Origin of the sequence: Pseudomonas putida (assembly GCF_025905425.1) — a bacterium.
Taxonomy (GTDB): domain Bacteria; phylum Pseudomonadota; class Gammaproteobacteria; order Pseudomonadales; family Pseudomonadaceae; genus Aquipseudomonas; species Aquipseudomonas putida_AF.
Genome location: NZ_CP109603.1, coordinates 4,895,132 through 4,951,045, shown reverse-complemented (window position 1 = coordinate 4,951,045; position 55,914 = coordinate 4,895,132). Strand labels below are relative to the sequence as shown.

Genomic DNA, 55,914 nt, shown 5'->3' with positions numbered 1-55,914 from the left:
TGATGAAAAAAGGCGCGATGGTGCCAGTTTTGGCCCGCGCTTGGAAGCGCCAATCCTTAACTCGTTCAATGAGCGGGCCCTGAGAGGATCGCTTGTAACGGTGGGAGCAACTGTCTTCTTGTGGAAGCTGGCCTTGCCGGCGATGGGGCGCGTAGCGCCCCAGGCCCGGCTGTGCCGGGCATCGCCAGCAAGGCTTGCTCCTACGAATGAGCTATTTGCTCCTTCCAGGGCGTTCCGGTCTTGAGCATCGCATTTAGCCTCACTATCAATACTCGCATACACGCCACCACCGATACTTTCGCGCACTTCCCCTGGGCTCGCAGTGCTTTGTAGCGCTCGCAGAAGTCCTTGTTGTGCCGTATCACCACCCAGCAGGCCATATAGAGCGCCCGCCTGACTTGTGAGCGTCCCCCCCAGATTGAACGCTTGCCCGACTGCTTGCCGCTGTCCTGATTGAACGGCGCAACACCGACCAAGGCGGCAATTTCCTTCTTATCCACCTGGCCCAGCTCTGGCAGCAAGGCCATCAGCTTTCCGGCAGTAATCAGACCAATTCCTTTGACTTGAGTGAGCTGTTTAACCCGATCATCAGGCAAAGCTGCTGCCTGCTGTGCGATCTCTTGTTCCAGCGCTCGAATTTCACCCTTCAGATAGGCGATGTGTTGTTCCAACCGCAAACAAACACTGGGAGCCCGCGCCTGCTTCAGGCGCCGCTTGTCATCGTCGCGCTGTTGGACGAAGCGATCCCGCTGCATAAGCAGTTCGCGCAGCAAGGCCCGCTCGGGTGTCATCACCTGGCAAGGCCGTGGGGGCATAACTTCAGCCAGGTGAGCCAAAACAGCTGCGTCAATGGGATCGGTCTTGGCGCGTTTACCCATCGACTTGGCAAAGTCCCGGGCACGACTGGGATTGATCCGGCAAACCGGAAAATCGGCATCCTGCAGCGCTTTGAGGACATTGCACTCGTAGCCACCGGTAGCTTCGAGCAAGACCATTGAAACTGCATACCCGCCAAGCTTTTCGACGAGCAGTTGGAATCCCTTCAAGTCATTGGAAACACTGAAGTTCACCCCCTCAGGGCGGATGTGAACAGCAAGTGTGGCACTGGAAACATCGATGCCGACAGAGGAAGACATGGCCAAACCCTCTTAAACTCAAGGAGTGAGAGCGCTTTGGCTTGGCCCACGCTTGTGATTCGAGATTACGCCCCTCATCCAACTGTTCGGGCTCTCGCCAAAGTGGAACGGTGAATGGCAGCTTTTGCTCCCACACGTGCTCTGGGCACCTCGGGCTATCAGCTTGCCATTCACCGCTCTCACTTCAGATTCTATTCCCTCTCCAAGACACAAGCGGGCTAGACACCTCAACCAATCCGCTCCAATGGTTGTACCTATCGGTTGTACTTTTTTTGCATGGCAATGGTGCGCAGGTGTTACCTAGGGGCACCTTTGGTGCGTTTGTAAGTGGGTATTTCCGTAATCCGGACTTGGCACGGGGATTTGGCGACCTTTCGGTCAAAGCATGGCCGAAAGCCCTGCAAGCCGCGCCCTTTACGGCTGCCAGATTTTTCTGACGAATGCATTCAGCAAATGGCGCGCTTATTGCCAGTAGGAAACCGCCGATTGCAGCGACGCCTAATTAACCCCAGGCGCGCTTCGTTCCCGTAGTCGGAGTGGTCCACTCCTTACAAAGGTAGTTTTATGAGCGGTAACAATTCCAATGACCTCGCTCAGGGGCTCAAATCGCGGCATGTCACCATGCTGTCCATCGCTGGCGTAATTGGCGCCGGTCTGTTCGTGGGTTCCGGTCACGCCATCGCTGCTGCGGGCCCTGCCGTACTGCTGGCCTATGCTGCTGCCGGTACGTTGGTCGTGCTGGTCATGCGCATGCTTGGCGAGATGGCCATTGCTTCACCTGACACGGGTTCTTTTTCGACTTATGCCGACCGCGCCATTGGGCGTTGGGCCGGCTTCACCATCGGCTGGCTGTACTGGTGGTTCTGGGTGCTGGTGATCCCGCTGGAGGCCAACGCGGCCGCAGCCATTCTGCACGCCTGGTTCCCTGCCGTTGACCTGTGGGCCTTCTCCCTGGTCATCACCCTGCTGCTGACCCTGACCAACCTGTGCAGCGTGAAGAACTACGGTGAGTTCGAGTTCTGGTTCGCCTTGCTCAAGGTACTGGCGATCATCGGCTTCATCGTCGTGGGCTGCGTGGCCATGTTCGGCCTGGTGCCGGGCAGCCAGGTGAGCGGTGTCAGCCACCTGTTCGATACCCAAGGCTTCATGCCCAACGGCCTGGGCGCTGTGCTGGCCGCCATGCTGACCACCATGTTCTCGTTCATGGGTACCGAAATCGTCACCATCGCCGCTGCCGAGTCCAAAGACCCAGGCAAGCAGATCAGCCGCGCCACCAATTCGGTGATCTGGCGTATTTGCCTGTTCTACCTGGTGTCGATCTTCCTGGTCGTGGCGTTGGTGCCTTGGAACGATCCGGCCCTGGCTGAGCTGGGCTCCTACCAGACCGTGCTGAGCCGCATCGGTGTGCCGAATGCCAAGCTGATCGTCGACATCGTCGTGCTGATTGCCGTCACCAGCTGCCTGAACTCGGCGCTGTATACCTCGTCGCGCATGCTGTTCTCCCTGGGCAAGCGTGGCGATGCCCCAGCCATGTCGCAACGCACCACCAAGGCGGGTACTCCGCATGTGGCGGTACTGATGTCCACGGCGGCGGCGTTCCTGTGTGTGTTCGCCAACTATGTGGCGCCGGCCCAGGTGTTCGAGTTCCTGCTGGCAAGCTCTGGCGCCATTGCGCTGCTGGTGTACCTGGTGATCGCGGTCTCGCAACTGCGCATGCGCAGCCAGCGTGAAGCGCGTGGCGAGAAAATTGCCTTCAAGATGTGGCTGTTCCCGGGCCTGACCTGGGCGACCATCGCTTTCATCATTGCTGTGCTGGTGGTGATGGGGGTGGGTGAGGATCACCGTGCCGAGATCATCGCCACTGCTTTGCTGAGCATTGGTGTGGTGGCGGCCGGGCTGCTGGTGCATCGCAAGCGCGAAGCGGCTGGGCGGGTGGCGCTGGATAACTGATCTGCGCTGCTTTGAATGAAAAGGCCGCGCCCTGTGTAGGGCGCGGCCTTTTTTATTACATCTGTCGGGCCTCTTCGCGGGGCAAGCCCGCTCCCACTGGTATGGCGCTGCATGTGAGGCCTGCACAGTATCTGTGGGAGCGGGCTTGCCCCGCGAAGAGGTCGGTGATGGCTCAGCCGAACTGCTTCTGCTGCTGTTGCTGCTTGGCCACGACTTCTGAAGCGGCGATATAGGCCTCTTGGAACTCGTCGCTTTCCAGCCAGGCCATGGTGGTGTCTTCGTCGGCGCCATCAAGCCAGGTGCGGTAGGCGTTGAACACCAGCACGATGTAGTCGGTGGCGTGTTCTTCCTTGTGCCCCTTGAGCACCAGTGCCAGCAGCGGGTCGACCAGGAACACCGAGATCATCGCGACCAGGCTGGTTTCCTGTGCCGCCTTCATCTTGTCGAACAGCTCCTTGTAGCTGTCCGACTCCATGGCCTTGTTGAACACCTGCTCGATGCTGGCGCTGTCACCGGCGCTGGCCTTGACCGCCTGGCCGCTGCGCACCATGCGGTTTTGCTTGGCCTTGCTGGCGGCGCGCTTGGCGCGTTTCTGTTGTTTGGTCGTGGTGGCCATGGGTGAATCCTTGGGGGTGCCTGAAAAAGTGCGCGTATTGAATCGCACTTGCCTGCGAAACCCAAGCGACAAGCGATGGTCTCAGGCAGGCGGCCGGATGTCCGGTAACCACTCATGAGGAATTCAGGGATGAAAACAGCAATCTCGCTATGCCTGCTGGCTGTAGCGCTGTCTGGCTGCGGCAACATTGCGGCGGTCAAATCGTTCAACACCCCTTATGGTTCACCGACGTCAGGCGATACCGCTCGCCTGCGGGTGATTGCCGACGGCATGGTGCGCGCGGTGCCGGGCAAGGATTGTGTCGATTGGTACAGCCCAGGCGCAGGGGTGATTGCAGTGCCCAAGGAGGGCTTCGCCGACCGCAATGGTGAAACCCTGGGCATGCCTGCCAGCGCCCCGGTGATGCAGGGGGATGCGGTCAGCGAAGTGCTTGTGCCGGCCGGCAAGCCGTTCACCCTGCACTTTCTCGATGGCGGCCGCGGTAGCTACAACAGCGTCACCAACTGCCTGGGCATGTTCTACTTCGTGCCGCAAAAGGGCGCCGATTACGAAGTGGTGGTGCGCGGCTACAGCGCCTGTGGCGTCAAGCTGCGGCAGTTGGGCGTGGAGCAACCCGTACAGACCACCAAGGCCGAATACTGCAGCGCCATGGCCAACTTCTGATTGCCCTTGTCAGTGGACGGCTGGCGCTTCATCTTCTTCGAAGTCACGAGACGCACGCCCCACCAGTGACGGGTCGGGGGCATACGCCACGGCCGGGTCCTTGCCTGGGTAGTCCAGTGAATGCAGGAAGTGCCGTATGCAGTTGATGCGCGCACGCTTCTTGTCATCGGACTTGATCACCGTCCACGGTGCATCGGCGGTATCGGTATGGAAGAACATCGCCTCTTTGGCTGCGGTGTAGTCGTCCCATTTGTCCAGCGACTTGATGTCGATGGGCGACAGCTTCCAGTGTTTGAGCGGGTCGTCGCGGCGTGAGATGAAGCGCCGTAGCTGCTCCTCGCGGTTCACCGAGAACCAGTACTTGAACAACAGGATGCCGCTGTTGCATAGCATGCGCTCAAGGTCCGGCGCCTGGCGCATGAATTCGAGGTACTGCAGCGGCGTGCAGAACTCCATCACCTTCTCGACCCCGGCGCGGTTGTACCAGGAGCGGTCGAAGAAGACCATTTCACCTGCAGTCGGCAGGTGCTGGACGTAGCGCTGGAAGTACCACTGGCCCTTTTCCTGCTCGGAGGGCTTCTCCAGTGCCACGATCCGTGCACCACGCGGGTTCAGGTGCTCCATGAAGCGCTTGATGGTGCCCCCTTTGCCCGCAGCGTCCCGCCCTTCGAACAAGATCACCACGCGCTGGCCAGTGTCCTTCACCCAGCTCTGCACTTTAAGCAGCTCGATCTGCAACGCGTGCTTGGCCTTTTCGTATTCCTGGCGTTGCAGGCGGGTGCGGTATGGGTAGCTGGCTGGCAGGCGTGCGCGGGTGCTGTCTTCGTTGCTGCCTTTGGGGGCGGTGGCCACTTCCAGTGCAGCGGGCTGCTGGCTGATCTGGGTAATGGTCGGTTCGGGCTTGCGCTGACGTGGGCGACGCGTGCGAGGGGGGATTGGGGCGGGGAGCAGGAGGGTGGATTCTTCGCTCATGGAGGTCCTTGCGGGTAGTCGAATGGCCACCTGGTATTTTAAGGACGAGCGGGTAATGGCTTTTTGATGTTGGTCAATGTCGGTTGCTGATTTGTGACCTTGTCGCTGGGGGCGGCTCAATAGTTTGAAACACGTGAAGATTGGATGTAGTGTGAACTGTGGTTTACATTTTTCCCATGCATATACTCATTCAAACCGAGACGTACAAAGGGTGGTTCGCTGCGTTGCGGGATGCTCGTGCGCAGGCGCGTATCAACGTGAGGCTGCGCCGAATCGAGCTTGGGATGCTGGGTGACTGTAAGCCAGTTGGTGAGGGAGTGTCCGAAGCGCGGATCAACTATGGCCCGGGCCATCGAGTCTACTTCGTTCAACGGGGCTACGAAGTGATCATCCTTTTGGCAGGTGGCGATAAAGCCAGCCAGGCGAGGGATATCAAAGCTGCACTCAAGCTTGCGCGCGATCTTTAGGAGGCCGTCATGACAGATATCAAACTGACCAAATGGGATGCTGTGGACCATTTGAAGACCGAGCAAGACATAGCCTTGTACCTTGAGGCCTGTCTTGAAGAAAACGATCCAGCCTTGCTTGCCGCTGCGTTGGGTGATGTTGCCCGGGCGCGCGGGATGGCTCAGTTGGCCCGGGACACGGGGCTGACTCGCGAAGGCTTGTACAAGGCGCTCTCTGCAGAGGGTAACCCCAGCTTGGCGACCATCATGAAGGTCATGGCGGCGCTTGGAGTAAGGCTGCATGCTGAGGTGGTGCAGCCTCAGGTAGCGGGCTAGAGATTTGGGATATCGACAACGTAATGCAGGCCGAAAAATCGCAGACAACAAAAAACCCGCACTGGGCGGGTTTCTTGTTGTCGCTTCGGGTAACTTTGCAACCACCAGAAGCTGAAGGTGGTGCCCAGAGACGGAGTCGAACCGCCGACACGAGGATTTTCAATCCTCTGCTCTACCGACTGAGCTATCTGGGCGACGAGGTGAATTAAATAGATTTCCAGACCGTCCGTCAACGACTTTTTGAAAAAATTTTAAATTAATTCCGTCGCTTACGTTTTCTGGGGTCATTCGGCCGGTGGAACGTAGCCTTCCGCCTGGGCGTACTCTTCGCCGGCGAAAAACTTGTCCATCTCGCCCTGGAGGAATTTGCGGTCCTCGCCATTCATCATGTTCAGGCGCTTTTCGTTGATCAGCATGGTCTGGTGTTTCTGCCAGTCGGCCCAGGCCTTCTGCGAGATGTGATCGAAGATGTCCTGGCCCTTGGCGCCTGGGTAGGGCGGGCGCTCCAGGCCTGGGAGTTCTTCTTTGTACTTGCGGCACATCACGGTGCGGGTCATCGGGCATCTCCTGCAATCAGTTCGTCGGCCGCGCGTTTGAGCAACTTCTTGACCGGGGCGGCGAGGCCCAGGCGCGGCGGGGTGGCGAGGTTATACCAGAGCCAGTCGGGGTCGGCCACGTGCTGGCCGACCGGGTCGACCCTCACCAGCCAAGGCTCGATCGCCAGCTGGAAGTGGCTAAAGGTGTGGGTCAGGCCGTCTAGTGCGCGGCTATCTGCCAGGCGCAGGCCGTGCTGGTAGACGAGGTCGTCGAGTTGTTCGAGGTTCTCCAGCTCCGGCAAGCTCCACAAACCGCCCCACAAGCCGCTGGAAGGGCGGCGGTAAAGCAGGATCGCGCCTTCGTGGTTGGCCAACAGTGGCATCAGCGTCCGCCGTTGCGGCAGCGCTTTGCGTGGCTTGGGCTCGGGGTAGCGGGTCTCTTCGCCGTGCAGGTGCGCTTCGCAGCCACGTTGCAGCGGGCAGATCAGGCAGCTGGGCTTGCTGCGGGTACACAGCGTGGCGCCCATGTCCATCATCGCCTGGGTGTAATGGTTGGCGCGGGTCAGCGGGGTGAAGCGCTCGGCGCTGGCCCACAGCTGGTTGGCCACCTTGGGCTCGCCGGGGTAGCCCGCCTGGGCGGTATAGCGGGCCAGCACGCGCTTGACGTTGCCGTCCAGGATCGGCGCACGGATGCCCATGCTGATGCTGGCGATGGCACCGGCAGTGGAGCGGCCGATGCCAGGCAGTTCGGTGAGTTGCTCGACGCTACGTGGAAACTCGCCGCCATGCTGCTCGACGACGATCTTCGCCGCCTTTTGCAGGTTGCGGGCGCGGGTGTAGTAGCCCAGGCCCGTCCACAGGTGCAGCACTTCGTCCTCCGGCGCTTCGGCCAGGGCCTGCACGGTGGGCAGGGCCTGCATGAAGCGGTCGAAGTAGTTGAGCACGGTGCTGACCTGGGTCTGCTGCAACATGATTTCCGACACCCACACCCGGTACGGGGTGATGCCCTGTTGCCAGGGCAGATCGTGTCGGCCGTGCTCGTCATACCAGTCGAGCACGGCGCTGGAGAACTGCTCGGGGCTCATCGCTTGAACAGCCCCTTGAGCGCGTCTTTCACTTCCGGGCTCACTTTGTCTCCGAGTTTCTCGTCGAGTTTTTCATCGATCTTGTCTTTGAGGCGGTTGCCGGCCAGTTTGGCGGCAACCTTGCCCATGCCGTCCTGGTCCAGGCGGCAGGCCTTGGCGCCAAGCTCCAGCGGGCCGCGGCAGCGCAGCGGCACTTCAACGCCGACATAGCGCTGGTTGACCTGGCAGGCCGGGTCCGGCATGGCGCGCTGGTCACCCTCGACGATCACGCCGACGTTGTAGTCCATGCCCAGTACGCGCAGGTCGACGTCGCCGTGGCCGTTGACGGTGAGGCCTGGGATGCGTGCCTTGAGGTCTGGGTTGCTGGCCACGCCATTGCGCACCACCAGGCTGCCACGCAGTTCCTGGAAGGGCGTGTCCTTGGCGCGGGGTTCGCCGCTGAGCGACTTGCGGTTGAGCGTGGCGATGGCCTGGCACAGTTGCTGTTCAAGGTTGGCATTGACCAGTACGCCATCGTTGATGGTGAAGTTGGCGTTGCCATTGAGGGTATCGACCAGCGCCTTCTGGCTGTTGCCGGTCGCGGTCAGGTCGCTGGTCAGGGTCAGCAGGCCCTTGACCGGTGGCGTCTGCTCTTTGCCCTCGATCTTGATGAAGTGCTCTACCGGTACCCGCTCGATCCGGGTGTTGACGCCAAGCTGCGGCACAGCAGGGCGTACATCGACGGTGCCCTTGGCCTCGAAGGTGCCGTTGTAGAGCTCGCCGCGCAGGGTCTGCAGGGTCACCAGGCCGCCTTGGCCGATGGCCTTGAGCTGAGCATCTTGGATGGGCAGCTTGTCCAGGGTCAGCGAGCCGAAGCTCAGGTCGGCCTGCAGGTCCAGGGCACGCAGGCGGTCCACCGGCAGCAGCTTGTCGTCACTCCAGGCGACCTGGGTCGGAGCGTTGGGCAGGGGTGAGCTGCCGACACCGGCAACGGCGCTGGCTTCCTGTTGCTTGACCTCGGCCTGGCGCGCGGCGGTAGCGCCCTTGGCTTCTTCGCTCTTGGCCGGCAGGTAGCGGTCGGCGTCGAAGGTATCGGCCTTGAGCTGCAGGCGCAGGGCCTGCTTGGCGAAGTCTTCGACGGCCACGCGGCCGCTGAAGGTGCTGTCGTCCAGCTTCACCGCCAGGTCCGCCAGGGCCAGGCTGTTTGGCGTGCCTTGCAGGCGGGTGACCAGCTCCAGTTTGGTGAATGCGGCCGGGTCGTTGGTCGCCGGCAACGGGCGGCCGATGCCATCGAGGAAGGTGCGCAGATCGAACTGGGCGATGGACAGGCCACCGCTGAGTTGCGGCGCCTTGTCCAGGTCGCGCAGGTTCAGCTCGCCCAGCGCTCGCAGCTGGTTGGCCGAAATTTTCAGGCCGTTCCACGAGGCAACATTGGCCGCCAGGTCTACCAGCAGTTGGCCCTGGGCGGCGAAGGTCACGGTCTTGCCGGCCAGCGGTTCGCCCGAGGTCTCGCCCGACAGGCGCATGTCTTCAAGGTTGTAGCGTTTTAGCTTGCGGTCGAAACGCAGTTCGCCGGCAAGCTCGGTGCGGGCCTTGATGTTCGGCTGGCTGGCACTCAGGAACGCACTGGCCTTGAGCGGAATGTTCGCCCCTTCGTGGACCGGGCCGGTGCTTAGCTGAATGCTTTCGGCGCTGTAGCTCTGGCCGCTTTTGGCATCGGTGTACTGCACACGGGCGTTGTTCACGGTCAGGCTGTCGATGTCGAGTTTGACCGCACGCTCGCTGCCGCTATCGGCTTGCGCCGGGGCCTGCTCGGTTGGTGCCTGGGCCGGTGTTGTGGCAGGCGCGCCGGTGGGTGCCGGCAATGGCTTGCCGATGTCTTCCCAGTTGCCGTGGCCGTGTTCGTCACGGGCCAGGGTCAGGTTCAGGCCCTCGACGCGCACGTCGCTCATCTGCACCTCGCGGCGCAGCAGCGGCAGCACACGCACCGACAGACCGAGCATCTGCAGGTCGGCGAACGGCTCCTTGGGTTTGTTCAAGGTGGCGATGCTTGCTTCGTGCAGCTCCAGGCCCAGCCACGGGAACAGGCTCCAGCCTATGTCACCGTTGAGGGTCAGCTCGACATGAGCCTTGTCGCGCGCCAGCTGGCGAATCTCGTCTTTATAGTCGTTGGGATCGAAGAGGTGGGTCAGGGCGAAGCCCAACGCCACGATGATCAGCAGCAACCCGAGAAGCCCCAGTCCCAGGATTTTGCCGAACGCTTTCATGGGCGAGTCCTTGTAGTCCAGTTTGAAATTCAGCGGCAGAGTATAGCGCCGCAGTGGTTATCTCTGCGTATTCGACTGGCGATACAGCGTATTTCCCTACGAATGGATCAGAGGTTGCGGCTTTCGACAGCCGCAGTACTGGCAGTTCCGTTTGTGTTGCCTGTACCGGTCTCTTCGCGGGCAAGCCCGCTCCCACAGGGTTCATCCGATCATGTGGGAGCGGGCTTGCCCCGCGAAGAGGCCGGTACAGGCGAACCGAAATACCGTTTCAGCTACGGAGAAATCCACGATATCAGATTGCTTTCATCCCACCGGGTGCTGGTAACCTTGCGCCGCTTGCGGTGTGCCCGCGACCCATTGTCGCGGTGCGTTGCCCTGTAAAGGCCCTACAAAAAGGATTGAACCCATGAGCAGTACCGTCACGGCAGGCACCTTGGCCGGAGCGCCGAGCTTCCTGTCGAAGGAGCGCATCATTGCCCGTCCGGGCTTCAACCGTTGGCTGGTGCCACCGGCAGCGTTGGCTATCCACTTGTGCATCGGCATGGCCTACGGCTTCTCGGTGTTCTGGTTGCCGCTGTCGCAAGCCATCGGCATCACCGCCCCGGTCGCCTGCTCGGCAGACATGGGTTTCATTGCGCGAATGTTCAGCGCCGAGTGCGACTGGCCGATTTCGATGCTGAGCTGGATCTACACCCTGTTCTTTGTATTCCTCGGTTGCTCGGCCGCGGTACTTGGCGGCTGGCTGGAACACGCCGGGCCGCGCAAGGCCGGGCTGGTGTCGGCGCTGTGCTGGTGCGGCGGCATGCTGATTTCGGCGATTGGCGTGAAGACCCATCAGCTGTGGCTGATGTGGCTGGGCTCTGGCGTGATTGGCGGTATCGGCCTGGGCCTGGGCTACATTTCGCCGGTCTCGACCTTGATCAAGTGGTTCCCAGACAAGCGTGGCATGGCCACGGGCATGGCGATCATGGGCTTTGGCGGTGGCGCGATGGTGGGTGCACCGCTGGCGACCGCGCTGATGGGCCACTTCGGCAACGCGCAGGACGTGGGGGTATGGCAGAGCTTCGTGGTCATGGCGGCGATTTATTTCGTGTTCATGACGGCGGGCGCGCTGGGTTACCGCGTGCCCCCGACCGGCTGGAAGCCTGAGGGCTGGACCGCCCCGGCGAAAAAGGCCGGCAATGGCATGGTCACCGACCGCCATGTGCACGTCAGCGTGGCCTGGAAAACCCCACAGTTCGCGCTGGTGTGGCTGGTGCTGTGCCTGAACGTCTCGGCGGGCATCGGTATTCTGGGCATGGCGTCGCCGCTGTTGCAGGAAGTGTTCGCCGGCAAGCTGCTGGGTAACGAGCTGAGTTTCAGCGAGCTCAATGCCGCGCAGCTGGCGCAGATTGCAGCGATCGCGGCGGGCTTTACCGGCTTGCTGAGCCTGTTCAACATCGGTGGGCGCTTCTTCTGGGCGTCGTTCTCCGACTACATCGGCCGCAAGAACACCTACTTCGCTTTCTTCGCCCTGGGCGTGGGCCTCTACAGCCTGGTGCCGAACATGGGCCACTTGGGCAACGTGGCGCTGTTCGTGGCGGCGTTCTGCATCATTTTGTCGATGTACGGTGGCGGCTTTGCCACGGTGCCGGCGTACCTGGCCGACCTGTTCGGGACGCAGATGGTGGGTGCGATTCATGGGCGTTTGCTGACGGCGTGGGCAGCGGCGGGCGTGCTGGGGCCGGTGCTGATCACCTACCTGCGTGAGTATCAGTTGGCGGCGGGCGTGGAGCGGGCTGTGGCGTACGACATGACCTTGTATATCCTCGCGGGCCTGCTGGTGTTGGGCTTTATCTGCAACTTGCTGATTCGCCCAGTGGCGGACAAGCACTTCATGAGCGACGCGCAATTGGCCGCCGAACGTGCGCTGAGCCACGACAAGGGGGCCGATGGGGCGCGTTCGCTGGAGTGGCATGCCGCGCCGGGTAGCTTGCCGCTGGTGCTGATTGCCTGGGCTGCGGTGGTTGTGCCGTTGGCTTGGGGGGTGTGGATTACGTTGCAGAAGACGGCTGTACTGTTCCATTGAAAGGGGCTTGCGGGGGTTGCAAACCAGCCCCCGAATCACAGCTTGTATAGACCTGTAACTGCATCCACCCCCCGTAATTGCTTGCTCTGCCATATGTCATCCGCGTTTCAAGCTGGCGCGATCTGGGCCTATAATGGAGCCCTTTTCGCCCAATGATTTTGCGGAGCTGGTGATGGTCGAACGTAAGGCTTCCGTCGAGCGCAATACCCTGGAAACCCAGGTCAAGTGCTCGATCAACCTAGATGGCAGCGGCAAGGCCCGATTTGATATCGGTGTGCCTTTCCTTGAACACATGCTCGACCAGATCGCCCGGCATGGGCTGATCGATCTGGACATCGAGTGCAAGGGTGACCTGCACATCGACGATCACCATACCGTCGAAGACGTCGGTATCACCCTGGGCCAAGCATTCGCCCAGGCGATCGGCGACAAGAAAGGCATCTTCCGCTACGGCCATGCCTATGTGCCGCTGGACGAAGCGCTGTCGCGCGTGGTCATCGACTTCTCGGGCCGCCCAGGCCTGCAGATGCACGTGCCGTTCACCCGCGCCACGGTCGGTGGCTTCGATGTCGACCTGTTCCAGGAATTCTTCCAGGGCTTCGTCAACCACGCCCTGGTGAGCCTGCACATCGACAACCTGCGTGGCCACAACACCCACCACCAGATCGAAACCGTGTTCAAGGCGTTCGGCCGCGCGCTACGCATGGCCATTACCCTGGACGAGCGCATGGCTGGGCAGATGCCTTCCACCAAGGGATGCCTGTAAATGCAGACGGTAGCCGTAATCGACTATGGCATGGGCAATCTGCACTCGGTGGCCAAGGCACTTGAGCATGTCGGCGCCGGCAAGGTGCTGGTCACCAGCGACGCCGCGGTGATCCGCGAGGCTGATCGCGTGGTGTTCCCAGGCGTGGGTGCGATTCGCGACTGCATGGCTGAAATCCGTCGCCTGGGCTTCGACAGCCTGGTGCGTGAGGTTAGCCAGGACCGCCCGTTTCTCGGCATTTGTGTCGGCATGCAAGCGCTGCTCGAGCACAGTGAAGAGAACAACGGCGTCGACTGTATTGGCCTGTTCCCCGGCCAGGTGCGTTTCTTCGGCAAGGGCCTGCAAGAGGATGGCGAGCACCTGAAGGTGCCGCACATGGGCTGGAACGAAGTCAGCCAGGCCAACCAGCATCCGCTGTGGCACGACATCCCTGACCGCGCGCGCTTCTATTTCGTGCACAGCTACTACATCGATGCCGGCAAGCCGGCCCAGGTGGTCGGTCGCGGCCACTATGGCGTCGACTTTGCTGCCGCGCTGGCCGACGGCTCGCGCTTCGCCGTGCAGTTCCACCCGGAGAAAAGCCATACCCATGGCCTGCAACTGCTGCAGAACTTCGTTGCCTGGGACGGGCGCTGGTAAATGAGCAAATCGAAGACCAAGGCCCCGGTCATCACCCTGGCCGCCGAGCAGGAGCGCGAAGCGCTCGACACGCTCAAGCGCTTTCTCGAAGACCGTTTCGAGCTGCAGCTGGGGTCGTTTGAAGTGGCCGAGGTCCTCGACCTGTTCAGCAAAGAGATTGCACCCCATTACTACAACAGGGCGATTGCCGATGTTCAGCTGCACCTCAAGGAGCGGTTCGAGAGCATCGAGAGCGACCTGTGGGCACTCGAGAAGCCCTGAAACCCAACAAATAGACAGGTTCCCAAGATGCTGATTATCCCCGCTATCGATCTGAAGGACGGTGCTTGCGTGCGCCTGCGCCAGGGCCGCATGGAAGACTCCACGGTATTTTCCGACGACCCGGTGAGCATGGCCGCCAAATGGGTCGAAGGTGGCTGCCGCCGCCTGCACCTGGTTGACCTCAACGGCGCCTTCGAAGGCCAGCCGGTCAACGGTGAAGTGGTTACCGCCATCGCCAAGCGCTACCCGACCCTGCCGATCCAGATCGGCGGCGGTATCCGCTCGCTGGAAACCATCGAACACTACGTCAAGGCTGGCGTCAGCTACGTGATCATCGGCACCAAGGCGGTCAAGCAGCCGGAGTTCGTCGCCGAGGCCTGCAAGGCGTTCCCGGGCAAGGTCATCGTCGGCCTGGACGCCAAGGACGGCTTCGTTGCCACCGATGGTTGGGCTGAAGTCAGCACTGTTCAGGTCATCGACCTGGCCAAGCGCTTCGAGGCCGATGGCGTCTCGGCAATCGTCTACACCGACATCGCCAAGGACGGCATGATGCAGGGCTGCAACGTGCCCTTCACCAAGGCCCTGGCCGAAGCCACGCGCATTCCGGTGATCGCCTCGGGCGGCATCCACAACCTGGGCGACATCAAGGCCCTGCTGGACGCCAAGGCCCCCGGCATCATCGGCGCCATCACCGGCCGTGCCATCTACGAAGGCACCCTCGATGTTGCCGAGGCTCAGGCCTTCTGCGACAACTACCAAGGCTGAGGACTGAACCATGGCACTGGCCAAGCGCATCATCCCTTGCCTGGACGTGGACAACGGCCGGGTGGTCAAGGGCGTCAAGTTCGAGAACATCCGTGATGCCGGCGACCCGGTAGAGATTGCCCGTCGCTACAACGAGCAAGGTGCTGACGAAATCACCTTCCTCGACATCACCGCCAGCGTCGATGGCCGCGACACCACGCTGCATACCGTCGAGCGCATGGCCAGCCAGGTGTTCATCCCGCTGACCGTGGGCGGTGGCGTGCGCACCGTGCAGGACATCCGCAACCTGCTCAACGCCGGTGCCGACAAGGTATCGATCAACACGGCTGCGGTGTTTAACCCGGAGTTCGTGGGCGAGGCGGCAGACCGTTTTGGTTCGCAGTGCATCGTCGTCGCCATCGATGCCAAGAAGGTTTCCGCGCCGGGTGAAGAACCGCGCTGGGAGATTTTTACCCATGGCGGGCGCAAGCCGACCGGGTTGGATGCCGTTGAGTGGGCGAAGAAGATGGAAGGCCTGGGTGCCGGTGAGATCCTGCTGACCAGTATGGACCAGGACGGCATGAAGAACGGTTTTGACCTGGGGGTTACTCGGGCCATCAGTGATGCGCTGGGGATTCCGGTGATTGCGTCGGGGGGTGTGGGTAATCTGCAGCACCTGGCTGACGGCATTCTGGAAGGGCATGCCAGCGCGGTGCTGGCGGCCAGTATCTTCCACTTTGGCGAGTACACGGTGCCGGAGGCCAAGGCCTACATGGCTTCGCGCGGGATCGTGGTTCGCTGATTCGGTGATTGGGGCTGCTTTGCAGCCCTTCGCGGGCAAGCCCGCTCCCACAGGGAAAAGTACATAGCTCAGGGCTTGTCATGTACCTGTGGGAGCGGGCTTGCCCGCGAAGGGCCGCAAAGCGGCCCCAATGGCATCACCCATGGTTCTTGCCAAGCAACGCGTGGTAAAGCTCGGTATCCCCAAGAATCCCCACCACCTTGTCGTTATCCTGCAGCACCAGTTTGTTGCCCGTCTGATAACGAATCTGCAGCGCCTCGCGCATGCCGATATCGGCGTGCACCACCGTCGGCCTGCGCTCCAGCAGTTCTACATTCTGCCCCGGCGCCCAATTCTGCATGTCCAGACCGTTCTGGCCTTGGCGTGCACGCTTGAGCGAGCCGCCTTCACCAATGTCCAGCCATGAGTCGATACCCGGGTCCAGGCACACCGAGCCATTGACCCGCTTGCAGTTGTCGAGGCTGCGCATCAGGCTGCGACCGCACAGCACGTTCAGTGGGTTAGTGTGGGCCACGAAGGTGCGCACATAGTCGTCCGCCGGGTTCAGCACGATCTCTTCCGGTTTGCTGTACTGGATGATCCGCCCGTCTTTCATGATTGCAATGCGGCTGCCCAGCTTCAGCGCTTCGTCCAGGTCGTGGCTGACGAACACGATGGTCTTGCTCAACTTGCGTTGCAGCTCCAGCAGCTCATCCTGCAGGCCTTGGCGGATCAGTGGGTCGAGCGCTGAGAACGGCTCGTCCATCAGCAGGATGTCGGCATCCATCGCCAGCGCCCGGGCCAGGCCCACACGCTGCTGCATGCCACCAGAAAGCTCATCGGGCTTTTTGTTGCGCCACTGGGTCAAGCCGACCAGTTCGAGCTTCTCGTCCACCAGCTTGCGCCGCTCTTTCTCCGGGCGGCCCTGCATTTCCAGGCCAAAGCTGATGTTCTCGCGCACGGTCAGCCAGGGCATCAGGGCAAACTTCTGGAACACCATGGCGATGCGCTTGGTGCGCATCATCTTCAGCTCGGCCGGGGTGCAGTGGGCGATGTCGATGTGCTTGCCTTCGTGCTCGACGAACAGCTTGCCACGGCTGACGGTGTTCAGGCCGTTAATGCAGCGCAGCAGGCTCGACTTGCCCGAACCGGACAGGCCCATGAGCACGCAGATCTCGCCTTTTTCGATATCCAGGTTGGCTTTTTCGACGCCCACCACCAGGCCGGTCTGCTTGAGGATCTGCTCGCGGGTCTTGCCTTGGTCGAGCAGCGAGAGTGCCTCGCGTGGTTTGTTGGAGAAGATGACGTCGACGTCTTCGAAACGAATGATGCTCATGCTTCACCCCTTACCGTGACTTCCGGTTGCTTGCAGATACGGTCGAGCATGATTGCCAGCAGCACAATCGCCAGGCCCGCTTCGAAGCCCAGGGAGATATCGGCGGTGTTCAGTGCGTTGACCACAGGTTTGCCCAGGCCGTCAGCACCTACCAGTGCCGCGATCACCACCATCGACAGCGACAGCATGATGCATTGAGTGACACCGGCGGCGATGCTCGGCATCGCGTGGGGCAGTTCGATGCGGGTGAGCAGTTGACGGCGCGAGCAGCCAAAGGCCTTGCCGGCGTCGAGCAGCTCTTGTGGCACATCGCAAATGCCCAGGTAGGTGAGGCGGATCGGCGCGGCAATGGCGAACACCACCGTCGAGATCAGCCCCGGGACCACGCCCAGGCCGAACAGGGTCAGGGTCGGGATCAGGTAAACGAAGGTTGGCACCGTCTGCATCAGGTCGAGTACCGGACGCATGGCGGTATAGAACATCGGTTTATGCGCAGCGACGATGCCCAGCGGCACGCCGATGGCCACGCAGACCACGGTGGCGAAGGTCACCTGCGCCAGGGTTTCCATGGTTTCCTGCCAGTAACCCAGGTTGAAGATAAGCAGGAACGACAGCGCAACGAACGCGGTCAGCCCCCACTTGCGCTGGATCAGGTGCGCCAGGGCGGCAAACAGGGCGATGAGGACGAACGGGTTGAACCAGGTCAGGGTACTGGTGACGCCATGGATCATGAACTCCAGGCCCTGCGCGATGGCGTCGAAGTAATTCGCGCCGTTCTGGGTCAGCCATTCGACGAACGACGCGATGTACTGGCCCAGGGGTATTTTCTGATCGATAAGCATGATAGCGAGCTTCCACCTGCAAAGATTGAAATCAGTCCGGGGCGGGCACGGTCCCGCCCCGAGGTAGCGCTATTGCGTGGTTCGTTATTGCGCCAGCTTGGCCTTGGCCGCCTCAAGGCCGGGTTTGCCATCAACGGTGGTAACGCCGGCCAGCCAGGTATCCAGCTTGCCGGGGTTGTCTTTTAGCCACTTCTTGGCGGCTGCTTCGGGTTTCATCTTGTCGTCCAGGACATAGCCCATCATGGTGCTTTCATCCTTGAGCTCGAACGACAGGTTCTTGAGCAGTTGGCCAACGTTGCTGCATTCCTGCGCGTAGCCCTTGCGGGTATTGGTCAATACGGTTGCTTTGCCGAACTCGGGGCCGAAGAAGTCATCGCCGCCGGTCAGGTACTGCATCTTGAAGCGGGTATTCATCGGGTGCGGTTCCCAGCCCAGGAACACCACCGACTCGCCGCGTTTCTGCGCCCGGTCGACCTGCGACAGCATGCCGGCCTCGCTGGACTGCACGATCTTGAAACCGGCGTCCTTCAGGCCGAAGGCGTTCTTGTCGATCATGCTCTGGATGGTGCGGTTGCCGTCGTTACCCGGTTCGATGCCGTAGATCTTGCCGTCCAGCTCCTGCTTGAACTTGGGGATGTCGGCAAAATCCTTCAGACCCTTGTCGTACAGCGCCTGAGGTACGGCCAGGGTGTACTTGGCGTTTTCCAGGTTGGCGCGCACGGTATCGACAGTGCCGGCGTCGCGGTACTGCTTGATGTCGTTCTCCATGGTCGGCATCCAGTTGCCGAGAAACACGTCCAGGTCCTTGCCGGTTGCCAGCGACTTGTAGGTCACCGGTACCGAGATCATGGTGGTGTGGGTCTTGTAACCCAGGGCTTCGAGCACAACGCTTGTGGTTGCTGTCGTCACAGTGATGTCGGTCCAGCCAACATCGGAGAAGCGTACCGTCTGGCACTGCTCAGGCTCGGCGGCCTGGGCCAGCAGCGGGGTGGACAACAACGCAACCAGCAACAGCGAGGGTGAACCTTTCATGGATGGACTCCTGTGATTTTGTCTTCGGGTTCGCGTGGGTCGCCGGGCTTTCTGAAGGTCCGGTCGACCAGGCCTGCAGAGGGCAGGTTGCGTGGCCGTGCTATACGAGTCGCTTTTGATAATCCTCCAGCGCCGGGCAATCGCCTACTGGTGGGGTCGTATCCAGTACGGAACGGGTCGTATCCAGTACGGGCGATGTCGCATATGGGTTTTTCCACCCCCTCGGCCGCGTTTTTGCGTCACCAGACCGCTGGAAAGCGGCGTATGGCTGGCTGTTCCTCAGGTAAAAACAGCGCGGCGCAGTTGAACAAAAGTACGTCGGTTGCAGACGGCGAAGGGGTAGGCAAAAGCCCGATGATGCGTGCATTCATGGCGGCTCGCAGCTTCAGCCTAGCAGTTGCCCCGCCCTGCGCATGGCGCGCAGAGACAAGCCCAGCAAGAGGTGATTCGACAATGGCCATCAGCGTGTTCGACCTGTTCAAGATCGGTGTCGGGCCTTCCAGCTCCCACACCGTCGGCCCCATGCGGGCTGGCGCTCTGTTCGTCCAGGGGCTGCGTGAGCGCGGCGAGCTGGAGCAGGTAAAACGGATCGAGGTGCGGCTGTATGGTTCGCTCTCGGCCACCGGCATCGGCCACGGTACCGACAACGCCACCATCATGGGCCTGATGGGCGATTGGCCTGACGCCATCGACCCGACCCAGATCGTCCCCCGCATCGCAGACCTGCGCGAAACCAACACGCTGTTGCTGGATGGGCGGTTGCCCATCGAGTTCGTCTGGGCCCGCGACATGCTGCTGCTGGACGAGAACCTGCCGTACCACCCCAACGCCATGACCCTGATCGCCGAAGGCGCGCAGGGCGAGCTGCACCGCGACACCTACTACTCGGTGGGCGGCGGTTTTGTGGTCGATGCCGCGCAGGCCGCCAGCGGTGTGCTGGACGCCGACCAGACCGTGCTGCCCTACGACTTCAACAGTGCCGCTGAGCTGCTGCAACTGTGTAAGCAAAACGACCTCAGCGTGTCGCAATTGATGATGGCCAACGAGAAGGTCTGGCGCAGCGAGGAAGAGATCCACGCCGGCCTGCAGAAGCTCTGGCAAGCCATGCAGGAGTGCGTCACCAATGGCCTTAAATACGAAGGCACGCTGCCCGGTGGCCTCAACGTCCGGCGCCGCGCCGCCAAGTTGCACCGCAGCTTGCAGGAGATCGGCAAGCCCAACGTGATCGGCTCGACCATGAGCGCCATGGAGTGGGTCAACCTGTTCGCCCTGGCGGTCAACGAAGAAAACGCCGCCGGCGGGCGCATGGTCACCGCGCCCACCAACGGCGCTGCGGGCATCATCCCGGCGGTGCTGCATTACTACATGCGCTTCAGTGATGTGGTGGACGAGTCGAACGTGACCGACTTCTTCCTCGCGGCGGCAGCGGTCGGCATCTTGTGCAAGAAGAACGCTTCGATTTCCGGTGCCGAAGTCGGCTGCCAGGGCGAGGTCGGTTCGGCCTGCGCCATGGCGGCGGCTGGCCTTGCGCAAGTGTTGGGGGCCACACCGCCACAACTGGAAAACGCCGCCGAAATCGCCTTGGAACACAACCTTGGCCTGACCTGCGACCCGGTCGGTGGCCTGGTCCAGGTGCCGTGCATCGAGCGCAACGCGATTGCCGCGGTCAAGGCGATCAACGCGGTGCAGATGGCCCTGCGCGGCGACGGCGAACACTTCATCTCCCTCGACCAGGTAATCCGCACCATGCGCGATACCGGCGCCGACATGCACGACAAGTACAAAGAGACTTCGCGCGGCGGCCTGGCGGTCAGTGCTATCGAATGCTGATGCGCTAATCGCGCACGCATTCTCATCACAACGCCCCGTTATGGGGCGTTTGTGTATGACCGGCCGTCAGATGTCGTGATGAGTGTGGGTATTGTCGGTGACACTTAAGAGTGTCGTTTCTGGGCAACCCACAAGGCACGTGTCACCAAAGTGCTCACCAGTTACACGTAGCACGCCTAGCACGGCGGTTCTAGAAGACCAGCCAGCTCGCTCCGAAGGTCCTGATTTGCCGAACAAAGGCGTCGTTTTCAGGTTTTTTCGGATAGCCGTTCAATTTCAGGCACGGCGTTTGCGTTGAGATTGGCAACAAGCCCCTACCTACGAAAAAGGGGCCATAACAAAAAATCAGTGTCCGCCTGAGGCACACCCTGCATTTGTGTGAGGAGAAATCGCGATGACGTCGTACACCTCCGGGAATCCAACCCAGAACCGCACAGCCCCCCAGTCCATCGGGTTTCTTCTACTGGACAACTTCACCCTGATTTCCCTGGCATCGGCCGTCGAGCCGCTGCGCATGGCCAACCAGCTTTCTGGCCGCGAGCTGTACCGTTGGCACACCCTGACCGTTGATGGCGGCCAGGTTTGGGCCAGCGATGGTCTGCAGATCACCCCGGACGCGGCGATGCACAGCGCCCCGCCAATCGACACGGTGATTGTCTGCGGTGGCGTCGGCATTCAGCGCACCGTTACCCGTGAACACGTGACCTGGCTGCAGGCGCAGGCCCGCCAGTCGCGCCGCCTGGGCGCCGTGTGTACCGGCAGTTGGGCGCTGGCCTGTGCCGGGCTGCTCGATGGATTCGATTGCAGCGTGCACTGGGAATGCCTGGCCGCCATGCAAGAGGCTTACCCGCGGGTGAACATGAGCACCCGCCTGTTCACCCTCGACCGCAACCGCTTCACCAGCTCCGGTGGCACCGCGCCGCTGGACATGATGCTGCACCTGATCAGCCGCGACCACGGCCGTGAGCTGTCGGCGGCGATTTCCGAGATGTTTGTCTACGAGCGTATTCGCAACGAGCAGGATCACCAGCGCGTGCCGCTCAAGCACATGCTCGGCACCAACCAGCCGAAGCTGCAGGAAATCGTCGCGCTGATGGAGGCCAACCTGGAAGAGCCGATCGACCTCGACGAACTGGCGGTGTATGTAGCCGTGTCGCGCCGGCAGCTCGAGCGGTTGTTCCAGAAGTACCTGCACTGCTCGCCGTCGCGCTATTACCTCAAGCTGCGCCTGATCCGGGCGCGGCAGCTGCTGAAGCAGACGCCGATGTCGATCATCGAAGTGGCGTCGGTGTGTGGTTTCGTCTCTACCCCGCACTTCTCCAAGTGCTACCGCGAGTACTTTGGCATTCCGCCGCGTGACGAGCGCGTGGGCTCCAACACTGCCCAGCAGGTGGCGATGATGCCGATTCCGCAAGCCATGACCCTGTCGCCGCACAGCGGGCCGATGGCGGCACTGAGCCAGGCGCGTAACGAGTCGACCTTTGCCAGCGTAAGGCTCTGATACCGAGCCGGCCCCTTCGCGGGGCAAGCCCGCTCCCACAGGATCACCGCTGGCTCATGTCCAGCGGATAACCTGTGGGAGCGGGCTTGCCCCGCGAAGAGGCCGGTAGAGGGAAAACCGATCAGGCTCGCTTGCTGAACTGCGCCAGCGCAGGCAAAAGCTGTTTCTCGATCGCCTGGCGCACTGCCGGCAGGATCGTCGCGCTGCCGGTATACATCTGCTCCACCATCCCCTTCAGCGCCCGCGCATTGGGCTCGGTCAGCCCGCGCACCACCGCTTCGCAGGCCTGCTCGGCACTGGCCCCGGCGGGTATCTCGAACCCCCGCGCGCGCAGGTGGCCTGCCAGGTCGTCTTGGTCAATCAAATCCGCATGCATCATGGCTGTTGTCCCTTTTATCGCTAAGAGAGTGCTGCTGTGATTTACGACCGATTCTGTGTCGCCGGCGACAGGCCCGCAACAACAGAATGGCGCCATGGCTGCATTGGCTAAGAACAGGTCGTTTACGGCTAAATCACCCTGCGCTGAAGTGCGCACACTCAAGCCATCTACCGCAACGGAGGGTTTGGTCACCCTCGTTCGTGCACAGTGGATGTTGCTCGCTCTTGGCCCCGGATGCTCACGGCTTTCCGGGGTTATTTTTTTGGCAGACCAATCACACGTCCAACATAACTGGGCGCTTGTAATTGAAGCTGTTGAGCGACCAGCTCTTCTAGCAACGCCACGCTATGGTTGCTGAACACCGCCGACTTCGGCCCCGCCAGGTCCACATGCAGCAGCATCTGCTCACTGGCCGCTAGCGCCTCGTCGAGCCCTGCCCGGTGCAGGCTGTGGTACACCTGCAGGCGTTTGCTGTCAAAGTTGAGGATTTGCGTCTGTACCCACACCTCGGTGCCCAGCTTCACTTCATGCAGGTAGTTGATGTGCGCCTCCAGGGTGAACAGCGAGTTGCCGCTCTGCCCACGGCTGACGGCATCCAGGCCGATGCGCTCCATTAGCGCATCCGTGGCATAACTGAAAATCAGCAGGTAATAGGCATCGCGCAGATGCCCGTTGTAGTCCACCCAGTCTTCCTGGACTGGGGTGCGGTAGGTGATCAGTGCGGGCATTGCAGTCTCCTCAATCGCCAAAGGCCATGCCGTGGTTGGCTTTGCTGGTCTTCACCGCTTCCAGTACGGCCAGCAGGGTGTCATCACGATAGCGCTCCAGCGCGGCGATGCTGCGTTCGCCCAGTTGCTCCGAGGTGCCGTTCACCACATCGTCGATCAGTTTGTCGGTCAGATGCGGCGCAGGCAGGTACGTCCATGGCAGTTGCAGGGCCGGGCCGAACTGGGCCATGAAGTGGCGCATGCCAGCATCGCCACCGGCCAGGGTGTAGGTGAGGAAGGTGCCCATGAACGACCAGCGCAGGCCGGCGCCAAAGCGGATGGCATCGTCGATCTCGCCGGTGGTCGCCACGCCGTCGTTGACCAGGTGCAGGGCCTCGCGCCACAGCGCTTCGAGCAGGCGGTCGGCGATGAAGCCGGGGACCTCTTTGCGCACATGCAGCGGGCGCATGCCGAGTGCTGTGTAGATGGTTTTTGCGGCTTCGACCGCTTCAGGCGAAGTCCGGTTGCCACCCACGATCTCTACCAGCGGCAGCAGGTACACCGGGTTGAACGGGTGGCCCACCACGCAGCGCTCCGGGTGGGTGGACGATTCGTAGAACTCGCTGGGCAGCAGCCCTGAAGTGCTGCTGCCGATGATGGCGTCGGGCTTGGCTGCAGCGCTGATTTTTGCGTGCAGGTCGAGCTTGAGGTCCAGCCGCTCTGGCGCGCTTTCCTGGATGAAGTCGGCATCGCGCACGCAGGCTTCGATGGTGGTCACGAACTTCAGGCGCTCTTGTGATGCGCCGGGTGCCAGGCCTTGCTTTTCAAGTGCCGGCCAGGCGTTGGCGATACGTTTGCGCAGGGCCTGCTCGGCGCCGGGCGCCGGGTCCCAGGCGACTACATCCAGGCCGTGGGCGAGGGCACGGGCGACCCAGCCGCTGCCGATCACGCCGCTACCCAGGGCGGCGAATGTCTTGATCTCGGTAATGAAGGTCATGTTGGTCTCCTGAAAGGATCAGCGGCGCTTGAGGTTCATTTTTTCCCGGCCCTCGGCCGGGGTCAGTACGCGGGCGCCGAGGCGCGAGATGATCTCCACCGCGCGCTCGACCAGTTGGCCATTGCTGGCCAGCACACCACGGTCCAGGTACAGGTTGTCTTCCAGGCCCACGCGTACGTTGCCGCCGAGCAGGACCGCCTGGGCTGCCATGGGCATCTGCATGCGACCGATGCCGAAGCCGGCCCAGGTGACGTTGGCGGGTAAGTTGTCGACCATGGCTTTCATGGTGGTGGTGTCGGCCGGTGCGCCCCACGGGATGCCCAGGCACAGTTGGAACAGCGGGTCGTCGAGCAGGCCTTCCTTGATCATCTGCTTGGCGAACCACAGGTGGCCGGTGTCGAAGATTTCCAGTTCGGCTTTAACGCCCAGCTCGGTGATGCGCTTGGCGCCGGCGCGTAGTTGAGCCGGGGTAGAGACGTAGATCGAGTTGCCGTCGCCGAAGTTGAGCGTGCCGCAGTCGAGGGTGCAAATTTCTGGCAGCAGGGCTTCGACATGGGCCAGGCGCTCCAGCGGGCCGATCAGGTCGGTGCCGGGGCCAAATTCCATGGGGGTCTCGCCTGGGCCGATCTCCAGGTCGCCGCCCATGCCGGCGGTAAGGTTGACGATGATGTCCACGTCGGTTTCGCGGATGCGTTCCATGACTTCGCGGTACAGGTTCACGTCGCGGCTGAAGCGGCCGGTTTGCGGGTCGCGGACGTGGCAGTGGACCACGGTGGCGCCGGCTTTGGCGGCTTCGACGGCGGCTTCGGCGATCTGTTTGGGGGTGACCGGGACCAGGTGGCTTTTCGAGGCGGTGTCGCCGGCGCCGGTGAGGGCGCAGGTGATGATGACGTCGTGGTTCATGGCGGTTCCTTGTGGTGTCTGTGCTGGCCTATTCGCGGGCAAGCCCGCTCCCACAGGATCAAGGTGACCCTGAGCTTTGCGCTGTACCTGTGGGAGCGGGCTTGCCCCGCGAAAAAGCCGGATCAGTTGGCGGTGAGCTTGAGGTTGTCTGCGGCAGGCTTGCCATCGAAGGTAGTCACCCCTTCAAGCCAGCGGGCCTTGTCCTCGGGGTGGTCCTTGAGCCACTGGCGGGCCGATTCCAGCGCATCCTTGTGGTCGAGCAGCGGCTGCATCATGCGACTCTCGTCCTCGGCGCTGAACTTCAGGTTGGCCAGCAGGCGGTGGGCGTTGGGGCAGCGTTCGGCGTAGTCCGGCGCAGTCACCGTCCACACCGTCGCACGGCCCTCGTCAGGGCCGAGGGCATCCTGGCTGTCACCCAGGTAGGCCATGTCGATGTTCACGTTCATCGGGTGCGGCGCCCAGCCGAAGAACACCACCGCTTCCTTGCGCCGCACGGCACGGTCGACCGCAGCGAGCATGCCGGCCTCGCTGGACTCGACCAGCTGGAACTTGCCCAGGCCGAACTGGTTCTTGGCGATCATCGCCTTGATTTGGGTATTGGCCCCCGAGCCAGGTTCGATGCCGTAAATTTTCCCGCCCAGCTCTTTTTCGAACTTGTGGATATCTGCAAAGGTCTTCAGGCCCTTGTCAGCCAGGTACGTGGGCACTGCCAGGGTGGCGCGGGCGTCTTCCAGGCTGGGCTTGTCGAGCACCTTCACCTGCTTGGCGTCGATGAATGGGGTGATGGTCTGGGTCATGATCGGGTTCCAGTAACCCAGGAACATGTCCAGGCGCTTGTCGCGGATGCCGGCAAAGATGATCTGCTGCGAAGCGCTGGTCTGCTTGGTCTGGTAACCCAGGCCGTCGAGCAACACTTGGGCCATGGCGCTGGTGGCAATGACGTCGGTCCAGTTGACCACGCCCAGGCGCACGTTCTGGCAGGCGGCGGGCTCGGCGGCTAGAAGCGGGGTAGAGGCGATGCTGCTCACGGCAAGGGTCAACAGGCTGCGGCGGATCAAGCTGTGCATGGTGGCTCTCCATCGGCAGTGCATATTGTTATGGGGTTCGGTCTCTCTGGACCGTGTGAACACGCTACGCTGCTGGCAGGGTGGAAAATCGCACCCTGGCGACCAACACTTGCACCCAGGCGACCACCTTCACTGTGGAGCACAGCAATGCCGCAGATCATTCATTTCCTGTTGTTGCCAGGCTTCTCGGCCATGGGCTTTATCAGTGCGCTGGAGCCACTGCGCGTGGCCAACCGGTTCAAAGGCCCGTCGTACTGCTGGCAGGTGCTGAGCCTGGATGGCGGCGCGGTGCAGGCCAGCAATGGGATGTCGGTAAACGCCGATGCGGCGTTGGGCGCGGGCGAGGCGAGCGGTATTTTGCTGATCGTCGCCGGTTTCGAGCCGTTGGCCTGTTATGGGCCGCCACTGCAGCAGGCGTTGCGCCGTCTGGATCATGACGGGGTGATACTCGGTGGCATCGATACCGGTGCGGTGGTGCTGGCCGAGGCCGGCTTGCTCGACGGCCACCGCGCTACCGTGCACTGGGAAGCGCTGGAGGCGTTCAAGGAAAACTACCCAGGCTTGCAGGCGACCCAGGAGCTGTTCGAAATCGATCGGCGGCGTATCACCTGCGCGGGCGGCACCGCCTCGATTGATCTGATGCTCGACCTGATTGCGCAAGCCCACGGCAGTGAGCTGGCGGTGCAGGTGTCGGAGCAGTTCGTGCTCGGGCGTATCCGCCCGCGACAGGATCACCAGCGCATGCAGATCGCCAGCCGCTATGGCATCAGCAACAAGAAGCTGGTGAAAGTGATCGGCGAGATGGAGCGCAATACCGAGCAGCCGCTCAATACCCAGGTGCTGGCCGATGCGGTGCAAGTGACGCGGCGGCAGTTGGAGCGGCTGTTTCGCCTGCACCTGGACGACACGCCCAGCGGCTTTTACCTGCGGTTGCGGTTGGACAAGGCGCGGCAGTTGTTGCGCCAAACCGACATGAGTGTGCTGGAGGTGGGGGTTGCTTGTGGGTTCGAGTCAGCGTCGTACTTTACCCGCTGTTACCGGGCGCGGTACCAGCGTTGCCCGCGGGAGGATCGGTTGGCCCGGGCGGTTTGATGTTTCTCAGTGCTGGCCTCTTCGCGGGACAAGCCCGCTCCCACAGATAGGTGTGGTCCCAAGGCATGCGTAGCACCTGTGGGCGCAACTGCCTTGCTCAAACTTTGAAAGCCCGCGCGATCTGTGTGGGAGCGGGCTTGTCCCGCGAAGAGGCCAGTACAGGTTTACTGCTGGCCGATGGACTGCAGGTATTCCGAGCGGTCATCACTGCGCTGTGCCACGCAGGTATCCCACGCCGCCTCGAACGCCTTGCTGCCGGGCTTTTCGGCATAGGTCTCGACCTTGCAGTCGGCATCGCGCAGCTGCGTCCACACCTTCTCGGCTGCCTCCATGCGCCCAACCAAGGCCGTGGCCTGGTCGGTTTCGTCGGCATACTGGTCGCGAATACGCTGCATCAAGTCATCGTAAGCCGATTTCAGCTCACGCTCGGCGGTCTGCTTGTTGAACGCCGCGCACGCGTAAGTCTGCTGGTCGGTCTCGACGTTGTCGCACGGGGTGCTTTCTTCCTCGCCGGCCTGGGCGCCCGACACGACGGCCAGCAGTACCAGCCATGCCAATGATTTCATCCTTTTCTCCTCCACAGGCTGACGAATCGCAGGGATTCTCGCTCAGCCGAAGGCAACGCGGTAGCTCCCTGACGAAATGTTCATGAAAGCCTGCAAAATGTCGTTATCGAGACTGTCTCTCATCGCCAAACAGCGGCGCAGAGGGCCTGTTGTCGCGCATTGACGCTTTCGGCAAACCCCCTGTCGTTTTTGCATCGGGGCGCCTCGGGGCACAGGCATATGCTGGCCCCAAAGCGCCGGCACAATGTTCGGCGTGACCCAACTCAATAAAAGGGGACAGCCTGATGAGCCCAGCCGAATTACACGCCGACAGCATCGTCATCGACGGTTTGATCATTGCCAAATGGAACCGCGAGCTGTTCGAAGACATGCGCAAAGGCGGCCTGACCGCGGCCAACTGCACGGTGTCGGTCTGGGAAGGGTTCAAGGCCACGGTCGACAACATCGCTTCCAGCCAGAAGCTGATTCGCGACAACAGCGACCTGGTCATGCCCGTGCGTACCACCGCCGACATTCGCAAGGCCAAAGAGCTGGGCAAGACCGGCATCCTGTTCGGCTTCCAGAACGCCCACGCGTTCGAAGACCAGATTGCTTACGTGGACGTGTTCAAGCAGCTGGGCGTGGGCATCGTGCAGATGTGCTACAACACCCAGAACCTGGTCGGCACCGGCTGCTACGAGCGTGACGGCGGGCTGTCCGGCTTCGGCCGCGAGATCGTCGCCGAAATGAACCGCGTCGGCATCATGTGCGACCTGTCCCACGTCGGCTCCAAGACCTCCGAAGAAGTCATCCTCGAATCGAAAAAGCCGGTCTGCTACTCCCACTGCCTGCCGTCGGGGCTCAAGGAGCACCCGCGCAACAAGTCGGATGAAGAGCTCAAGTTCATCGCCGACCACGGCGGCTTCGTCGGCGTGACCATGTTTGCGCCGTTCCTGGCCAAGGGCATCGATTCGACCATCGACGACTACGCCGAAGCCATCGAATACACCATGAACATCGTCGGTGAAGACGCCATCGGCATCGGCACCGACTTCACCCAGGGCCACGGCCAGGACTTCTTCGAATACCTGACCCACGACAAGGGCTACGCCCGTCGCCTGACCAACTTCGGCAAAATCATCAACCCGCTGGGCATTCGCACCGTTGGCGAGTTCCCCAACCTCACCGAGACCTTGCTCAAGCGCGGCCACTCCGAGCGTGTGGTGCGCAAGATCATGGGCGAGAACTGGGTAAACGTCCTCAAGGATGTCTGGGGCGAGTAAGCCGCTCTCCAAGCCTGAAAGCCCCTGCCAGCAACGCCGGGGCATCCCAATAAAAAATTTTATGGAGTTGAGTTTCCATGGCCAAGATCGCCCCGCAATTGCCAATCGAAGTCGACAGCGAGACCGGTGTCTGGACCAGCGACGCCTTGCCGATGCTGTATGTGCCACGCCATTTCTTCGTCAACAACCACATCGGCATCGAAGAAGTGCTGGGCGCTGACGCCTATGCCGAAATCCTCTACAAGGCCGGCTACAAGTCCGCCTGGCACTGGTGCGAGAAGGAAGCCGAATGCCATGGCCTGGAAGGCGTGGCGGTGTTCGAGCACTACATGAAGCGCCTGTCCCAGCGGGGCTGGGGCCTGTTCGAGATCCAGGACATCGACCTGGATAAAGGCACCTGCAGCGTCAAGCTCAAGCATTCGGCGTTCGTGTACGTGTACGGCAAGGTGGGTCGCAAGGTCGATTACATGTTCACCGGCTGGTTCGCCGGCGCAATGGACCAGATTCTCGCTGCCCGCGGCAGCAAGATCCGCACCGTGGCCGAACAGGTCTACGGCGGGTCGGAAGAAGGCCACGAAGATGGCCTGTTCGTTACAAAGCCGTTGTAAGCCGGAGATAGCGTCATGGCATTCGAAGCAATGTTCCAGCCGATCCAGATCGGCAAACTGACCATCCGCAACCGCGTGCTCAGCACCGCGCACGCCGAGGTCTACGCCACTGACGGCGGCATGACTACCGACCGCTATGTGAAGTACTACGAAGAGAAGGCCAAGGGCGGCATCGGCCTGGCGATCTGCGGCGGCTCGTCCGTGGTCGCCATCGACAGCCCGCAAGAGTGGTGGGCGTCGGTCAACCTGTCGACCGACCGCATCATCCCGCACTTCCAGAACCTGGCCGACGCCATGCACAAGCATGGCGCCAAGATCATGATCCAGATTACCCACATGGGCCGTCGCTCGCGCTGGGACGGCTTCAACTGGCCGACCCTGATGTCGCCGTCGGGCATCCGTGAACCGGTGCACCGCGCCACCTGCAAGACCATCGAGGTGGAAGAGATCTGGCGGGTCATCGGCAACTACGCGCAGGCTGCGCGTCGTGCCAAAGAAGGCGGCCTGGACGGCGTCGAACTGTCAGCCGTGCACCAGCACATGATCGACCAGTTCTGGAGCCCACGGGTCAACAAACGTACTGACGAATGGGGCGGTACCTTCGAAGGCCGCATGAAGTTCGGCATGGAAGTGCTCAAGGCGGTACGTGCCGAAGTCGGCGACGACTTCTGCGTGGGCATGCGTATCTGCGGCGACGAATTCCACCCCGATGGCCTGAGCCACGAGGACATGAAGCAGATCGCCGCGTACTACGACGCGACCGGCATGCTCGACTTCTTCGGCGTGGTGGGTTCGGGTTGCGACACCCACAACACCCTGGCCAACGTCATCCCGAACATGAGCTACCCGCCGGAGCCGTTCCTGCACCTGGCGGCCGGCATCAAGGAAGTGGTCAAGGTCCCGGTGCTGCACGCGCAGAACATCAAGGACCCGAACCAGGCGACGCGTATCCTTGAAGGCGGCTATGTGGACATGGTCGGCATGACCCGTGCGCACATGGCCGACCCGCACCTGATCGCCAAGATCAAGATGGGCCAGATCGACCAGATCAAACAGTGCGTCGGTGCCAACTACTGCATCGACCGCCAGTACCAGGGCCTGGATGTGCTGTGCATCCAGAACGCCGCGACCTCCCGTGAATACATGGGCGTGCCGCACATTATCGAGAAGACCACCGGCGTCAAGCGCAAGGTGGTGGTGGTCGGCGCCGGCCCGGCCGGCATGGAAGCCGCCCGCGTGGCTGCCGAGCGCGGCCATGACGTGACCCTGTTCGAGAAGAAAGACCAGATCGGCGGGCAGATCACCATCGCCGCCAAGGCACCGCAGCGTGACCAGATCGCCGGTATCACCCGTTGGTACCAACTGGAACTGGCGCGCCTGAAAGTCGACCTGCGCCTGGGCACTGCTGCCAGCGTGGACGCCATTCAGGACCTGCGCCCGGACGTTATCGTGCTGGCGGTGGGCGGCCATCCGTTCGTCGAGCAGAACGAACACTGGGGCGCCGCCGAAGGGCTGGTGGTCAGCAGCTGGGACGTGCTCGACGGCAAGGTTGCGCCGGGCAAAAACGTGCTGGTGTACGACACCATCTGCGAATTCACCGGCATGTCGGCGGCGGACTACATCGCCGACAAAGGCAGCCAGGTCGAGATCGTCACCGACGACATCAAACCGGGCGTGGCCATGGGCGGTACGACCTTCCCGACTTACTACCGCAGCATGTACCCCAAAGAAGTGATCATGACCGGCGACATGATGCTGGAAAAGGTCTACCGCGAGGGTGACAAGCTGGTGGCGGTGCTGGAGAACGAATACACCGGCGCCAAGGAAGAACGCGTGGTCGATCAGGTGGTGATCGAGAACGGCGTGCGCCCTGACGAAGAGCTGTACTACGCGCTGAAGGATGGCTCGCGCAACAAGGGCCAGATCGATGTGGAGGCGCTGTTCGCCATCAAGCCGCAGCCGATCCTCAGCCAGCCGGGCGAGGGCTACCTGCTGTACCGCATCGGCGACTGCGTGGCCCAGCGCAACGTGCATGCGGCGATCTACGACGCCTTGCGCCTGTGCAAGGATTTCTGATCCAGCAGGCATAAACGCCGTAGACCCCTGTGGGAGCGGGCTTGCCCCGCGAATGCGTCAGCAAGAACAACGATGTTGTCAGGCCGGACGTCTTCGCGGGACAAGCCCGCTCCCACAAGGGGCATAGCGGCGCAAGAATTCAGCTGTTTGTGGGAGCCTCCCATGTTGAACACCCTTCTACCCATCCTGCTGTTCGCTGCCCTTGGCCTGGCGGTGCTCGGCGCCCTGCGCCGGGTGCGCATGTGGCGGCGTGGCCGAGCGTCCAAGGTCAACCTGATCGGCGGCTTGCTGGCCATGCCGCGACGCTACCTGGTGGACCTGCACCACGTGGTCGAACGCGACAAGTACATGTCCAAGACCCACGTCGCCACGGCGGGCGGCTTCGTGCTGTCGGCGGCCTTGGCGATCCTGGTGCACGGCTTCGGCCTGCAGAGCAAGATCCTTGGCTATGCATTGCTGGTCGCGACGGTGATAATGTTCACCGGTGCGATCTTTGTCTTCAAACGCCGCCTTAACCCACCTGCGCGCCTGTCCAAGGGCCCGTGGATGCGCCTGCCGAAGAGCCTGCTGGTATTCGCCGCAAGCTTCTTCATCGCCACCTTGCCGGTGGCCGGCATCCTGCCGGCCAACACCGGTGGCTGGGTGATGGTCGGCGTACTCGGCCTGGGTGTGCTGTGGGGCGTGTCGGAGCTGTTCTTCGGCATGACCTGGGGCGGCCCGATGAAACACGCCTTCGCCGGTGCCTTGCACCTGGCCTGGCACCGCCGTGCCGAACGCTTCGGCGGCGGCCGCTCTACCGGCCTCAAGCCGCTGGACCTGGAAGACCCGAACGCGCCGCTGGGCGTGGAAAAACCGGTGGACTTTACCTGGAACCAGCTGCTCGGGTTCGATGCCTGCGTGCAGTGCGGTAAATGTGAAGCCATGTGCCCGGCCTATGCCGCAGGCCAACCGCTGAACCCGAAAAAACTCATCCAGGACATGGTCATCGGCCTGGCCGGTGGCACTGACGCCAAGTTCGCCGGCAGCCCGTACCCCGGCAAGCCGATCGGCGAGCATGGCGGCCATCCGCACCAGCCGATCGTCAATGGCCTGGTCGACGCCGAGACGCTGTGGTCGTGCACCACCTGCCGCGCCTGCGTCGAGGAATGCCCGATGATGATCGAGCACGTCGATGCCATCGTCGACATGCGCCGCCACCTCACCCTGGAAAAGGGCGCGACCCCCAACAAGGGCGCCGAGGTGCTGGACAACCTGATCGCCACCGACAACCCCGGCGGCTTCGCCCCTGGCGGGCGGATGAACTGGGCGGCCGACCTCAACCTGAAACTGCTGTCGGAGGTGAAAGCCACCGAGGTGCTGTTCTGGGTCGGCGACGGTGCCTTCGACATGCGTAACCAACGCACCCTGCGTTCGTTCGTCAAAGTGCTCAAGGCCTCCGGCGTGGACTTTGCCGTGCTCGGCCTGGAAGAACGCGACAGCGGTGACGTGGCCCGTCGCCTGGGCGATGAAGCAACCTTCCAGCAACTGGCCAAGCGCAACATTCAGACCCTGGCCAAGTACAAGTTCCAGCGCATCGTCACCTGCGACCCGCACAGCTTCCACGTGCTCAAGAACGAGTACGGTGCGTTGGGTGGCGAGTACCAGGTGCAGCACCACAGCACCTACATTGCCGAACTGATCGCAGCCAACAAGCTCAACCTGGGCCAGCACAAGGGCGGCAGCGTCACCTACCACGACCCGTGCTACCTGGGCCGTTACAACGGTGAATACGAAGCGCCCCGCGAAGTGCTCAAGGCGCTGGGTATCGAAGTGCGCGAGATGGAGCGCTCAGGCTTCCGTTCCCGTTGCTGCGGCGGTGGCGGCGGTGCGCCGATTACCGACATCCCGGGCAAGCAACGTATCCCCGACATGCGCATGGACGACATCCGCGAGACCGAGGCCGAACTGGTGGCAGTGGGGTGCCCACAGTGCACCGCGATGCTCGAAGGTGTGGTCGAACCGCGCCCACAGATCAAGGACCTCGCCGAGCTGGTAGCCGATGTGCTGATCGAAGAGGAAACCCCCGCGACCCCAAAGTCGCCAACGGTTAAACGTGAACCTGCGGAGGTGCACTGATGAGCGACATCATCCGCCGCGACCCACGCGCCGAGTGGATCGCCCGTAACCGTCTGCATCCGCTGCATGCGGCGATGCAGACGCAACAGACCAGCTGGATGGGGCCCAACGGCGTCATCCGCAAAAACCCCCATGCGATTGCCGCAGGCTTCATCGGCCCCAGTGGCATCAAGCGTATCGACCGCAGCGGCGCCCAGCAGGGCACCGGTGTGGGCGGGCGGCGCACGGCGGCCGCTGAAGTCCAACTGCCGTTGCACCAGGTGCCGACGCCGGCGTTCTACATTGGCGTGGTGCCGGACATGGTCGGTGGCCGCCTGAGCAGCCACGACCGCGACCTGCTGGGCCTGGCCCACAGCCTGGCTGGCAGCGACGGCGCAGTGTTGGCCGTGGTATTTGGCGAACACAAGGAAAGCAACTTTTCCACAGCCGGCGTCGACCGCTTGCTGGTTATCGAGGGCGAGGCGTTCGAAGGGTACGCGCCAGAACAATTGGTCCAGGGCCTGCGGGCTGTGGATAACCAGTTCACACCGCGCCACTGGCTGCTGCCCGATAGCCGCACCGGTGGCGGCGAATTGGGCCGGCGGTTCGGGGCGGCGTTGGGCGAACGCCCGGCGACGCGGGTCTGGCAGGTCAAGGATGGCCAGTGCATAGGCCGCGCGGGCGCAGGTCAACAAGACCTGCAACGCGCCGTGCCACGCTTGATCCTGGCAGCGGCGGAATGTGCCGAACCTGTCAGCGAAACCCGTCACGAGGCGCAGCCGGTGGAGTTGTCCACAAGCGTCGCACGCAGCCTGTCGCGTATCGAAGACCTGGGCTCCGTGGCCGTAGACCCGGCCACCATTGCCATGGCCGAGTCCGAGTTCATTGTCTCGGGCGGTAATGGCGTCAAGGACTGGGACCTGTACCACAAGGCAACCGCAGCCCTCGGCGCCACCGAAGGCGCCTCGCGGGTGGCGGTGGATGACGGCTTCATGCCGCGTAACCGCCAGGTGGGGGCCACCGGTACCTGGGTCACTGCACGGGTTTATGTAGCTGTGGGTATCTCTGGCGCGATCCAGCACCTGCAGGGCATTGGTGCCTGCGACAAGGTGGTGGCGATCAACATGGACCCAGGCTGCGACATGATCAAACGGGCCGACCTGTCGGTAATTGGCGACAGTTCGGCGATTCTCAAGGCACTGATCGAGGCTGTGGACAACTACCGCAGCGGCGGCCAGCGCGACGCGGCATAAGGGCACGAGCATGAGTACGAAAGTCATCAGCCTGGTTTCCATCGGTGCCCACCCAAGCTCTGGCCGCGCCCGCCGCGCCGAGCAGGATGCCCGCGCGGTGGAGCTGGGTTTGCAGCTGGCTGGGGATAACTTGCAGGTGGTACATGCCGGCGATCCTCGGGAAGAGGCGCTGCGTGCGTACCTGGGCATGGGGCTGGAGCACCTGGATGTGCTGGAGCAGCCGGCCGGCGCCGATGTGCTGGGCGTGCTCGGGGATTATCTGCGCGATGCTGGCGCCCAGCTGGTGCTGACCGGCAGCCAGGCCGAGACGGGCGAGGGCTCGGGCATGTTGCCGTTCCTGCTGGCCGAGAAGCTGGGTTGGCCGTTGATCGTCGGCCTGGCGGAGGTGGAGTCCATTGAAAACGGCACCGCCCAGGTGCTCCAGGCCCTGCCTCGCGGGCAGCGGCGTCGCCTGAAGGTGCGCCTGCCGTTGCTGGCGACTGTGGATAACGCTGCGCCCAAGCCACGTCAGAGTGCGTTTGGGCCTGCGCGTCGAGGTGTATTGGCAGCGCGTAACGTGGCGATTGTCGAAGACGAGCTGCTGGGCGAAGCTGAGCTGCAACCTGCCCGCCCACGGCCTAAGCGCCTGAAGGTCATCAAGGCCAAGAGCGGTGCCGACCGGATGAAGGCGGCAACGGCCAAGGCCAGTGGCGGCGGGGGCAAAGTGCTCAAGGATGTCTCGCCGCAAGAGGGCGCTGAGGCGATCCTCAAGCTGCTGGTAGAAGAGGGCGTGTTGCGTTGACGCCCCTGTGTAGGAGGGCCTTGTGTCGCGATGGGCTGCGCAGCAGCCCCGACACTCTTGAGCCAGGTTCGAGATCCTCGGGCCGCGCTGCGACCCCTCGCGACACAAGGCCGCTCCTACACTGAATCTTACCCCCGGAATCTGTTCGCCAAGGTGTGGATAAAGTGTTCGTGCATCGCTACAGGCCTCTGGATTCAGGCGGTACGTGGGGTTGATCAAAAAGTGATCATAACCGGCGCGCGTTCCACCTATGTGGCATAAATCGAGGCTTCCGAGCGTTATCCACAGGCATTTTCAGTTGCGCGGAGTTTTGCACACAATCTCTGTTTGTGTCCCTGTGGACAAGGTGTACAGAATTCGCTGCAGCCCAGGTTTCATAAGGTCTGCCTGAGATTGATCAAATAATGATCAATATGCACCTAGTATTTTTGCCAGTACGCACACGTTTAAGTGCTCGCTAAGGTATCCACAAGATTCGGCAATTGTGGATAAACCATGTCGACGTTATTGCTATGCACTGATCGGCAACAGTCAGTCATGAGGGGGCATTCCTCCCAACCGCGCGCTTATTCACCCTATGGCGACGTCAAAGCTGCTCCAATACCAGGGCTAGCTTTTTGCGGCCAATATCGTGATTCATTGACTGGTCATTACCCGCTGGGGAATGGCCGTCGTTGCTACAGCCCGGTCCTGATGCGGTTTATCTCGCCCGATTCGCTAAGCCCGTTCTCCAGGGGCGGCATCAATGGATACGCCTATTGTGGCGGTGATCCCGTGAATCGCCATGACCCAAGCGGCGCATTCTGGAGCGTTCTGCTAAGAACCATCGGCGTCGCGTCAAGCGGTGCCACCTTGTTTGGGTCGTTGGCACGTACTGCCCAGAATGTAGTGAAGCGCAGAGCCGCTTTTCAGGCTGCGGGTGGCGGCTCGAGCGTGGAAACCCCTATGGCTCCTCAGGAGCTGCTTCATGCCTCCAGGGTCTCAAATCAGCAGTTCTTCATAACAGGGAGTGCTGGTACAGCCGGGCAGGTGGTCGCTGCGATCTCTGGGATGAGACCTACATTCCAATCGGCAACTGATGTATTAGGCGTGGTGAATGCAGTGACGAACCTGAGCGGCGGTTTGATAGGCAACTTTACCGCAGCCCGTGAAGTGGTGACCTACTTGCGGGCAAAACCGCGTGAGATCCCAAGTGTAGCTCTAGAGACGATAATGGATGTCACGATGATTGACGAAATGCTAGCTGCCTTCGGCCGGGGGTTTGCTTACGTAGGGCAGGGGCTTACAAGCGCTGCGGCCAGGATAAGGTCCTGGAGAACGCCTCCCCATGATGTTCAGATCTAGCATATTCGCAGATACTGCAGGTGACCTGACGCGCTCCGCCTCTTAGCAGGCAGAGCGCTGTCAGGATGCGGATTGCTTACTGCGCCTGCACTTCCTTCAAATACGGCGCCGGCTCCGCCCCGAGGTTCTCCAGCACCCGCTGGCTATACCAGTCAATAAAGTTCACCACACCAAACTCATAGGTCTTCGAGTAAGGCCCTGGCTGGTAAGCGGTAGAGTTGATCCCGCGCTGGTTCTCTTCCGCCAGGCGGCGGTCCTGGTCGTTGGTGGCGTCCCACACCTTGCGCATCTGCGCTGGGTCGTAGTCGACGCCTTCGACCGCGTCCTTGTGCACCAGCCACTTGGTTGTGACCAAGGTCTCCTGGGCGCTGATCGGCCACACGGTGAAGACGATCATGTGATCGCCCATGCAGTGGTTCCACGAGTGCGGCAGGTGCAGGATGCGCATCGAGCCCAGGTCCGGGTTCTTGATGCGGCCCATCAGCTTCTGGCAGGCCTGCTTGCCGTCCATGGTCATCGACACGGTGCCCTTGAGCAGCGGCATGCGCACGATGCGGTTACGCAGGCCGTGGCTCTTGTGCAGGTACGGGATTTTCTCGGCTTCCCAGGCGGCGGCAGAAGCGGCCACGTGGTCTTTGAATTCCTGGCTGGCACGCGGGTCGTTGGTGTCGTCCCATTCGAGCAGGGTCTTCAGCAGCTCTGGGTGCGAACCGCTGCAGTGGTAGCACTCGCGGTTGTTTTCCAGTACCAGCTTCCAGTTGGCCTTTTCCAGCAACTGGGTCTGCACCGCGATCTTGGTGTTCTCCATGTCGTACGGTTCCATGTAATGGTCCAGAGTGGCCAGGAACTCGTCGATGGCTGGCGGGTTTTCCGCCAGGCTGATGAAGATGTAGCCACCCGCAACCTTCACGTTCACAGGCTTGAGGCCGTATTCCTTCATGTCGAAGTCGGCGCCCATTTCGGTGCCGGCGAACAGCAGGCGGCCGTCCAGCTCGTAGGTCCACTGGTGGTAATGGCAGACCAGCTTGGCCACCTTGCCCTTGTCGCTGGTGCACAGGCGCGAGCCGCGGTGTCGGCAGACGTTGTGGAAGGCATGCACCTTACCTTCGGCGCCACGGATGACGATGATCGGGTTCTTGCCGATCTGCAGGGTGATGAAGTTGCCTTTGGCCGGAATCTCGCAAGTCATGCCGGCGATCAGCCACTCTTTGTGGAAGATCTCCTGCATGTCGATCTGGAACAGACGCTCGTCGGTGTAGAAAGGCTGGGGCAGCGAGTAGGTGCGCTCGCGGGTCTGCAGCATCTCGGCGGTGGCCGTGCGTGCTGCTTCCAGTGGATCGCCCAGGCTCAGGGTTGCGGTGACGTCCATCGTGTGGTCCTCGGGGCCGTGTGCGGCCGGCAAAAGGTGGCTAATCATTGTTGTGGTGCCGCAAGGCTGTCGTAAAAAAAACAGCAGGTTCTTTTGCCGTGGAGTGTGCGTCCGAAGGCGTCGTGAACCGTATCCATGGGCGACATGGCCGATTTGAATAACGACGCCACAGCCCTTGCAGCATGGGGCTGGTCGCGATAAGTACGCCGATGTCGCAGGCAGGAATGTACGTCGCCTTCAGCTTGCGCATTATCGACGCCATAAAAAGGCCAATAGTCGGCTGCTGGAGATGAACATGTCCGATACCTTCCTCAATCCGGTCACCACCCAGACCTGGGCCAACGGCCGCCACATCGTGCGCTGCGTCAAGGTCATCCAGGAGACCTGGGACGTGCGCACGTTCTGCTTCATGGCCGACCAACCGATCATGTTCTTCTTCAAGCCCGGGCAGTTCGTCACCCTGGAGCTGGAGATCGAAGGCAAGCCGGTGATGCGCTCCTACACCATCTCCAGTTCGCCGTCGGTGCCGTACAGTTTCTCGATCACGGTCAAGCGGGTGCCGGGCGGGCATGTCTCCAACTACCTGCACGACACCATGCACGAAGGCGCCGAACTGCCGGTGCACGGGCCGGTGGGGTTGTTCAACGCCATCGACTTCCCGGCGGGCAAGGTGCTGTACCTCTCGGGCGGTGTCGGGATTACCCCGGTGATGTCCATGGCGCGCTGGTTCTACGACACCAACGCCAATGTCGACATGGTCTTCGTGCACAGCGCCCGCTCGCCGAAGGACATCATCTACCACCGCGAGCTGGAGCAGATGGCGTCGCGCATCCCCAACTTCAGCCTGCACATCATTTGTGAGAAGCACGGGCTGGGTGAGCCGTGGGCGGGCTACCGTGGGTATCTGAACCAGCGCCTGATGGAGCTGATTTCGCCCGACTACATGGAACGCACGGTGTTCTGCTGCGGCCCGACGCCGTACATGAGCGCGGTCAAGCGCATGCTTGAAGCCGTCGGCTTCGACATGAAGAACTACCACGAGGAATCGTTCGGTGCCACGCCTGCAGAGGCCAAGGCCGATGCCGTGGAACACGCCGAGCAGGCCGCCGATGCGCCGGAACTGGATGTCTCGGACCTCAACCTGGTGGAGTTCATCGGCAGCGAGAAGAGTATTCGCATCGCCCCGGGCGAGACCGTGCATGCGGCGGCGGCGAAGGTCGGGCTGATGATTCCCAAAGCATGCGGCATGGGCATTTGCGGCACCTGCAAGGTACTCAAGCTGGGCGGCGAGGTGGAGATGGAGCACAACGGCGGGATTACCGAGGAAGACGAGGCCGAGGGGTACATCCTGTCGTGCTGCAGTGTGCCTAAAGGGGATGTGCGGATCGATTACTGATCCAAAGACCCAAGGGGCCGCTCTGCGGCCCATTCGCGGCACAAGGCCGCTCCCACAGGTTCACCGCGGGCTGAAGGTTACGGGGGACTTGTGGGAGACCCAAGGGGCCGCTCTGCGGCCATTCGCGGCACAAGGCCGCTCCCACAGGTTCACCGCAGGCTTGAAGGTTACGGGGGGCTTGTGGGAGACCCAAGGGGCCGCTCTGCGGCCATTCGCGGCACAAGGCCGCTCCCACAGGTTCACCGCAGGCTTGAAGGTTACGGGGGGCTTGTGGGAGACCCAAGGGGCCGCTCTGCGGCCATTCGCGGCACAAGGCCGCTCCCACAGGTTCACCGCGGGCTTGAAGGTTACGGGGGACTTGTGGGAGCGGGCTTGCCCCGCGAAAGGGCCATCAAATCCAGACTGCATCCCAATGTGGATAATCGCCAGCACGGTCTACCAGCCCTGCTCTTACGGGGTTGGCAACGATGTACCTCGCCACCTGCACGACACTCTCCTCCCGACGCAAGGCCCGGTCCTGATAGCCCGGCTGCCATACCTTTGCGCGTGGCATGCCCCGCTTATAAAGTGCATGACTGCTGCATGACTTGAACCTGCGCATCAGGCAACACAACGTGCCACTTCGCAATTCGATCAGCCAATGCACATGGTCAGGCATTACCACCCAGGCCAGGGATCGGCAAAGCCCATCGGTTTCTGTCTGCCTCAGTTGCTGGATCACGCCCCGGGCGAACTGCAGTTGGGTGAAGATCCGCTTTCGCTCATGGGTTGCCGTGGTCAGTAGGTAGAGACCACCGGGCTGTGAGAAACGGCCACGGCGCAGCAGGTGGGATTGGGCACGGTCCATGTGATGTTCCCTGAAGTAAGATTCAGGGAAACACTAGGTTAAGTGGCCGTGTCGTGAGGCGGGGAATGGTTGCTGGATGTTGGGTAGCAGTGTCGGCCCCTTCGCGGGGCAAGCCCGCTCCCACAGGTGACCACTGATTTCAGACCTGTGATAAGCCTGTGGGAGCGGGCTTGCCCCGCGAATGGGCCGCAAAGCGGCCCCAGCAGTTTTCAGGTACGGAAGCGGGCCACCAGCCCGTTCAGGTCCACCGCCAACCGCGACAACTCCGCACTCGCCGCGCTGGTCTGATGCGCCCCGGTCGCGCTCTGCACCGACAGGTCATTGATATTCACCAGGTTGCGGTCCACCTCCCGCGCTACCTGCGCCTGTTCTTCCGCCGCGCTGGCGATCACCAGGTTTCGCTCGTTGATCTGCGCCACGGCACCCGCAATGGTATCAAGCGCCATGCCCGCACCACGGGCGATGTTCAGGGTCGATGCGGCACGTTCGGTGCTGGTGCGCATCGACTCCACCGCCTCTTCGGTACCGCCCTGAATGCTCCCGATCATCCGCTCGATTTCGCTGGTCGACTGCTGGGTACGATGGGCCAGTGCCCGCACCTCATCGGCCACCACGGCAAAGCCACGGCCTGCCTCACCGGCACGGGCCGCTTCGATCGCGGCATTAAGTGCCAGCAGGTTGGTCTGGTCGGCCAGGCCACGGATCACGTCGAGCACCTTGCCGATGTCGCGCGACTGCTCGGCCAAGTGGGTGATCAGCGTGGCAGTGGCCTGTACATCACCGCTCATGCGTTCGATGGCGCCAACAGTCTCCAGTACCAGGTCGCGCCCGTCGCCGGCCGAACGGCTGGCTTCGCCCGAGGCCTCCGAGGTGCTGACCGCGTTGCGTGCCACTTCTTCCACGGCGCTGGTCATTTCGGTGACGGCGGTAGCGGCCTGTTCGATTTCGTTGTTCTGCTGTTGCAAACCGCGGGCGCTTTCATCGGTGACGCTATTGAGCTCTTCCGCCGCAGATGCCAGCTGGGTCGCGGAGCCTGCAATCAATTGCAGAGTATCGCGCAGCTTATCCTGCATGCGGGCCATGGCGCGCAGCAGGCGGGCGGCTTCGTCGGTGCCTTCGGCGCGTATGACGTGGGTCAGGTCACCGTCGGCAACCTGCTCGGCGCATTTGAGCGCGTCTTCAATCGGTTTGACGATGCTGCGGGTCAGCAGGAACGCGCACACCAGCGTCAACAAGGTGGCTGCGATCAACAGACCGATCACCAGCGCGAAAGCAGATGCGTACTGGCCGGCAGCCGTTTCGTTGGTGGCGCGGGTCTGGTCGGTGTTGATGCGCACCAGGGTGTCCATGACCTTGTTGATCTGCTCGGAGTTGGCCAGCAGGTCGCGGTTGAGCAGGTCGCGCAGTTCGTCGGTGCGGCCCGCCTGGCTCAGGCTGCGCATGCGCGCCTCCAGCTGGCGGTACTGATTGAGCAGTTGGCTGTATTGATCGTAGGCGGCTTGCTCGTCGGGTGCGCCGATCATGGGCTCGTAGGCGCGGCGCGCCTGGTCGATCTGGGTGTTGCGCTGGTCCAGCAGGTTGAGGGTGTCGCGCTGCGTCTCCGGTTCGCGGTTGAGCAGCAGGCGATAGGAGAGGGTGCGCATACGCAGGTTCAGCGCAGCGAGCTCGTCGAGCGACTTGATGCTGGGCACGCTGATGCTTTCGATGGCGACACCCGCCTGGCGGATGTTGCCCATCTGCATGAGCGAGAAAATGCCGAGGCCGAGCATCAGCAGGCCGATCAGCGCGAAGCCGAGCAGCGCGCGCGGGGCGATGTTCATGTTGCGTAGGGACATGGAAGGAGCAATCCAGGCAAAGGGAAGAGGTCGCAGGGAGCAGCGACGAAATATGACTTGCCTGGCTATCGGTCGTGACGGGTTAGTCTTGAGCGAGCGCAGTGAAAATTGTGAGCGCGCTAACCTTTTCCTGACCGGCGGTTGATCCAGGTCGGAACAAGCGGGCGGTTACCCTGTCAATCTGCGGGTTAGAAACCTTAAGAATCCGATATTTAATGGCGAGGACTCACGCTTTTCTTTATCGTGTGCGGCCTTTGCAACAACCTGAGATAGACCCATGCTGGAAGCCTCCCTGAATCAAATCGAGCAACTGGTCAGCGACCTGATGCAGAAAAACGCTCAACTCACCGAGCAGAACACCACCCTTGGTCAGCAACTGGCCCAGGCCAAGGAAGAAAACGAAACCCTGCAGCTGTCGCTGATGGAGCAGGAAGAAAAGAACGGCGCCACAGCCGCACGTATCCAGGCGCTGGTTGATCGCGCCAATGCGGGTGTCGTCAACGCATGAGTCTGCAAGCGCAGCCGGTCAATGTCGTGTCGATCCTCGGCAGCGACTATTCGATCAAGGCGCCCGAAGGCCAGGAAGAAACCCTGGCGCAGGCAGTGCGGATGCTCAACACCGCCCTGGCTGAGACCAAGCGTTCTTATCCGACCCTGATCGGCGATAAGCTGCTGGTGCTGGCTGCACTGAACCTGTGCTCCAAGCAGGTTGAGCTGCAGAAGGAACACCAGCAGACGCTTGCGCGCACCCAGGCGCAGATCGACGCCACGGTGGATGCGATCGTTCGGACTATCGCCGAACAATAAGCAGCACCCTGCCGAACCCCTGTGGGAGCGGGCTTGCCCGCGAATGCGATGGTGAATTCACCGCTGCATTCGCGGGCAAGCCCGCTTGTGTCTTGGAGAGGGAATAGAATCTGAAGTGAGAGCGGTGAATGGCAAGCTGATAGCCCGAGGTGCCCAGAGCACGTGTGGGAGCAAAAGCTGCCATTCACCGTTCCACTTTGGCGAGAGCCCGAACAGTTGGATGAGGGGCGTAATCTCGAATCACAAGCGTGGGCCAAGCCAAAGCGCTCTCACTCCTTGAGTTTAAGAGGGTTTGGCCATGTCTTCCTCTGTCGGCATCGATGTTTCCAGTGCCACACTTGCTGTTCACATCCGTCCTGAGGGGGTGAACTTCAGTGTTTCCAATGACTTGAAGGGATTCCAACTGCTCGTCGAAAAGCTTGGCGAGTATGCAATTTCAATGGTCTTGCTCGAAGCTACCGGTGGCTACGAGTGCAATGTCCTCAAAGCGCTGCAGGATGCCGATTTTCCGGTTTGCCGGATCAATCCCAGTCGTGCCCGGGACTTTGCCAAGTCGATGGGTAAACGCGCCAAGACCGATCCCATTGACGCAGCTGTTTTGGCTCACCTGGCTGAAGTTATGCCCCCACGGCCTTGCCAGGTGATGACACCCGAGCGGGCTTTGCTGCGCGAACTGCTTATGCAGCGGGATCGCTTCGTCCAACAGCGCGACGATGACAAGCGGCGCCTGAAGCAGGCGCGGGCTCCCAGTGTTTGTTTGCGGTTGGAACAACACATCGCCTATCTGAAGGGTGAAATTCGAGCGCTGGAACAAGAGATCGCACAGCAGGCAGCAGCTTTGCCTGATGATCGGGTTAAACAGCTCACTCAAGTCAAAGGAATTGGTCTGATTACTGCCGGAAAGCTGATGGCCTTGCTGCCAGAGCTGGGCCAGGTGGATAAGAAGGAAATTGCCGCCTTGGTCGGTGTTGCGCCGTTCAACCAGGACAGCGGCAAGCAGTCGGGCAAGCGTTCAATCTGGGGGGGACGCTCACAAGTCAGGCGGGCGCTCTATATGGCCTGCTGGGTGGTGATACGGCACAACAAGGACTTCTGCGAGCGCTACAAAGCACTGCGAGCCCAGGGGAAGTGCGCGAAAGTATCGGTGGTGGCGTGTATGCGAGTATTGATAGTGAGGCTAAATGCGATGCTCAAGACCGGAACGCCCTGGAAGGAGCAAATAGCTCATTCGTAGGAGCAAGCCTTGCTGGCGATGCCCGGCACAGCCGGGCCTGGGGCGCTACGCGCCCCATCGCCGGCAAGGCCAGCTTCCACAAGAAGACAGTTGCTCCCACAGTTGTTTTTGGTTGTTCCAAGTCACTGGAATAACTGGATACGCAAGTGTATACACTTCCCCCAAAACAATAATTGGCGGGGAGCAAGGGCATGCGTATCTGGCGTAAGAGCATCCAGTGGCAATTGATCGCAAGCATGGGCGCGGCCCTGCTGGCGAGCATCCTGGTGGTGGTGATCATTTTCACGGTGGCGCTCAACCGCCTGACCGAACGCTACCTGGTCGACACAGCGTTGCCAGCCAGTGTCGAAGCCATCCGTAACGACATCGAGCGTATGCTCGGCCAGCCGTTGGTGGCTGCGGCCGACATTGCTGGCAATACCCTGCTGCGCGATTGGCTCGCCGATGGCGAAGACCCTGCCCAAGCCTTGCGCTTCATCGAGTACCTCGACGCTGCCAAGCAGCGGAACAAAGCCTTTACCACGCTGTTCGCCTCGACCGAGACCGGCCACTACTACAACGAGAATGGCCTGGACCGCACCCTGAGTCGGGCCAACCCCAAGGACAAGTGGTTTTACGGCTACATCGACAGCGGCGCCGAGCGCCTGATCAATATCGATATCGACGGCGCCACCGGCGAGCTGGCGCTGTTCATCGACTACCGCGTGGAAAAGGACGGCAAGCTGGTGGGCGTGGCCGGCATGGGCCTGCGCATGACCCAACTGTCGAAACTGATCCATGACTTCAGCTTTGGCGAGCACGGCAAGGTGTTTCTGGTGCGCAACGATGGCCTGATCCAGGTGCACCCGGACAATGCCTTCAGCGGCAAGCGCCAGCTCGACGAACAGCTCGATGCGCACGCGGCGAAGGCGGTCATGAGTGGCGACCAGGGCCTGCGCACCAGCCGCTTCCAGCGCGATGGCGAAGACTACCTGGCGTTGGGCCTGCCGCTGCGCGACCTGAACTGGACCCTGGTCGCCGAGGTGCCTGAGGCCGAGATCTTTGCGCAGATGCACCAGGCGGTTTGGCTGACCACCGTGATCGGTGGTGGCGTCGCGCTGCTGTCGCTGCTGTTGGTGGTATTGCTGGCGCGTGGACTGGTGCGGCCTATCCGCCGCGTTACCGCTGCGCTGGTGCAGATTGGCAGTGGCGCGGGTGATCTCAGCCATCGCCTGGATGATTCCCGCCAGGACGAATTAGGCGACCTGGCCCGCGGCTTCAACCGTTTTCTCGACAGCCAGCGCGGGTTGATCGGTGAGGTGCTGCGCACGACCGAGCGGTTGCACCTGGCCGTTGAACAGGTCACTCAGGTGGTGGACAACACAGCTGAACGCTCGGGGCGGCAGCAAGAAATGACCGAGATGGTTGCCACCGCCGTCCACGAAATGGGGCTGACGGTGCAGGACATTGCCCGCAATGCCGGCAATGCAGCCGAGGCTTCACAGTCGGCGCGCGACGAAGCCTTGCAGGCGCGTGATGTGGTGCGGCGCTCGATCCAGGGTATCGAAGGTATGTCGGGTGACATCGGCAAGGCTGCGGATGCGGTAGCGCAGTTGGCCGATGAAGTCGCCTCGATCGATGAAGTATTGGCGGTGATCCGCAGTATTTCCGAGCAAACCAACCTCTTGGCGTTGAATGCTGCCATCGAGGCGGCGCGGGCAGGGGAGATGGGGCGTGGCTTTGCCGTGGTTGCCGATGAAGTACGTACCCTGGCGCGGCGAACCCAGTTGTCCACGGATGAAGTGCAGCAAATGATCCAGCGCCTAAAGCAAGGGGCCGGTTCAGCGGTGACGTCGATGCAGGCCGGGCAGCAGGCGACGGGCTGTGGCGTTGAGTCGAGCCAGCGTACCGGGGCCTCGTTGGGGGCGATTACCGATCAGGTCGAGCACATCAGCGACATGAACCACCAAGTGGCTACAGCGACTGAAGAGCAATCGGCGGTGACTGAGGAGATCAACCGGACTGTGCAGGGGATTTCCGACCTGGCCCGGGAAACGGCGGCGGAGGTGCAGGGGTGCCGGGAGGAGTGTCAGGCGTTGCGTGGCTTGGCTGATGACCTGGCGCGGCAGATGAGTGGGTTCAGGCTTTAGATCGCTGGAGCTACTGCCATCGCATTCGCGGGCAAGCCCGCTCCTACAGGGGCATGCACAACCCTGTGGGAGCGGGCTTGCCCGCGAATGCGATCTGTCAGGCAGTGATGATCGAGCGGATATCCGCCGCCAGTTCCCGCACCCGCGCTTCCTCGGTATCCCACGAACACATGAACCGCGCCCCACCACTACCAATGAAGGTATAGAACCGCCAGCCCCTGCCACGCAGCGCTTCAATCGCTGGCTCCGGCATCTGCAGGAACACCCCGTTGGCTTCCACCGGGAACATCAGCTCCACCCCCGGCAAGTCACTGACCAACGATGCCAGCAACTGCGCACAGTGGTTGGCGTGGTTGCCATGGCGCAGCCAGGCGCCGTCTTCCAGCAGCCCGACCCAGGGCGCGGACAAGAAACGCATCTTCGACGCCAACTGCCCGGCCTGCTTGCAGCGGTAGTCGAAATCTTCCGCCAGCTGGCGATTGAAGAACAGGATCGCCTCACCCACCGCCATGCCGTTCTTGGTGCCGCCAAAACACAGCACATCGACACCGGCCTTCCAGGTCAGCTCGGCCGGGCTGCAACCGAGGAACGCGCAGGCATTGGTAAAGCGTGCCCCGTCCATGTGCAGGTTCAGGCCCAGCTCCTTGCAGGTGGCACTGATCGCCCTGAGCTCGTCGGGGCGGTACACGGTGCCCACTTCGGTGGCCTGGGTGAGGGTGACGACGCGTGGCTTGGGGTAGTGGATGTCCTGGCGCTTGAGCGCCACTTCGCGGATCGATTGTGGCGTCAGCTTGCCGTTGACGCTGGGCGCAGTCAGCAGCTTGGAGCCGTTAGAGAAGAACTCCGGCGCGCCGCATTCGTCGGTTTCGACGTGGGCGGTCTCGGAGCAGATCACGCTGTGGTAGCTCTGGCACAACGAGGCCAGGGCCAGGGAGTTGGCGGCGGTGCCGTTGAAGCCGAAGAACACCTCGCAGTCGGTTTCGAACAGGTTGCGAAAGTATTCCGAGGCACGCTCGGTCCACTGGTCGTCGCCGTAAGCGCGGTCGTGGCCGTGGTTGGCTTTCTCCATCGCGGCCCAGGCTTCGGGGCAGATGCCGGAATAGTTGTCGCTGGCGAATTGTTGGCTCTTATCTGTCATGGCACGGTCCTGTGAACGACGCAGAACAGCACTCTAAACCATCGATTCAGCAGTTGCCTATACAACTGTGCAACCTCCACTTATGCGTTGTTCATGCCGGCCTCTTCGCGGGGCAAGCCCGCTCCCACAGTGGCCCTGTGCACGCGGCCATTGTGGGAGCGGGCTTGCCCCGCGAAGAGGCCGGCATGCACAACACAAATGCCAATGTCGTAAACGCGCCATTGCAAGGCGTGCGCAGGCATCTGACCCGACCCCGCCAGTCATAACATCGCCATAAAGGGCCACAGTGCCCCACGACAAAAAACGATCGCTGCCGGGAGATACACGATGTTCAGCAAGCAAGACCAGATCCAGGGTTACGACGACGCACTGCTGGCGGCGATGAATGCCGAAGAACAGCGCCAGGAAGATCACATCGAACTGATCGCCTCGGAGAACTACACCAGCAAGCGCGTCATGCAGGCCCAAGGCAGCGGCCTGACCAACAAGTACGCCGAAGGCTACCCAGGCAAGCGCTACTACGGTGGCTGCGAGCACGTGGACAAGGTCGAGGCACTGGCCATCGAGCGCGCCAAGCAACTGTTCGGTGCCGACTACGCCAACGTTCAGCCGCACTCCGGTTCTTCCGCCAACGGCGCGGTCTACCTGGCCCTGCTGCAGGCCGGTGACACCATCCTGGGCATGAGCCTGGCCCACGGCGGCCACCTGACCCACGGCGCCAAAGTGTCGTCTTCGGGCAAGCTGTACAACGCTGTGCAGTACGGCATCAACACCGACACCGGCCTGATCGACTACGACGAAGTCGAGCGCCTGGCGGTCGAGCACAAACCGAAAATGATCGTTGCCGGCTTCTCGGCTTACTCCAAGACCCTCGACTTCCCACGCTTCCGCGCCATCGCCGACAAGGTCGGTGCGCTGCTGTTCGTCGACATGGCCCACGTTGCCGGCCTGGTTGCCGCTGGCCTGTACCCGAACCCGATCCCGTTCGCCGATGTGGTCACCACCACCACCCACAAGACCCTGCGTGGTCCGCGTGGCGGCCTGATCCTGGCCAAGTCCAACGAAGAGATCGAGAAAAAGCTCAACGCCGCAGTCTTCCCGGGCGCCCAGGGCGGCCCGCTGATGCACGTCATCGCCGCCAAGGCCGTGTGCTTCAAGGAAGCGCTGGAGCCTGGCTTCAAGGCTTACCAGCAACAAGTGATCGAAAACGCCCAGGCCATGGCCCAGGTGTTCATTGACCGCGGCTACGACGTGGTTTCCGGTGGTACTGACAACCACCTGTTCCTGGTCAGCCTGATCCGCCAGGGCCTCACCGGTAAAGATGCCGACGCCGCCCTTGGCCGCGCGCACATCACCGTCAACAAGAACGCCGTGCCGAACGACCCGCAGTCGCCGTTCGTCACCTCGGGCCTGCGCATCGGCACCCCGGCCGTCACCACTCGCGGCTTCAAGGTCGCCCAGTGTGTGGCCCTGGCCGGCTGGATCTGCGACATCCTCGACAACCTCGGTGACGCTGACGTCGAAGCCGATGTGGCGAAGAACGTCGCGGCGCTGTGCGCAGACTTCCCTGTTTACCGCTGAGTGGAGTAAACGACCATGCAACGCTACTCGGGCTTCGGCCTCTTCAAACACTCCCTCAGCCACCACGAAAACTGGCAGCGCATGTGGCGCACGCCGACCCCTAAAAAGGTCTACGACGTGGTCATCGTCGGCGGTGGCGGCCATGGCCTGGCCACGGCCTACTACCTGGCCAAGGAACACGGCATCACCAACGTTGCAGTGATCGAGAAGGGTTACCTGGGCGGCGGCAACACCGCCCGTAACACCACCATCGTGCGCTCCAACTACCTGTGGGACGAATCGGCGCAGTTGTACGAACACGCCATGAAGCTGTGGGAGGGCCTGTCCCAGGACATCAACTACAACGTGATGTTCTCCCAGCGCGGCGTCTACAACCTGTGCCACACCCTGCAGGACATTCGTGACTCCGAGCGCCGTGTCAGCGCCAACCGCCTCAATGGCGTCGATGGCGAACTGCTGAACACCGCCCAGGTCGCGGCCGAAATCCCGTACCTGGACTGCTCGAAGAACACCCGTTATCCGATCCTCGGCGCGACCGTTCAGCGTCGTGGTGGTGTTGCCCGTCACGACGCCGTGGCCTGGGGTTACGCCCGTGCCGCCGACGCCCTGGGCGTGGACCTGATCCAGCAGACCGAAGTGATCGGTTTCCGCAAGGAAAACGGCGCGGTCATCGGTGTCGAAACCAACAAAGGCTTCATCGGCGCCAAGCGCGTCGGCGTGGTCACCGCTGGTAACTCCGGGCACATGGCCAAACTGGCCGGCTTCCGCCTGCCGCTGGAATCGCACCCGTTGCAAGCATTGGTGTCCGAGCCGATCAAGCCGATCATCGACAGCGTGATCATGTCCAACGCCGTGCACGGCTACATCAGCCAGTCCGACAAGGGCGACCTGGTGATCGGTGCCGGTATCGACGGCTGGGTCGGCTACGGCCAGCGCGGTTCGTACCCGGTGATCGAGCACACCCTGCAGGCCATCGTCGAGATGTTCCCCAACCTCTCGCGCGTGCGCATGAACCGCCAGTGGGGCGGCATCGTCGACACCTCGCCGGACGCTTGCCCGATCATCTCCAAGACCCCGGTCAAGAACATGTTCTTCAACTGCGGCTGGGGCACCGGCGGCTTCAAGGCGACCCCGGGCTCGGGCAACGTCTTTGCCGCAAGCCTGGCCAAAGGCGAGATGCACCCGCTGGCTGCGCCGTTCTCCATGGACCGTTTCTACAACGGCGCACTGATCGACGAACACGGCGCCGCCGCCGTCGCCCACTAACCGGAGACACCGTCATGTTGCATATTTTTTGTCCCCACTGCGGCGAGCTGCGCTCCGAAGAAGAGTTCCACGCCTCTGGCCAGGCGCACATCGCCCGCCCGCTGGACCCTGCTGCCTGCTCCGACGAGGAGTGGGGTACCTACATGTTCTTCCGCGACAACCCGCGCGGTATTCACCATGAACTGTGGGACCACGTTGCCGGCTGCCGTCAGTACTTCAACGTCACCCGCGACACCGTGACCTACGAGATTCTGGAAACCTACAAGATTGGCGAGAAGCCGCAGGTGACCGCCAACGGCAAGCAAAACAGCGCACCGTCGACCGTCAAAGGCCAAGGGGAAAAAGTATGAGCCAGACCTATCGCCTCGCCAGCGGCGGCCGTATCGACCGCAGCAAGGTCCTGAACTTCACCTTCAACGGCAAGACCTACCAAGGTTATGCCGGTGACAGCCTGGCCGCCGCGCTGCTGGCCAACGGCGTCGACATCGTTGGCCGTAGCTTCAAGTACTCGCGCCCGCGCGGCATCATCGCCGCCGGTACCGAAGAGCCGAACGCCATCCTGCAGATCGGCTCCAGCGAAGCCACCCAGATCCCCAACGTGCGTGCCACCCAGCAGGCGCTGTACGCCGGCCTGGTCGCCACCAGCACCAACGGCTGGCCGAACGTCAACAACGACGTCATGGGCATCCTCGGCAAGGTCGGCGGCAGCATGATGCCGCCGGGCTTCTACTACAAAACCTTCATGTACCCGAAATCGTTCTGGATGACTTACGAGAAGTACATCCGTAAAGCGGCAGGCCTTGGCCGTGCGCCGCTGCAGAACGACCCGGACAGCTACGACTACATGAACCAGCACTGCGACGTGCTGATTGTCGGCGCCGGCCCTGCTGGCCTGGCCGCCGCCCTGGCAGCAGCCCGCAGCGGCGCCCGCGTGATCCTCGCCGATGAACAGGAAGAGTTCGGCGGCAGCCTGCTCGACACCCGCGAAACCCTCGACGGCAAGCCTGCCGCTGACTGGGTGAATGCCGTAGTCAAAGAGCTGGCAAGCCTGCCTGAAGTAACCCTGCTGCCTCGCGCCACGGTCAACGGCTACCACGACCACAACTTCCTGACCATCCACGAGCGCCTTACCGACCACCTCGGCGACCGCGCGCCGATCGGCCAGGTGCGTCACCGCGTGCACCGTGTGCGTGCCGGCCGTGTGGTACTGGCCGCTGGCGCCCACGAGCGCCCGCTGGTGTACGGCAACAACGACGTGCCGGGCAACATGCTGGCCGGTGCCGTGTCCACCTACGTGCGCCGTTACGGCGTGGCCCCAGGCCGCAAGCTGGTGCTGTCGACCAACAACGACCACGCCTACCGCGCCGCGCTGGACTGGCACGACGCAGGCCTGCAAGTGGTCGCCATCGCCGACGCTCGCCACAATCCACGTGGCTCGCTGGTTGAGGAAGCACGTGCCAAGGGCATCCGCATCCTCACCTCCAGCGCCGTGGTCGAGGCCAAAGGCAGCAAGCACGTGACCGGCGCCCGCGTGGCCGCCATCGACGTGCAGGCCCATAAAGTCACCAGCCCAGGCGAAACCCTTGAGTGCGACCTGATCGCCAGCTCCGGCGGCTACAGCCCGATCGTCCACCTGGCATCGCACCTGGGCGGTCGCCCGGTATGGCGCGATGACATCCTCGGCTTCGTGCCGGGCGATGCCCCGCAAAAACGCGTTTGCGTCGGCGGTATCCATGGTGTCTACGCCCTCGGCGACGTGATTGCCGATGGCTTTGAAGGCGGCGTTCGCGCAGCCACTGAAGCCGGCTTCAAGGCCAGCACCGGCACCTTGCCGAAAACCGTGGCGCGTAAGGAAGAAGCCACCGTGGCACTGTTCCAGGTGCCGCACGACAAGGGCAGCAAAGGGCCGAAGCAGTTCGTCGACCAACAGAACGACGTGACCGCTGCCGGTATCGAGCTGGCCACCCGTGAAGGTTTCGAGTCGGTCGAACACGTCAAACGCTACACCGCGCTGGGCTTCGGTACCGACCAGGGCAAACTGGGCAACATCAACGGCCTGGCCATCGCCGCCCGTTCGATCGGCATCACCATTCCGGAAATGGGCACCACCATGTTCCGCCCCAACTACACACCGGTAACCTTCGGTGCAGTAGCGGGCCGTCACTGTGGTCACCTGTTCGAACCTGTACGCTTCACCGCGCTGCATGGCTGGCACGTGAAGAACGGCGCCGAGTTCGAGGACGTCGGCCAGTGGAAGCGCCCTTGGTACTTCCCGAAAGCCGGTGAAGACATCCACACCGCCGTGGCCCGCGAGTGCAAGGCTGTGCGTGACAGCGTCGGCCTGCTCGACGCCTCGACCCTGGGCAAGATCGACATCCAGGGCCCGGACGCGCGTGAGTTCCTCAACCGCATCTACAGCAACGCCTGGACCAAGCTCGACGTGGGCAAGGCCCGCTACGGCCTGATGTGCAAGGAAGACGGCATGGTCTTCGACGACGGCGTGACCGCCTGCGTCGGCGACAACCACTTCTACATGACCACCACCACCGGCGGCGCCGCCCGCGTGCTGCAGTGGCTGGAGCTGTACCACCAGACCGAATGGCCAGAGATGAAGGTGTACTTCACCTCGGTCACCGACCACTGGGCGACCATGACCCTGTCCGGCCCCAACAGCCGCAAGCTGCTGAGCGCGCTGACCGACGACATCGACCTGGACAAGGACGCCTTCCCGTTCATGACCTGGAAGGAAGGCACCGTCGCTGGCGTACCGGCCCGTGTGTTCCGCATCTCGTTCACCGGTGAGCTGTCGTACGAAGTGAACGTGCAGGCCAACTACGCCATGGGCGTGCTGGAAAAGATCATCGAGGCGGGCAAGCAATACAACCTGACCCCGTATGGCACCGAGACCATGCACGTGCTGCGTGCCGAGAAGGGCTTCATCATCGTGGGCCAGGACACTGACGGCTCGATGAACCCGGACGACCTGAACATGAGCTGGTGCGTGGGCCGCAACAAGCCGTTCTCGTGGATCGGCCTGCGTGGCATGAACCGCGAAGACTGCCTGCGCGACAACCGCAAGCAGTTGGTCGGCCTGAAGCCTGTGGACCCGACCCAGTGGCTGCCTGAGGGCGCGCAACTGGTGTTCGACCCCAAGCAACCGATCCCGATGGACATGGTCGGCCACGTCACTTCCAGCTATGCCTCCAACTCCCTGGGCTATTCGTTCGCCATGGGTGTGGTCAAAGGCGGCCTCAAGCGCATGGGCGAGCGTGTGTACTCGCCGCAGGCCGACGGCAGCGTGATCGAGGCGGAAATCGTGTCTTCGGTGTTCTTCGATCCGAAGGGTGAGCGGCAGAACGTTTAAGGCCCTGAGATAGGTCTGCTTGAAATGCAAGCCCTGTGGGAGCGGGCTTGCCCCGCGAATGCGATGGTGGCTTCACCGCCCTCTTCGCGGGACAAGCCCGCTCCCACAGGCCACAGCTAGCATTCGGGCATTGCATCTGACCTCCGGTCTTACGGACAACAGAATTCAAGGCAGGTAAGAAATGAGCGCTATCAACGTCTTCCAGCAAAACCCCGGCGCCGAAGCCAAGGCTCAGTCGCCGCTGCACCATGCCGACCTGGCCAGCCTGGTTGGCAAAGGCCGCAAGAACGCAGGCGTGACCCTGCGTGAGAAAAAACTCCTCGGTCACCTGACCCTGCGTGGCGACGGCCACAATCCGGAATTCGCCGCAGGCGTGCACAAGGCCTTGGGCCTGGAGCTGCCGGTGGCCCTGACCGTGGTTGCCAACAGCGACATGTCGCTGCAGTGGATGGGCCCCGACGAGTGGCTGCTGATCGTCCCAGGCGGCCAGGAGTTTGCCGTTGAGCAAAAACTGCGCGCGGCCCTTGAAGGCCAGCACATCCAGGTAGTTAACGTCAGCGGCGGGCAAAGCCTGCTGGAACTGCGCGGCCCGAACGTGCGTGAAGTGCTGATGAAGTCCACCAGCTATGATGTTCACCCAAACAACTTCCCAGTGGGCAAGGCCGTCGGCACCGTGTTCGCCAAGTCGCAACTGGTGATCCGCCGCACCGCCGAAGACACCTGGGAACTGGTGATTCGCCGCAGCTTCGCCGATTACTGGTGGCTGTGGCTGCAGGACGCTTCGGCCGAGTTCGGCCTGAGCATCGAGGCCTAAGGAGAGCAGAACATGAGTCGGGCACCGGATACCTGGATTCTCACCGCCGACTGCCCGAGCATGCTCGGTACCGTCGACGTGGTGACGCGTTACCTCTTCGAGCAGCGCTGCTACGTGACGGAGCACCACTCCTTCGATGACCGGCAGTCGGGGCGCTTCTTCATTCGCGTCGAGTTCCGCCAGCCGGACGATTTTGATGAGGTCGGCTTTCGTGCCGGCCTCGCCGAACGCAGTGATGCGTTTGGCATGGCTTTCGAGCTGACCGCGCCGAATCATCGCCCCAAGGTGGTGATCATGGTGTCCAAGGCCGACCACTGCCTGAACGACCTGCTGTATCGCCAGCGCATCGGGCAACTGAGCATGGACGTGGTTGCGGTGGTGTCCAACCACCCAGACCTCGAACCCTTGGCGCACTGGCACAAGATTCCCTACTACCATTTTGCCCTCGACCCCAACGACAAGGCCGGGCAAGAGCGCAAGGTGCTGCAAGTGATCGAGGAGACTGGCGCTGAACTGGTCATCCTTGCCCGTTACATGCAGGTGTTGTCGCCCGAGTTGTGCCGGCGCCTGGACGGTTGGGCGATCAATATTCACCACTCGCTGTTGCCGGGGTTCAAGGGCGCCAAGCCTTACCACCAGGCGTACAACAAGGGCGTGAAGATGGTTGGCGCTACGGCGCACTACATCAACAACGACCTGGATGAAGGGCCGATCATTGCCCAGGGGGTCGAGGTGGTGGACCACAGCCATTATCCCGAGGACCTGATTGCCAAGGGGCGGGATATCGAGTGCCTGACCTTGGCGCGGGCGGTGGGGTATCACATTGAGCGGCGGGTGTTCCTGAACGCCAACAGGACTGTCGTTCTCTGACAGTCTGTTCCGGCCTCTTCGCGGGCAAGCCCGCTCCCACAGGTACAGCGCCGCTTTCGAAGGCGGCGCTGTACCTGTGGGAGCGGGCTTGCCCGCGAATGGCCCAACACATTTTTCCCTGCCGTAAAAAGGCATCTTTCTGTCGTTTCCAGTCACTGCCCCCCGCCCCATCAGGCCCACAATTCCCTGCATTCCAGTAACACATGCCGCCCATGGATGGCGGCGCTTCAACCAATGCTGCATACATAATAATCAAGCGAGGTAAGAGCATGTCTGGCAATCGTGGAGTGGTATATCTCGGCGCCGGCAAGGTCGAGGTGCAGAAGATCGACTACCCGAAAATGCAGGA

Annotated in this window: 50 protein-coding genes, 1 tRNA gene and 3 pseudogenes (1 of these 54 running past the window's edge); 33 read left to right on the top strand and 21 right to left on the bottom strand. The window is 62.1% G+C overall.

The genetic code is table 11. The annotated features are described in order from the left end of the window. Positions 1-200: 200 nt before the first annotated feature. The gene (locus OGV19_RS22340) at positions 201-1,136 is read right to left on the bottom strand and encodes an IS110 family transposase (RefSeq protein ID WP_264309399.1); all 936 of its coding nucleotides are present in this window, start codon (positions 1,134-1,136) and stop codon (positions 201-203) included. Positions 1,137-1,700: 564 nt separating this feature from the next. Between OGV19_RS22340 and gabP the strand changes: the two genes are divergently transcribed. After that, complete coding sequence (gabP, locus tag OGV19_RS22335; protein WP_264310674.1) at positions 1,701-3,086, top strand: GABA permease; 1,386 nt, start codon at positions 1,701-1,703, stop codon at positions 3,084-3,086. Positions 3,087-3,258: 172 nt separating this feature from the next. Here the strand turns inward: gabP and OGV19_RS22330 are convergent, their stop codons facing one another. Continuing rightward, entirely contained in the window at positions 3,259-3,702 is a 444-nt protein-coding gene (locus OGV19_RS22330) for a hypothetical protein (protein ID WP_027594262.1), read from the bottom strand. A gap of 129 nt (positions 3,703-3,831) precedes the next feature. On the opposite strand from OGV19_RS22330, the gene OGV19_RS22325 reads away from it, so the two are divergent. Continuing rightward, positions 3,832-4,365: a hypothetical protein gene (locus OGV19_RS22325; RefSeq protein ID WP_264310673.1), complete on the top strand. Its 534-nt coding sequence runs from the start codon at positions 3,832-3,834 to the stop codon at positions 4,363-4,365. A gap of 9 nt (positions 4,366-4,374) precedes the next feature. On the opposite strand, the gene ppk2 is transcribed toward OGV19_RS22325, so the two are convergent. Beyond that, positions 4,375-5,337, bottom strand: coding sequence for a polyphosphate kinase 2 (gene ppk2 / locus OGV19_RS22320; protein ID WP_264310672.1), 963 nt, complete (start codon positions 5,335-5,337; stop codon positions 4,375-4,377). A gap of 176 nt (positions 5,338-5,513) precedes the next feature. On the opposite strand from ppk2, the gene OGV19_RS22315 reads away from it, so the two are divergent. Both OGV19_RS22315 and OGV19_RS22310 read left to right on the top strand, forming a co-directional pair. Continuing rightward, complete coding sequence (locus OGV19_RS22315) at positions 5,514-5,804, top strand: type II toxin-antitoxin system RelE/ParE family toxin (protein ID WP_264310671.1); 291 nt, start codon at positions 5,514-5,516, stop codon at positions 5,802-5,804. Between the two features lie 9 nt (positions 5,805-5,813). Beyond that, on the top strand, positions 5,814-6,119 hold the full coding sequence (locus tag OGV19_RS22310; RefSeq protein WP_264310670.1) for an addiction module antidote protein: 306 nt from the start codon (positions 5,814-5,816) through the stop codon (positions 6,117-6,119). A gap of 118 nt (positions 6,120-6,237) precedes the next feature. Here OGV19_RS22310 and OGV19_RS22305 read toward each other — a convergent pair. The 4 genes from OGV19_RS22305 to OGV19_RS22290 all read right to left on the bottom strand — a co-directional run bounded on the left by OGV19_RS22305 (position 6,238) and on the right by OGV19_RS22290 (position 9,986). Then, positions 6,238-6,313 (bottom strand) — tRNA-Phe (locus OGV19_RS22305). Between the two features lie 90 nt (positions 6,314-6,403). After that, positions 6,404-6,676, bottom strand: a complete 273-nt coding sequence (locus tag OGV19_RS22300) for an oxidative damage protection protein (protein WP_264310669.1) — start codon at positions 6,674-6,676, stop codon at positions 6,404-6,406. Further along, entirely contained in the window at positions 6,673-7,740 is a 1,068-nt protein-coding gene (gene mutY, locus OGV19_RS22295) for an A/G-specific adenine glycosylase (RefSeq protein ID WP_264310668.1), read from the bottom strand. The genes OGV19_RS22300 and mutY overlap by 4 nt, the downstream gene beginning before the upstream one ends. After that, entirely contained in the window at positions 7,737-9,986 is a 2,250-nt protein-coding gene (locus OGV19_RS22290; protein ID WP_264310667.1) for an AsmA family protein, read from the bottom strand. Before OGV19_RS22290 ends, mutY begins: the two co-directional genes overlap by 4 nt. 406 nt (positions 9,987-10,392) lie before the next feature. Between OGV19_RS22290 and OGV19_RS22285 the strand changes: the two genes are divergently transcribed. The 6 genes from OGV19_RS22285 to hisF all read left to right on the top strand — a co-directional run bounded on the left by OGV19_RS22285 (position 10,393) and on the right by hisF (position 15,266). After that, positions 10,393-12,054, top strand: a complete 1,662-nt coding sequence (locus OGV19_RS22285; RefSeq protein WP_264310666.1) for an OFA family MFS transporter — start codon at positions 10,393-10,395, stop codon at positions 12,052-12,054. A 172-nt stretch (positions 12,055-12,226) separates the two neighbouring features. After that, complete coding sequence (gene hisB / locus OGV19_RS22280) at positions 12,227-12,820, top strand: imidazoleglycerol-phosphate dehydratase HisB (RefSeq protein ID WP_264310665.1); 594 nt, start codon at positions 12,227-12,229, stop codon at positions 12,818-12,820. Beyond that, positions 12,821-13,459: an imidazole glycerol phosphate synthase subunit HisH gene (gene hisH / locus OGV19_RS22275; RefSeq protein ID WP_264310664.1), complete on the top strand. Its 639-nt coding sequence runs from the start codon at positions 12,821-12,823 to the stop codon at positions 13,457-13,459. Then, positions 13,460-13,720 (top strand): DUF2164 domain-containing protein, encoded by a 261-nt coding sequence (locus OGV19_RS22270; RefSeq protein ID WP_264310663.1) that lies wholly within the window; start codon positions 13,460-13,462, stop codon positions 13,718-13,720. It begins immediately after the preceding gene. Positions 13,721-13,747: 27 nt separating this feature from the next. Beyond that, positions 13,748-14,485 (top strand): 1-(5-phosphoribosyl)-5-[(5-phosphoribosylamino)methylideneamino]imidazole-4-carboxamide isomerase, encoded by a 738-nt coding sequence (hisA, locus tag OGV19_RS22265; RefSeq protein ID WP_016484508.1) that lies wholly within the window; start codon positions 13,748-13,750, stop codon positions 14,483-14,485. Positions 14,486-14,495: 10 nt separating this feature from the next. Continuing rightward, a complete protein-coding gene (gene hisF / locus OGV19_RS22260; RefSeq protein WP_264310662.1) occupies positions 14,496-15,266 on the top strand; it encodes an imidazole glycerol phosphate synthase subunit HisF in 771 nt (256 codons plus the stop codon). Between the two features lie 136 nt (positions 15,267-15,402). Here the strand turns inward: hisF and choV are convergent, their stop codons facing one another. The 3 genes from choV to OGV19_RS22245 form a co-directional block, all read right to left on the bottom strand. Further along, entirely contained in the window at positions 15,403-16,581 is a 1,179-nt protein-coding gene (choV, locus tag OGV19_RS22255) for a choline ABC transporter ATP-binding protein (RefSeq protein WP_027594275.1), read from the bottom strand. Continuing rightward, the gene (choW, locus tag OGV19_RS22250; protein ID WP_264313988.1) at positions 16,578-17,426 is read right to left on the bottom strand and encodes a choline ABC transporter permease subunit; all 849 of its coding nucleotides are present in this window, start codon (positions 17,424-17,426) and stop codon (positions 16,578-16,580) included. Before choW ends, choV begins: the two co-directional genes overlap by 4 nt. Before the next feature lie 81 nt (positions 17,427-17,507). Then, positions 17,508-18,455, bottom strand: a complete 948-nt coding sequence (locus tag OGV19_RS22245) for a choline ABC transporter substrate-binding protein (RefSeq protein ID WP_264310661.1) — start codon at positions 18,453-18,455, stop codon at positions 17,508-17,510. Positions 18,456-18,908: 453 nt separating this feature from the next. Between OGV19_RS22245 and OGV19_RS22240 the strand changes: the two genes are divergently transcribed. Next, positions 18,909-20,285: an L-serine ammonia-lyase gene (locus tag OGV19_RS22240; RefSeq protein ID WP_264310660.1), complete on the top strand. Its 1,377-nt coding sequence runs from the start codon at positions 18,909-18,911 to the stop codon at positions 20,283-20,285. Positions 20,286-20,679: 394 nt separating this feature from the next. Further along, a complete protein-coding gene (locus tag OGV19_RS22235) occupies positions 20,680-21,786 on the top strand; it encodes a choline metabolism transcriptional regulator GbdR (RefSeq protein WP_043203982.1) in 1,107 nt (368 codons plus the stop codon). 121 nt (positions 21,787-21,907) lie between these two features. On the opposite strand, the gene OGV19_RS22230 is transcribed toward OGV19_RS22235, so the two are convergent. The 5 genes from OGV19_RS22230 to choX form a co-directional block, all read right to left on the bottom strand. Further along, positions 21,908-22,165, bottom strand: a complete 258-nt coding sequence (locus OGV19_RS22230) for a hypothetical protein (RefSeq protein WP_264310659.1) — start codon at positions 22,163-22,165, stop codon at positions 21,908-21,910. 254 nt (positions 22,166-22,419) lie between these two features. After that, a complete protein-coding gene (locus OGV19_RS22225) occupies positions 22,420-22,893 on the bottom strand; it encodes a thioesterase family protein (RefSeq protein ID WP_264310658.1) in 474 nt (157 codons plus the stop codon). A 10-nt stretch (positions 22,894-22,903) separates the two neighbouring features. Then, positions 22,904-23,869 (bottom strand): L-carnitine dehydrogenase, encoded by a 966-nt coding sequence (locus OGV19_RS22220; protein WP_264310657.1) that lies wholly within the window; start codon positions 23,867-23,869, stop codon positions 22,904-22,906. Positions 23,870-23,887: 18 nt separating this feature from the next. Beyond that, a complete protein-coding gene (locus OGV19_RS22215) occupies positions 23,888-24,772 on the bottom strand; it encodes a 3-dehydrocarnitine:acetyl-CoA trimethylamine transferase CdhC (RefSeq protein ID WP_264310656.1) in 885 nt (294 codons plus the stop codon). 122 nt (positions 24,773-24,894) lie between these two features. Next, positions 24,895-25,839 carry a choline ABC transporter substrate-binding protein gene (gene choX, locus OGV19_RS22210; RefSeq protein WP_264310655.1) on the bottom strand — a complete coding sequence of 315 codons (945 nt, stop codon included), beginning with the start codon at positions 25,837-25,839 and terminating at the stop codon, positions 24,895-24,897. A gap of 147 nt (positions 25,840-25,986) precedes the next feature. On the opposite strand from choX, the gene OGV19_RS22205 reads away from it, so the two are divergent. After that, positions 25,987-26,931, top strand: a complete 945-nt coding sequence (locus OGV19_RS22205; protein ID WP_264310654.1) for a GlxA family transcriptional regulator — start codon at positions 25,987-25,989, stop codon at positions 26,929-26,931. Between the two features lie 164 nt (positions 26,932-27,095). Here OGV19_RS22205 and OGV19_RS22200 read toward each other — a convergent pair whose 3' ends face one another. Then, positions 27,096-27,497 carry a lysozyme inhibitor LprI family protein gene (locus OGV19_RS22200; RefSeq protein WP_264310653.1) on the bottom strand — a complete coding sequence of 134 codons (402 nt, stop codon included), beginning with the start codon at positions 27,495-27,497 and terminating at the stop codon, positions 27,096-27,098. A 284-nt stretch (positions 27,498-27,781) separates the two neighbouring features. On the opposite strand from OGV19_RS22200, the gene OGV19_RS22195 reads away from it, so the two are divergent. The 7 genes from OGV19_RS22195 to OGV19_RS22165 all read left to right on the top strand — a co-directional run bounded on the left by OGV19_RS22195 (position 27,782) and on the right by OGV19_RS22165 (position 36,915). Further along, positions 27,782-28,759 (top strand): dipeptidase, encoded by a 978-nt coding sequence (locus OGV19_RS22195; protein WP_003255700.1) that lies wholly within the window; start codon positions 27,782-27,784, stop codon positions 28,757-28,759. A 77-nt stretch (positions 28,760-28,836) separates the two neighbouring features. Beyond that, positions 28,837-29,367 (top strand): DUF5943 domain-containing protein, encoded by a 531-nt coding sequence (locus OGV19_RS22190; RefSeq protein ID WP_027594293.1) that lies wholly within the window; start codon positions 28,837-28,839, stop codon positions 29,365-29,367. Positions 29,368-29,382: 15 nt separating this feature from the next. Next, positions 29,383-31,443 carry a dimethylglycine demethylation protein DgcA gene (gene dgcA / locus OGV19_RS22185; RefSeq protein ID WP_264310652.1) on the top strand — a complete coding sequence of 687 codons (2,061 nt, stop codon included), beginning with the start codon at positions 29,383-29,385 and terminating at the stop codon, positions 31,441-31,443. Positions 31,444-31,605: 162 nt separating this feature from the next. Next, positions 31,606-33,558: a dimethylglycine demethylation protein DgcB gene (gene dgcB / locus OGV19_RS22180; protein WP_264310651.1), complete on the top strand. Its 1,953-nt coding sequence runs from the start codon at positions 31,606-31,608 to the stop codon at positions 33,556-33,558. Continuing rightward, positions 33,558-34,790, top strand: a complete 1,233-nt coding sequence (locus OGV19_RS22175; protein WP_264310650.1) for an electron transfer flavoprotein subunit alpha — start codon at positions 33,558-33,560, stop codon at positions 34,788-34,790. The genes dgcB and OGV19_RS22175 overlap by 1 nt, the downstream gene beginning before the upstream one ends. A gap of 10 nt (positions 34,791-34,800) precedes the next feature. Beyond that, positions 34,801-35,571: an electron transfer flavoprotein subunit beta gene (locus OGV19_RS22170; protein WP_264310649.1), complete on the top strand. Its 771-nt coding sequence runs from the start codon at positions 34,801-34,803 to the stop codon at positions 35,569-35,571. 495 nt (positions 35,572-36,066) lie between these two features. Beyond that, complete coding sequence (locus OGV19_RS22165) at positions 36,067-36,915, top strand: RHS repeat-associated core domain-containing protein (protein WP_264310648.1); 849 nt, start codon at positions 36,067-36,069, stop codon at positions 36,913-36,915. Between the two features lie 76 nt (positions 36,916-36,991). On the opposite strand, the gene gbcA is transcribed toward OGV19_RS22165, so the two are convergent. Then, positions 36,992-38,284 carry a glycine betaine monooxygenase oxygenase subunit gene (gene gbcA, locus OGV19_RS22160; RefSeq protein WP_264310647.1) on the bottom strand — a complete coding sequence of 431 codons (1,293 nt, stop codon included), beginning with the start codon at positions 38,282-38,284 and terminating at the stop codon, positions 36,992-36,994. A 295-nt stretch (positions 38,285-38,579) separates the two neighbouring features. Between gbcA and gbcB the strand changes: the two genes are divergently transcribed. Further along, on the top strand, positions 38,580-39,680 hold the full coding sequence (gbcB, locus tag OGV19_RS22155; RefSeq protein WP_264310646.1) for a glycine betaine monooxygenase reductase subunit: 1,101 nt from the start codon (positions 38,580-38,582) through the stop codon (positions 39,678-39,680). A 391-nt stretch (positions 39,681-40,071) separates the two neighbouring features. Here gbcB and OGV19_RS22150 read toward each other — a convergent pair whose 3' ends face one another. The 3 genes and pseudogenes from OGV19_RS22150 to OGV19_RS27910 form a co-directional block, all read right to left on the bottom strand. Continuing rightward, the gene (locus OGV19_RS22150) at positions 40,072-40,527 is read right to left on the bottom strand and encodes an REP-associated tyrosine transposase (RefSeq protein ID WP_264310645.1); all 456 of its coding nucleotides are present in this window, start codon (positions 40,525-40,527) and stop codon (positions 40,072-40,074) included. A 209-nt stretch (positions 40,528-40,736) separates the two neighbouring features. Continuing rightward, entirely contained in the window at positions 40,737-41,600 is an 864-nt protein-coding gene (locus OGV19_RS27915) for a methyl-accepting chemotaxis protein (protein WP_413470148.1), read from the bottom strand. Next, positions 41,592-42,347 (bottom strand): annotated as a pseudogene (locus OGV19_RS27910) (MCP four helix bundle domain-containing protein); the annotation flags it as partial. The pseudogene OGV19_RS27910 and the gene OGV19_RS27915, both read right to left, overlap by 9 nt. A 292-nt stretch (positions 42,348-42,639) precedes the next feature. Here OGV19_RS27910 and OGV19_RS22140 point away from each other — a divergent pair. The 5 genes and pseudogenes from OGV19_RS22140 to mcpH form a co-directional block, all read left to right on the top strand. Continuing rightward, a complete protein-coding gene (locus OGV19_RS22140) occupies positions 42,640-42,870 on the top strand; it encodes an MreC domain-containing protein (protein WP_027594302.1) in 231 nt (76 codons plus the stop codon). After that, positions 42,867-43,169, top strand: coding sequence for a cell division protein ZapA (locus OGV19_RS22135; RefSeq protein ID WP_027594303.1), 303 nt, complete (start codon positions 42,867-42,869; stop codon positions 43,167-43,169). Before OGV19_RS22140 ends, OGV19_RS22135 begins: the two co-directional genes overlap by 4 nt. A gap of 298 nt (positions 43,170-43,467) precedes the next feature. Next, a complete protein-coding gene (locus OGV19_RS22130; RefSeq protein WP_264309880.1) occupies positions 43,468-44,403 on the top strand; it encodes an IS110 family transposase in 936 nt (311 codons plus the stop codon). A gap of 191 nt (positions 44,404-44,594) precedes the next feature. Continuing rightward, positions 44,595-45,668: pseudogene (locus OGV19_RS27905) on the top strand (cache domain-containing protein); the annotation flags it as partial. A 357-nt stretch (positions 45,669-46,025) separates the two neighbouring features. Then, positions 46,026-46,532: pseudogene (gene mcpH, locus OGV19_RS27900) on the top strand (methyl-accepting chemotaxis protein McpH); the annotation flags it as partial. A gap of 97 nt (positions 46,533-46,629) precedes the next feature. Here the strand turns inward: mcpH and OGV19_RS22120 are convergent. Then, complete coding sequence (locus OGV19_RS22120; RefSeq protein ID WP_264310642.1) at positions 46,630-47,670, bottom strand: threonine aldolase family protein; 1,041 nt, start codon at positions 47,668-47,670, stop codon at positions 46,630-46,632. A 327-nt stretch (positions 47,671-47,997) separates the two neighbouring features. Here OGV19_RS22120 and OGV19_RS22115 point away from each other — a divergent pair, with 327 nt between their 5' ends. The 7 genes from OGV19_RS22115 to fdhA all read left to right on the top strand — a co-directional run. Then, complete coding sequence (locus tag OGV19_RS22115; protein WP_016484535.1) at positions 47,998-49,251, top strand: serine hydroxymethyltransferase; 1,254 nt, start codon at positions 47,998-48,000, stop codon at positions 49,249-49,251. A 15-nt stretch (positions 49,252-49,266) separates the two neighbouring features. Next, on the top strand, positions 49,267-50,517 hold the full coding sequence (locus OGV19_RS22110) for a sarcosine oxidase subunit beta family protein (RefSeq protein WP_008089646.1): 1,251 nt from the start codon (positions 49,267-49,269) through the stop codon (positions 50,515-50,517). Between the two features lie 14 nt (positions 50,518-50,531). Further along, a complete protein-coding gene (locus OGV19_RS22105; RefSeq protein WP_027594307.1) occupies positions 50,532-50,867 on the top strand; it encodes a sarcosine oxidase subunit delta in 336 nt (111 codons plus the stop codon). Beyond that, entirely contained in the window at positions 50,864-53,881 is a 3,018-nt protein-coding gene (locus tag OGV19_RS22100) for a sarcosine oxidase subunit alpha (RefSeq protein WP_264310641.1), read from the top strand. Before OGV19_RS22105 ends, OGV19_RS22100 begins: the two co-directional genes overlap by 4 nt. Positions 53,882-54,062: 181 nt before the next feature. Continuing rightward, a complete protein-coding gene (locus OGV19_RS22095) occupies positions 54,063-54,695 on the top strand; it encodes a sarcosine oxidase subunit gamma (RefSeq protein ID WP_264310640.1) in 633 nt (210 codons plus the stop codon). 12 nt (positions 54,696-54,707) lie between these two features. Next, on the top strand, positions 54,708-55,565 hold the full coding sequence (gene purU / locus OGV19_RS22090; protein WP_264310639.1) for a formyltetrahydrofolate deformylase: 858 nt from the start codon (positions 54,708-54,710) through the stop codon (positions 55,563-55,565). A gap of 269 nt (positions 55,566-55,834) precedes the next feature. Further along, a protein-coding gene (fdhA, locus tag OGV19_RS22085; protein WP_027594311.1) for a formaldehyde dehydrogenase, glutathione-independent crosses the window boundary here: on the top strand, positions 55,835-55,914 show its start. 1,120 nt of this gene lie beyond the right edge of the window; the window shows 80 of its 1,200 coding nt (coding positions 1-80); its start codon is at positions 55,835-55,837; its stop codon lies beyond the right edge, outside the window.

Excerpts from the sequence above, each read along its gene's own strand:
- OGV19_RS22340 (WP_264309399.1), bottom strand. The coding sequence starts at position 1,136 with ATGTCTTCCTCTGTCGGCATCGATGTTTCCAGTGCCACACTTGCTGTT.
- gabP (WP_264310674.1), top strand. The coding sequence starts at position 1,701 with ATGAGCGGTAACAATTCCAATGACCTCGCTCAGGGGCTCAAATCGCGG.
- OGV19_RS22330 (WP_027594262.1), bottom strand. The coding sequence starts at position 3,702 with ATGGCCACCACGACCAAACAACAGAAACGCGCCAAGCGCGCCGCCAGC.
- OGV19_RS22325 (WP_264310673.1), top strand. The coding sequence starts at position 3,832 with ATGAAAACAGCAATCTCGCTATGCCTGCTGGCTGTAGCGCTGTCTGGC.
- ppk2 (WP_264310672.1), bottom strand. The coding sequence starts at position 5,337 with ATGAGCGAAGAATCCACCCTCCTGCTCCCCGCCCCAATCCCCCCTCGC.
- OGV19_RS22315 (WP_264310671.1), top strand. The coding sequence starts at position 5,514 with ATGCATATACTCATTCAAACCGAGACGTACAAAGGGTGGTTCGCTGCG.
- OGV19_RS22310 (WP_264310670.1), top strand. The coding sequence starts at position 5,814 with ATGACAGATATCAAACTGACCAAATGGGATGCTGTGGACCATTTGAAG.
- OGV19_RS22300 (WP_264310669.1), bottom strand. The coding sequence starts at position 6,676 with ATGACCCGCACCGTGATGTGCCGCAAGTACAAAGAAGAACTCCCAGGC.
- mutY (WP_264310668.1), bottom strand. The coding sequence starts at position 7,740 with ATGAGCCCCGAGCAGTTCTCCAGCGCCGTGCTCGACTGGTATGACGAG.
- OGV19_RS22290 (WP_264310667.1), bottom strand. The coding sequence starts at position 9,986 with ATGAAAGCGTTCGGCAAAATCCTGGGACTGGGGCTTCTCGGGTTGCTG.
- OGV19_RS22285 (WP_264310666.1), top strand. The coding sequence starts at position 10,393 with ATGAGCAGTACCGTCACGGCAGGCACCTTGGCCGGAGCGCCGAGCTTC.
- hisB (WP_264310665.1), top strand. The coding sequence starts at position 12,227 with ATGGTCGAACGTAAGGCTTCCGTCGAGCGCAATACCCTGGAAACCCAG.
- hisH (WP_264310664.1), top strand. The coding sequence starts at position 12,821 with ATGCAGACGGTAGCCGTAATCGACTATGGCATGGGCAATCTGCACTCG.
- OGV19_RS22270 (WP_264310663.1), top strand. The coding sequence starts at position 13,460 with ATGAGCAAATCGAAGACCAAGGCCCCGGTCATCACCCTGGCCGCCGAG.
- hisA (WP_016484508.1), top strand. The coding sequence starts at position 13,748 with ATGCTGATTATCCCCGCTATCGATCTGAAGGACGGTGCTTGCGTGCGC.
- hisF (WP_264310662.1), top strand. The coding sequence starts at position 14,496 with ATGGCACTGGCCAAGCGCATCATCCCTTGCCTGGACGTGGACAACGGC.
- choV (WP_027594275.1), bottom strand. The coding sequence starts at position 16,581 with ATGAGCATCATTCGTTTCGAAGACGTCGACGTCATCTTCTCCAACAAA.
- OGV19_RS22245 (WP_264310661.1), bottom strand. The coding sequence starts at position 18,455 with ATGAAAGGTTCACCCTCGCTGTTGCTGGTTGCGTTGTTGTCCACCCCG.
- OGV19_RS22240 (WP_264310660.1), top strand. The coding sequence starts at position 18,909 with ATGGCCATCAGCGTGTTCGACCTGTTCAAGATCGGTGTCGGGCCTTCC.
- OGV19_RS22235 (WP_043203982.1), top strand. The coding sequence starts at position 20,680 with ATGACGTCGTACACCTCCGGGAATCCAACCCAGAACCGCACAGCCCCC.
- OGV19_RS22230 (WP_264310659.1), bottom strand. The coding sequence starts at position 22,165 with ATGATGCATGCGGATTTGATTGACCAAGACGACCTGGCAGGCCACCTG.
- OGV19_RS22225 (WP_264310658.1), bottom strand. The coding sequence starts at position 22,893 with ATGCCCGCACTGATCACCTACCGCACCCCAGTCCAGGAAGACTGGGTG.
- OGV19_RS22220 (WP_264310657.1), bottom strand. The coding sequence starts at position 23,869 with ATGACCTTCATTACCGAGATCAAGACATTCGCCGCCCTGGGTAGCGGC.
- OGV19_RS22215 (WP_264310656.1), bottom strand. The coding sequence starts at position 24,772 with ATGAACCACGACGTCATCATCACCTGCGCCCTCACCGGCGCCGGCGAC.
- choX (WP_264310655.1), bottom strand. The coding sequence starts at position 25,839 with ATGCACAGCTTGATCCGCCGCAGCCTGTTGACCCTTGCCGTGAGCAGC.
- OGV19_RS22205 (WP_264310654.1), top strand. The coding sequence starts at position 25,987 with ATGCCGCAGATCATTCATTTCCTGTTGTTGCCAGGCTTCTCGGCCATG.
- OGV19_RS22200 (WP_264310653.1), bottom strand. The coding sequence starts at position 27,497 with ATGAAATCATTGGCATGGCTGGTACTGCTGGCCGTCGTGTCGGGCGCC.
- OGV19_RS22195 (WP_003255700.1), top strand. The coding sequence starts at position 27,782 with ATGAGCCCAGCCGAATTACACGCCGACAGCATCGTCATCGACGGTTTG.
- OGV19_RS22190 (WP_027594293.1), top strand. The coding sequence starts at position 28,837 with ATGGCCAAGATCGCCCCGCAATTGCCAATCGAAGTCGACAGCGAGACC.
- dgcA (WP_264310652.1), top strand. The coding sequence starts at position 29,383 with ATGGCATTCGAAGCAATGTTCCAGCCGATCCAGATCGGCAAACTGACC.
- dgcB (WP_264310651.1), top strand. The coding sequence starts at position 31,606 with ATGTTGAACACCCTTCTACCCATCCTGCTGTTCGCTGCCCTTGGCCTG.
- OGV19_RS22175 (WP_264310650.1), top strand. The coding sequence starts at position 33,558 with ATGAGCGACATCATCCGCCGCGACCCACGCGCCGAGTGGATCGCCCGT.
- OGV19_RS22170 (WP_264310649.1), top strand. The coding sequence starts at position 34,801 with ATGAGTACGAAAGTCATCAGCCTGGTTTCCATCGGTGCCCACCCAAGC.
- OGV19_RS22165 (WP_264310648.1), top strand. The coding sequence starts at position 36,067 with ATGTCGACGTTATTGCTATGCACTGATCGGCAACAGTCAGTCATGAGG.
- gbcA (WP_264310647.1), bottom strand. The coding sequence starts at position 38,284 with ATGGACGTCACCGCAACCCTGAGCCTGGGCGATCCACTGGAAGCAGCA.
- gbcB (WP_264310646.1), top strand. The coding sequence starts at position 38,580 with ATGTCCGATACCTTCCTCAATCCGGTCACCACCCAGACCTGGGCCAAC.
- OGV19_RS22150 (WP_264310645.1), bottom strand. The coding sequence starts at position 40,527 with ATGGACCGTGCCCAATCCCACCTGCTGCGCCGTGGCCGTTTCTCACAG.
- OGV19_RS27915 (WP_413470148.1), bottom strand. The coding sequence starts at position 41,600 with ATGCAGGATAAGCTGCGCGATACTCTGCAATTGATTGCAGGCTCCGCG.
- OGV19_RS22140 (WP_027594302.1), top strand. The coding sequence starts at position 42,640 with ATGCTGGAAGCCTCCCTGAATCAAATCGAGCAACTGGTCAGCGACCTG.
- OGV19_RS22135 (WP_027594303.1), top strand. The coding sequence starts at position 42,867 with ATGAGTCTGCAAGCGCAGCCGGTCAATGTCGTGTCGATCCTCGGCAGC.
- OGV19_RS22130 (WP_264309880.1), top strand. The coding sequence starts at position 43,468 with ATGTCTTCCTCTGTCGGCATCGATGTTTCCAGTGCCACACTTGCTGTT.
- OGV19_RS22120 (WP_264310642.1), bottom strand. The coding sequence starts at position 47,670 with ATGACAGATAAGAGCCAACAATTCGCCAGCGACAACTATTCCGGCATC.
- OGV19_RS22115 (WP_016484535.1), top strand. The coding sequence starts at position 47,998 with ATGTTCAGCAAGCAAGACCAGATCCAGGGTTACGACGACGCACTGCTG.
- OGV19_RS22110 (WP_008089646.1), top strand. The coding sequence starts at position 49,267 with ATGCAACGCTACTCGGGCTTCGGCCTCTTCAAACACTCCCTCAGCCAC.
- OGV19_RS22105 (WP_027594307.1), top strand. The coding sequence starts at position 50,532 with ATGTTGCATATTTTTTGTCCCCACTGCGGCGAGCTGCGCTCCGAAGAA.
- OGV19_RS22100 (WP_264310641.1), top strand. The coding sequence starts at position 50,864 with ATGAGCCAGACCTATCGCCTCGCCAGCGGCGGCCGTATCGACCGCAGC.
- OGV19_RS22095 (WP_264310640.1), top strand. The coding sequence starts at position 54,063 with ATGAGCGCTATCAACGTCTTCCAGCAAAACCCCGGCGCCGAAGCCAAG.
- purU (WP_264310639.1), top strand. The coding sequence starts at position 54,708 with ATGAGTCGGGCACCGGATACCTGGATTCTCACCGCCGACTGCCCGAGC.